Consider the following 45411-nt stretch of genomic DNA (forward strand, 5'->3'; position numbering starts at 1 on the left):
TGCGGCGGAAGTAATCGCCGGCGAACCCGCGGCAGTCGATTATCAGGCCCTCCCGGCTGCCGTGTTTACCGAGCCGGAAATCGGAACTGTCGGGCTCACCACGACCCAAGCAGCGAACGAGGGTATTACGCCAGTTACAGGTAAGTTCCAGTTTCAGGCGTCTGGCCGGGCACTAACAGCAAACCGGACGGACGGCTTTGTCCGAATTGTCGCCGCAAAAGAGACCGAACGCGTGATCGGTGCACAGATTGTCGGTCCGGAGGCATCCGAGTTGATTGCAGAAATCGCAGCAATGATCGAAATGGGTGCAAAGCTTCAAGACATCGGCTCCACGGTCCACACGCATCCAACACTAAGTGAATCAGTAATGGAAGCTGCACAGAACGCAAGAGGGAAAGCGATACATAAACGCAACTGACTGACCGAATTGAGACTTCGGTCCCTCTATCTACGTCCAAATTGTGAGAGACGCCACTCAATTATGGCCCATACGAAACTCTCTGCTGCCTCGAAGCCGTAACTCCGGAACAGACCGCCGCTAGCGAACTCCACATCTTCCTTGCTGGCCATGTACGCCCCCAGACAGGCCCAACGGCGGATGTCGGCTACGAACCAGTATCAGTCGTTTGCGACTGTTTTGGTTGCGCTGCCGTCACTGGTGCGTAGCTTGCTGTCTTCTTCGGGTCTCGGTACGTCTGTTGGTAACTCTTCGTACAGGATCCCCTTGCTGTCGTTGTAGTATGTCATGCCATCTCATGGCTCGTGGACACACCTAAACCCATCCCTTATGTTATATCATTGAATATTAACACTCAGGGGAAATTTATATATCAAACAATCCAGCAGAACGGCAAAATAGTGTATCTGTGTGGCGAATCCGGATAGAACCGGGGCACTCAAACTATTTCTGGGACGAATACATGGGAAACCAGTCCTATTTCGTGAATTGTGATTATTTGATTATCTTCTATACAGGTTATAATATGAATATCTTGCAGTATCTTCGACAGGATCGTATATTTGAGGTCTGTAACAGCCGAAATCCAAACAGGAATCTCAGATATTGGGGTACTGCGATGTCATGCATTCCTCTTCACAGAAAAAATGCTCTGTTATCTCTCCGTCTGAGTCTCGTATCGTTAGACCGCTGTACCTCATCTGTTCGCTGATCACCTGCCCACAGTAGTCGCAACGGTAGGTCGGTGACCCACCAACCAAGACTCGGGTCGACTTGTTTGTGACAATCAGTTCGGCAGTGGTTGTGTTGCCGCTGACTTCCATAGCGCGGCGACCGGTTGCTAGCGACTTTTCTGCGTCAGTTTGTCCATTCATCGTTCGTATCGATTCGTTGTTGACGGACTCGTCCCATCGACTGATCCACACTACTCCACAGTCGCGATAATCGACTCACCGACGTTTTCCACCGATGCGGGGGTTCTGCCCGGACTGCGATGGTCTACGCGGGGTACAGAGCAGGCGGTGTAAAAAACGTATAACCGGTCGCTACGGCGATTGCTGCCATCGCTTTCCGGGACGCTTCTCTCGTCGGGAAACCCGGCTCCATGTACCAACATAACAAATTATTGTATTTAACCATTTGGTTAGTTCCTCTCAACCCATCCACTGAGATGTGGCCGTCTGCAAACCCGGATACTTGCTGGGTGTGAACGTCACTCACATAATTATTAAGTGTACATCCAGTGAAATTGCGCCTATGAATCCGGGCGTCGACTGTACGGCTTGGAAAGCAAGCCCGCTGTCCCGGCACTTGATCGGTACGGATCGTTCTACATCCGGTTTTACATTTTTCAAATTTTAAACTGACGTAGACCACCACAGTGCGGGCAAACGCCCGCACACAGGTGGAAAACGTCAGTTCTGGCTGGTCTCCAGAGCACCGGCCAACGGCATCGGGTCGCGATGACCCATCACACGACGCGCTGTGACACAAACTACAAATCCACACTCAGCACCATCATGAACGCACAAAACACGCAGGAGTATCGTAGCCAACAACCAGCGGACATCGCAAACGCAGACCAGGCCCGGAATGCCGCCCCCGAGAGTGTCGAGAGCCAATCTATCAGGGTCGTCATTAGCTCGATTGCAACGCGCCACTGCGACCACTGCGGAGCACCGATCGGAGAAAACGTCCAGTATCGAAACGTCACTACCAGAGATAGGGCTGGTAACGTCACGGAATACGCGTTCTGTAGCGTCGACTGTAAGTCCGCCCGGTTCCCGAGGCTCGACTGATTACTTTCTGTCGCGGGACTCCGTCCGCTTACAGACCCGCTGTCTGAGCTCCCAGCGTTCCTGCGCCTGGCTGGGCAGAAACCCTCATGCGGACTGGCAGTCGCAGCCACTCTGTTCCAGAAACGCGACAACATCGTAGCTACGCCCACAGTCCTCACACAGCACCTGTAGTTCGTTGATGATGTTGAAATCGCCTGCCGAGATGGCGTCGTTCTTTTCTAGACTCTCGATAGTTTGCCTCGTTACAGCGGTCGTTCGCCCCCGGAGGCGCTGTACTCTGTCGATGGCACGTTCCTTCCGTTCTGCGGGTGTCTGCTCAGGTCTGGCCGCGCCCCGGTCGTTCTTGAGATAGCGATACACCGTCTGGTGGGAGATAAAATCAGCCATCACAGATTCGATATCGACTCCACTCTGTTCGAGGCGGGAGCGTATGAGTGGGGCGTCGGCGTCGTCTTCACTGAGTGACTGATAGACCTGTTGGATATCGCCACTCAATGTCGGGGCGTCAACCCCTTCGATAGCGGTTTCGAGCACTGATTGATTGAAATAATCCGCAAGGTCGCGGGTGCTTTGTTCCTCTCCATCGTCACCAACCCATCGGCTCTCGAGTTCTGCACCCATCCCGACAAGACCGTACTTCTGAATCACGGCATCGACCTTGCTCGTTCCTCCACCGGACTGTGGGTCGTCTGTGGTCATGATTCGATTTACGTGGTACCCATAGTTACTAAACACTCCCGCATATCCAGAGGCCCACCGAGGTCCCGCGCACGCAGAGACCTACCAGACCCGTACTCCGGGATATGCTGGCAGATTCACAAATTGACCTCCTCATCTGATCCAGCGTCAGGCTCGCGAACCCACGTCACTGGAACTGGGGATGTCCGAATGATTTTGGCGCTGACACCACCCATAGCGTACCTGCTGAAATCAGTCTGTCCGTGCGTCCCCATAACCGCGAGATCGATCTGGTGCTCGTCGATGTAGGCACGAATCTCCTTCGACGGGGTCCCATGTTCGATGGCGGTGGTGATCGAATCAAGCGACGTTTCCTCGACTCTCTCGGTCGCCTCAGCTATAATTTCGTTCGCCCGTTCAGTCAACTCCCCTTCTTTCAGGACAGAGCGTGCATCGAGCCCGAGACCGCCGGTCTCGACAACGTGGAGCAGATGGAGTGTTGCCCCCGTCGCGTTCGCAACAGCAATCCCCTGTGTCACTGCGAGCTCCGCGCCACGGCTGCCATCTGTCGGGACGAGGACGTGCTTCGGCGGATACACGAGTGACCGATCTCTTCCGGGGTTGATCGCAACGACGGGAACCGTCGCCGTGTTGATGACCCGTTCGGTGACGCTTCCGAGGAGGATTCGTTTGATGCCACGTTGTCCGTGTGTCGGCATGACGATGCAGTCAATGTCGGACTGTTCGCTGTAGTCAAGTATCGTCTTGTGCGGGTCTCCCTGGAGGACCGTCGAGACGACTGGAACGCCCTCATCCTTCGCATACTGTGCGGCTTCCGCCACAATGCGCTCTCCTTCTGTTTCGAGAACGTCGATGACCTCTCCACGGATCGTGGTGACACTGTCTCGGCCAGTGTCGGCGACGTTGAGGATATGTATGGTCGCCTCGTGTTCGGCTGCGATCTGTAGCGCGTATTCAAGGGCCGATTCTGCGGCGTCGCTCCCGTCAGTCGGGAACAGGATGGTGTCGTACATACTGGGAGTCGCTTGGTTGAATCTCGGTCAGCTATCTGGGCAACGGAGGGCGTCGCGGGGTGATTGAAGCCGGGGCTCTATTTGCACCCGTCCGTGACTGTGGCTTCTGAGCCGCTGCTGTGTCAGCGTCCGCGCAGCAAACTGGCCGGCTCGGTGTCGTTGCAGATGCATGGTACTCCAGAGACGCTGTTCGACGACCTACACAGTGAGATCTAATAACATCTCGCCTGCGGAAGGTTCTTGCCAGCTTTGGATACTGGATGTACAGTATCGCCGTCAGGTACTCGATAGGAGTGGTGCGGTGACAGGGTGGTGTTGGCACACATTTTTACTATCCCCCCTCACGTGTTGAGATATGGCAGCAGTCCGACGCCTTGTAATCGATGTCCTGAAACCACACGACCCACCGCTACTGACGTTCACCGACCAACTGGCCGAAATTGCGGGGGTCGATGGAGTAACATCGTCTCTGATTGAACTGGATCAGGAAGTGCAAAATGTCAAGGTCACGTTCGAAGGCGACGATCTGGATTTCGAGGCAATCGATGAAACGATCGAACACCTCGGCGGGTCAGTGCACTCTGTGGACCAGGTTGCCTGTGGTGACGCTGTTGTCACGGATCGACGGACGTTACAGGATGGCTGATGCGCTGTGGCGTCCATTCGACAATTCTTCAGGCGACTGCTCGGAAAGGAAGACGTTCTTGCTATCTCCCGTCGGTACTTCATTTCGAACGGCTTTGACGGGACGCTCACGAGCATTGGCATCATCGTCGGCGCTGTCCTCTCTGGGGTCCCTGATGGATACACTGTGATCAAAATCGGACTGGGCGCGGCAGTTGGACTCGGGACCTCTGCGGTCTGGAGCGTGTGGGAAATCGAACGTGCCGAAACCCGGGCCGAAATCAGACGTATCGAGCAAGCGATGCTCACGGATCTTGATGATACCCGCGTGCAGCGGAACCAGCGCGGTGCCCGATTCGTCCATGCCATTATGAGCGGCCTCGGCCCCCTTGTCGGGATTCTGATTCCGCTGACTCCGTTCCTTGTCGCAGGAACTGTCGTCACAATGGCAGAGGCGGCACTCATTGCGGTTGGCCTCGGTGTCGGTGTCTTGGGTGCGTTCGGAGCCTACATGGGTTCGATTTCGGGCCAGCAGTGGTACGTTGCCGCCGCGCGAATGGGCCTCGCCGGCGTAGTCGTGGCCGTTCTCAATCTCTTTCTCCCCGGATGAGAGACAGCGACTCTGTTTGCTCACTGGAGTACAAATCCCAACTTGCTTTCCACTGGCTGCCATACGAGATCGTAGATGCGTGTAGGCTTGCGGCAGTTCAAACGGCCGTTGCGCTACGTGATGGCGATCCTGTATATTGTTGCTGGGATACTGCATTTCGTCGTCCCAGAACTATACGTCCAGATCGTGCCGCCGGTCTTGCCAGCGCCGCTTGCGCTGGTGTATCTGTCCGGCGTCGCTGAGATCGGTGTCGGGGCTGGCCTGCTGGTACCACGGACGCGCGCATACGCTGCATGGGCGACAATCGCATTGCTCGTCGCGATCTTCCCTGCAAACGTCTACATGGCGGTCTCTATGGTCACTATCGACGGCACTGGCGGCGGCCAGCCGTCTGCACTGGTCCGCTGGGCACGGTTACCGCTTCAGGGCGTGTTGATTCTCTGGGCGTACTGGTACACCGACTGAGCGTGGCGACAGGCTCTCGTCCAACCACGACGAGTTCGCCACGATACCTGAGTTGAATGAGTAGTTGGACCACGTCTCCTGACTGAACGTTTTATTAGGAAGAAGTGGGAGACGTAGCACAATGGTCCTTGAATTCCTCCTCCCCGGCCTGCTCGGATTCGTGTTCGTAATGATTGCAGCCTATGCCGGCTCACTTCGGGCACTGGAAGTCTACTTCGACTCGGAGCAAGACAGTATCTTCCTCTCGGATGACTACGAACCGCCAGGTGAGCAGTAGCCCCGCGGAATCAGCCACCGAATCGAGGCCTGTGCTGAAAGCTGGAGACAGCTGTTCCGACGCGCTGCTTCGTGGCAGGCCTGTGTTCAGGCGCTCTGTCGCGGAACCCGATTTAGGCGCAGCGGTCAATAGTGTCTGTACTCACACCATTTTCTGCCAGGCCGGGCTCGCTTCAAGTTCTTGCATCGCTGTGCGGAGCTCTGACTGAATCGCCCCATAATATCGCTTTCGACCAACTGGTGTCTCGATGCGGATAATGGCGGTTTCGCTCGTCACCTCAAACAGCGACAGGGACCACTGTCCGGCCTGATAGGACCAGTCGCCGAGTGCTATCGTTTGCTCGTCCTGAATAGAGCGTGTACCTAATTCCCAACTCTGGCGTGTCAAATGAGAGAGGGTGAACGGCACAACATCGGGAAGCGTGGCAGCACAGCCACTTTCACACCGGTTGTTATCTACCGCCATGGTGCGAAATCCGGAATCGATCAGTAAAAACGTATCTACTTTCCCGGCTCAAATCTGACGCGACGTGGAGTACTCAGTGTCGCGCAAACTGCTGTCCATTCCCAAATAGACACTTACGCTACTCATCAGCGAATAGCAGTTCACTTTGAGCGGCCATTCAACGTCGTTTTGGGCCATATACAGAGACATTCCTCGCCTGAGCCGATCAGCATTCTCGGAGCCGGCCATCCACTTGGACAGTGAGGCCTTCTTGGCGAGCGTAGTCTGCAACCGTCTTGAACGGGGGTCCGAATGAATCGACAGTTGTCTCGCGCGGAATCGGCCAGTCATCGCTGTAGACGACGTACGAGCTGGTGGCAATCCTGTACTCGCGACCGGCCTCGATAGGCTGGTCGTTGACAGCCACACTCACTAGCCGTCCAGCCTCGGTGTCGTATTCGACGGTCATCCCGCTGATGTCGCCATGCCAGAGCCGTCCGTCATCGCGGTGCGGACGGAAGGCCGCATCAAGGAGAGTTCGTAGCTGGTCACCCGAGACGTGGAGGGCCTCCACCTTGCCGCGGAAAGGGTTTACGCTGGCCATCTCGCCAGCCGTGACCTCGCCGGACAGAGGTCGCCCCTCTCGAAGGCCGCCATTATGGACAAAGGCGACATCGGCATCAGCCGCCCAGCGATAGGCGTCGGCCACGAGGTTGCCAACACGACTCTCGCCGCGGGTACGCCGGTCGATATCCCGATAGATCGGGTCATCGACAGTGGCGACAGTCTCCAGCAGGTCGACATCGGCCAGCTGCTCGCGGGTCGTGTCGGCCATAGACTCGTCGATAGGTCCCTCGGCTGTCGAGTGTCGAGTGGCCATCGGCGGGCGATTCCCGTCGAACAGTTCGACTTCCCAGACCACTTGCCCGTTCGCTCCGGGGCGGACAACCAGTGTTCCGTCGACGATCTCGTGGCGTTCCCTGTGGACGTGGCCCCCGAGGACTACGTCGACGCCGTCGACGGCCGCAACGGCGGTCTCGAAGTCACTCCGCAAGTGTGCGAGCACCACGAACTGATCGACAGTCTGACTGAGTTCACTGAGTGCTGTCCGCACGCTCTCGACAGGACTGGTCACGGTCAGCTCTGACGCGCCGGTGGGAGCAATACGGGGAGTTGCAGGATCGATTACCCCGACGAATCCGACCAGTTGCCCATCTCGGTGTAGGACTGTCGTTCCGTCTAACTCAGCGATGCCAGGACTACACCCGCTCTCACTGTCGCCGTCAGTCACGTTCGCGACGATCCACTCCTGTGGACTCTCCGAGATGACGTCTAGAATGGGAGCAGTCCCGAAGTCGAAATCGTGGTTTCCTACCGTCTCCACATCGGTACTCACTGCCCGGAAAAACGGTAGCGCTTGACGGCCTTCGCAGTAATGAGCGAGAACACCCGGGGCAGTGTTGTCGCCGGTACCAGCGACGACTGTGTCCTCTCCGTGGATCGACTGGATCGTTCCGGCGAGCTGACCCATCCGAACGGGGTCGTCACAGGCGTTCTCAATGTCAGAGTAATGGACCAACCGGACTGACATCGCTCAAAGCTGATTCCAGCGACGCATGGAAATCAATTTCGCTTGTGACTTCTCGGCAGTGAGCTGACGTTCTGGGCCGCCTCGGCGAGACCGTTCCCGTTGCTGGGCGAGATCAACTGCCCCAAAGCAAAGTAGCCTCGACCGGGGCGTCCGCCAGTTGTTCCAGTCAGAGGTCTCTATGTTGACTGATCGGCTAGCTCTTTGAGCTCCACCAGCCGCGGCAGTTCTGTAACGCCGCTAAGTACGACTAAAACCGACAACGTGTTTCGGTCGGGTGTCGGCATGTCGCCACTCCGGACCTCCGGCGACTGGAGTTCCTCGGTAAGCCATCGCCGCCCGTCGGTAACGGCATCCCGAATCAGCCACGCGGGCGGCCCAGCAAACACAGCCAGGGCTCTATCGGCGGACGCCAGCTCGCACTGTGTCGTTAGTTTGCCACGCACCGCTCGGCGAAGTGTCGTCTCGACGGCGTTGTATGCCTCTATCTCGTCAACGTCGTCCGAGCTGTCACCGAGAAAACGGTTCTTGAGCTGGTCTATAACTGTCCCGGCCCCGCTCCCACTGTCCGCCTGCAGGTCCTGACTGGCGTAGCCAAGCGTTGTGAAACCAGAGTCTGAAACGGTATTGATAATCTCGCTAGCGTCAACGACACTCTGACCGACAGTGTCGGATCCCGTCGCTTCACCTGCGGCGAATAGCGCCCCGAGCCGCGCCACAACTGTTTCGTTCAGTGTCTCGGAGGCCTCATCGACCGTCTGGCCGCTCCCGAGCCACGCTTGGTTGTCGAACAGTATCTGTCCGTCGACGGTCGATTCCAGCGCCCGGAGTGCCTGCATCGTGTTCGCGGCTGCGTCGTCGTCGCTGCCGGCGGGTAACACCGATAAACAGTAGAGTGGGGTCGAGTAAACCGCTCTGAGCGCGTCGGCAATGTGGGCTGTGGCGCCGCTGCCAGTCCCGCCTGCAAGCCCGGCCACGAGGACGATGGCGTCGATATCACTCGTTATCAGTTCGTCTATCGCCCGGCGAACTTCGCGCCGTTCGTCTTCGATGGCGGCGATAGCGCTCGCTCGGTCCCCGTTCGTTCCGGTCCCAGTTGTTTCGGAGAGCCCGAAGGCATGTCGCCGGTCGGCCGGGAGTCTTTCCAGTTCGCCGAGCGCTTCGGTGTCCGTGTCGAAGGCACAGGCTGCGCCGAGATACGGCGCTTCGCGGCGTTCGCTGTCCTGCCACAGTCGCTCAACGATTCGGCCACCGGCACCACCGATACCAACTGCCGCGACTCGCATACGTCCCGTTTCGTGTCGTCTACTATTAATAATCCGACTCAGTGCGATACCACCACCGGTATTGCTACGAGAAGAGTTACGGCAGAAGCTACGAAGGTGCTTCAGTAGCGCCCCACAGAAGTAATATTTGAGCGCAGTACTATCACCTACTGTCGGAACAGAGGCCTGTCACACGACAAGCGCTGAAGAGGACCGTGGCTCACGAGCTTGCCAATGAACCAGCCGACTCTCTGTCTGTCATCGTTTCAGGCGGGTCGATAGGTGGCCTGTTTACCGGCATTGCTCTCGAAAATTATAGGCTCCGCTCTGTGTGCGGTCCTCTCGGTTCTCAAAGGGCTGGCTCGTAGAGTCTGGTGTTGGTTTCCCGCTGTGTAAGAATGGATGGGGTGTTACTTGCCTGCTTGTCTGGTAGTCAGTATATGACTCTCGTTGTGCCGTTTGACGGCTCCGAATTAGCAGAGGCAGCACTCGTCCGGGCAACGGAGTTCGGCAACGTCTTCGAAGAGGACGTGCTGGCCGTCAGTGTCGTCCGGAACGGGAATGCAGAGTACGCTCGGGAACACGACTGGATCGGGCCGAACGAAGGATTCGACTTGGAGAGCGTTGTCAGCTCACTGCACGAGCAGGTGATAGAACTGTGTCCGAGTTCCGATTTCCGACATACAGTCGTGGATCGGTACGCACCGGCCGGGTCGGTGGCGAAAGCCATCCGCAAGATGGCCAAGAGAGAAGACGCGTCAATGGTCTTTATCGGGAGTGAAAACGCCGGCCACCTCGTCACGAGTATCAGCAGTGTCGGCGGATCGATTGCCTCGGACGACGCTTACGACGTCGTCATCGTTCGCAATTGCAATCCGTCCAAAATCGCTAAACTCAAGAATACGTCCCCACACAGGCAGTCGAAATCCGATTTTTATCTCCCGGAATAGGGAACGATGCCGGCCGCACAGTATCCCGGAACCGACAGAAGGAAGGCTGATATCACAACTATTTTTGTTACCAACTGTATATCGTTAGGTGGGTTCTGGTCCTCGCTCCATTTCCCCTTGAATCCAATCCAGTTCATCGATTGGCCCGAGTCCAGAACCTGTCGTCGTGGATGACGACTTCGAATGGTGCGTGCACGCCACTCCCCCCGGCTGCCCACCATTCATTTGCTGACGACTACTGAGTCGCTGTTGTCCCATGTAGCACCTTTGTGGATATTCACCTGTCGACACGCCGCTTCCTCCAGTAGCGGAGTGGCTACCGGCCAGTGTGTTGGCACTCGTTGTTCGTGCGTTCTAACCGGCGTACTATATCGTTAAATCGGCCGGTCATCCACGCCACTCTCGTCGTACATTCACGCGGCGCTGTAGTCGTCGATGGCGACTCGTAAAACGGAGAAGGGGAAAACCAGGTTGGCAGACACTGGCGTTGGCCCCACTGGCTATATATACTCCAGTAGTATAAGCTTTTTGATATTTCAGTTATAGTATTATCTAATAGTGTAGCGAATAATAGGCGACGCGGGAGGCGAACGCCTACATTACTTTTTTGCGCAGATAGGCTGAGATGGCTTCACTGATGAGCACAAGGCCCAGAATCGAGATGAGTATCGTCAGGACTGCTTCCCAATTGAAGTAATTGATCTCTGTTTGAAGCGGGACGCCGATCCCGCCTGCACCGACGAACCCGATGATCGTCGACGCTCTGACGTTGATATCCCATCGAAGCGTCGCGACGCTGATGAACGCCGGCTTGATCTGTGGAACGATACTGTAGATGAGCACATCAACGGACGATGCCCCAGCCGCTGTGATCGCTTCGACGGACCCGCGGTCGATCTCCTCGATGGCCTCTGCGATTAGCTTTGCAGTGAACCCGATCGACCTGATCGAAATCGCAAGTACGCCAGCGAGGGCCCCCGGACCGAAGATAACCACGAAGATCAGCGCCCAGATGATGACGTTGACCGAACGGGTAAACGAGATGATGAACTTACCCAGCAGGTACGCCGGCTTGTTGGGCGTCGTGTTGCTGGCACCGAGGAACGCGACCGGAATCGCCATTACGATAGCCAGCGCCGTGCCGAGGATCGAGATGTTGATGGTCTCGAGGAGCGGCCCGACAATCTTCCGGGAGTATCCCACATTGGGAGGATACATCCGGCCGAAGAGGTCGGCCAGCTCACGCGGGGCAGTCACGGCATAGCCGTAATTCACTTCCATGGCTCGCCAGGCTGCGACGAGGATGACAAGGCCAGCCAGCAGCCCAAAGAACCGGAGCAATCGCTCACGACGATCGAACCGACTCCAGGAATCAGTGCTGTTTGACATTATTGGATCCGCCTCCGGACGAGAGCGCTGACACCTTCACCGACCATGACGATCGCGACGATGACGGCGATAATCGCCATACTGAATTGGTAGTCGTACTTATCGAAGGAGTTCAGCAGCGTGATCCCGATACCACCTGCTCCGACAATCCCAACGACAGTGCTGTGACGCAGGTTGATATCCAGGCGGTAGATCGACAGCCCGACAATCCGGGGCATTACCTGTGGGAGAACGCCATAGACATACGTCTGGATAGGCGTCCCGCCAACGGCAGTGATCGCCTCCATCTGCCCACGGTCGATATCTTCGATCTCCTCTGCGAGGAGTTTCGCGAAGAATCCGATCGTTTTGAACGCGAGTGCTAGGACACCAGCGAGCGGACCGAACCCGACCGCTTTGACCATGATGATCGCAACGATAAGCTCGTGCAGCGAGCGCGTGACGGCGACAATGCTGCGACCGACGTAGTAGACCGGCTTCGGCGAGAGGTTGTTGGAAGACATGACAGCGACCGGCACGCTGACGATGATGCCCATTGTCGTGGCGACAATCGTCATCACAATGCTCTCGAGGATACCCTGTATGAGGAGTTCCCGTTGCGACGGCGTGTACGCTGGTGGGAGCATGCTCGAGACGAGCTCGACACCGGCTCCGATCCCTCGCAGAAATCGGCTGGGGGAAATCCGGAGGTTCCAGAAGCTATACGCGAAGAACAACAAGATAAGCCCGTAGATGAGATACTTGACTTTCTTGTTGTAGAAGACTGTGGGTCGCTCCCAGGATCCTTCAACGGCCGATCCAGATTCAGCAGCCATATTGATTAGTCACCTCGCTCGGCAATGACGTCGTCAGAGTCGGTGCTGCTACTGGCACTCGGCGCTTCGCGGTCCGCAATGGATTCACCGCCGCGATAGATTTCGTCTCTGGCCGCCTGATCCAGATCGTCGGGCGGGCCGTTAAAGACGATTTCACCGTCACTGAGACCGATGATCCGGTCCGCGTAGTCGACCGCTAGATCGACTTCGTGGATGTTGATGATGATCGGGATATCGTCTTCATGAGCGATGTCCGTCAGGAGGCTCATGACCTCCCGGGAGGTGTCGGGGTCCAGCGCACTCGTCGGTTCGTCAGCGAGCAGGATTTTCGGCCGCTGAATGACGGCACGGGCGATACCCACGCGCTGTCGCTGGCCACCAGAGAGCTCATCTGCACGGTTGTTCTCGACGCCCTCCAGATTCACGCGACTGAGAATCTCACGTGCGCGCCTGATGTCTTCCGGTGGGAAGTTCCGCCGGAACGCGTTCCACGTGCTGAGATAGCCCAGGCGGCCGGAGAGTATGTTCTCCATGACCGTGAGGCGCTCTACGAGATTGAACTCCTGGAAGATCATGCCCATGTCGCGACGGACATCGCGCAGGGCTGATTTGTCCAGGCCAGTCACCTCTGTATCGTCGAGTGAGACACGCCCACCAGTTGGCTCGGTCAGTCTGTTGATACTACGAACGAGTGTGCTTTTCCCGGCCCCGCTCGGCCCGATGATTGCAACAATCTCGTTTCCACTGACTTCGAATGAGACACCTTTGAGTGCTTTATCACCGGAGTCGTACGTTTTTTCCAAATTATCTACAGTGAGCATTATTCGAGTCTCTTCTTAGCCTTCGATGTTATCGGTGTTGTACTTGATCTCGTTATTCTCCTGAATCTGGAGGATGATATCGTAGACTGTGGCGTAATCGATCTCCGTCCACTTTCCGCGACCTCCGAAGACCTCCGCGATCTTGGTGTCCGAGTAGTCGTAATCGAGGAACGCCGCTCTGATCCCTTCCTGAATTTCTGGTTTCAGGTTGTAGCGGTAACAGAAGCTCGTTGTGGGGAACGGATTGCTGGCCCACACAACTTTGAGATTCGTCGGATCGATGTTATCCGCTTCGGCAACACGCGTGACACAGGTGCTACAAACGGGGGCAGCATCGTAGTCGTCGTTTGCCACTCCGAGGATGCTCTGTTCGTGCCCGCCAGAGTAACTCACTTCGTAGTCGTCGCCCGGAGTGACGCCCTGGTTCGAGAACAGCGCACGCGGAGCGAGGTTCCCGGAGTTGGACGACGGCTCAGCGTGTGCGACACGCTTGCCCTTGAGGTCTTCCAGCGAGGAGATGTCGTCGTTGTCTGCCTGAGTGGCGAGCCACAGCCGATATCCGAAGTCGCCCTCCTTCGAGATCTGGAGCGAGAACGGGACAGCTCCGGCCAGATTCACAGCGAACGGCGTTGGCCCGGTGGAGAATCCGGCGACGTGGAGGCGTTCGGATCGCATCGCCTCAATCTGGGACGCGTACGAGTTGAGGGGGAAGTACTTGACCGATTTCCCCGTTTCCTCGGCGATGTTGTCCATCAGCGGCTGCATGGTATCCCGATAGACTGCCGGGTCCTCTGTCGGCGTCATCGCAAACGCGATGCGATCCGGGTCAATCAGCTCGTCTTCATTGTCGGGCGTACTCTGGACCGGGTTACCGTAGCGAGGCTTCTCGCGCTCCTGCATGTTCTTCAGGTCCTGCAGGGACCCCGTCTCGAACCCGGCCTCAATGAGCGTCTGCATCAGCTGCGGGAACTCCGGGTTCGCCGGATCGAACTCGGGGTAGCTGTTACTCTGTCCGGAACTACCGTCGCCACTACTGGACCCATCACTGCCATCAGAGCCGTCTCCGCCAGATGTCTCGGTGCTTTGACTACTCTCCTGAGAACAGCCTGCAACGCCCGCTGCGAGCGCAGTAGCGCCAATTTTCAACACAGATCGTCGGTCAACTGGGTTCTGTTTCATTGTCGACGCAGACATATGCGAAATCTGGGTTAAAAAGTATTTATATTTAATTTTGACAAAACGCTGTCGCCTTTGAAACGAGTTGTTGGCCCTATCTGACGTAGAATCAAAAATCAGTATCAAAACAGAAGGTATGACAGTTATTAGGTACTAACCGCTGGTCGAGAGCTGCTTTCGATCTTCACAGAGACCATATCGATATTCAGGCCAGCCTCAAGGCCAACACCTATTACCCATCAGTATATTTGTCTCCATATAGAATATAGTAGTATATAGACTATATAAAAATGACGGAACCACCGCTTGAAAGCTAAGATGACTGTAATGAGTGCAATCGCGAATACGGCTGTTTTCGGAGGTATAGAGGGGATAACTGTCGATCCTGAGATACTCCACCTTTTCATCGCAGGTGCGCTGGGGATGCTGCTCGGGCTCGAACGAGAGTGGGCTAACAAGTCAGCAGGCATCCGCACGTTTACCCTGACGAGCCTGGTCGGGGCTGCGGCAATGTCGCTAAACGAGACGATTCTACTGGCTTCTGGCGGCGCTCTGGTTCTCGTACAGGGAGGGTTACTCGGAGTCCGGGGTATAGTCGCACAGTGGACTGGCGACGATAGTGAGCTAGACTCTGGCCTGTCCCTGACAACGTCGACCTCACTCCTTGTCGCGTACGCGGTCGGGATTTTGGTTGGTGCCAATCACGTCCTGATCGGCGTCATCATTGGGATAACCTCGTCGTTCCTGCTGGTCCTTCGGAGGGAGCTTCACGAGTTTGCGAACCAGTTATCGCGAGAGGAAGTACGCAGCGCCGGTGAGTTTGCGATCATCTCATTTGTCGTGTATCCGCTCCTGCCCGGCGGAACGTACGGGCCGTGGGATGCGATCGATCCGAAACTGGTCTGGATGCTCGTGATCGCAGTCAGTGGGATCGGGTTTGTCAACTACATCGTGATGCAACGATACGGCAGCAAGGGGATCGCTGTCACCGGCTTCTTCGGTGGTTTGGTGAACTCCACGGCCGTGATCGGTGAAATCGCGGGCCGTGCAAAGAACAACGTGGGAATCACAGAGCTTGCAGTGGGAACGATACTGATAGCTGATGCGGCGATGGCGGTCCGGAATTTAGCGATCATCGTTGCGTTCGTCCCCGAGTCGGCTGTCAGCGTTGGACTCCCCCTCGGCCTGATCGCCATCAGCGGCGTTGGACTCGCATATTACGATAGCAACTGGGAGGGCGATCTGGAATTGGATTTCGACTCGCCATTTAGTAGCGCGAATGCGCTGAAATTCGGGTTACTCTTCCTTGCCGTCTTGATTCTCACCGCTGGCGCACAGCGTATCTTCGGAACAGCTGGCTTCCTGATTACGAGCTTCCTCAGCGGCATCGTCTCGAGCGGCACGACGACAACGACTGCGGTGACGCTGACATCGACTGGGCAGATATCGCCGGCGGTCGCGGCACAGGGTGTGCTGGCCGGAACCCTCTCCAGTATCCTCGTGAAGATCGGGTTTGCAACGAGTATCAACCGCTCACTGCTAGCGCCGGTGGTCCGAAAGTCGCTCTACCTGTCGTTGATCGGAATCGGTGGTGTGGTTATCAGCCTCCAAGTGATATGAACCGGCATAGCTATCGGAATGGTGCGAGGGCCGCCGCGGTCCCCGCGGCGAAGGAATCGCCTGTGAACTCGTCAGCAGCAGCTTTTGCGATGCGTTACTGTTCGAAACGGAGGACCTCTATATGACGTACACCAGTGCCATTATCGATCTCGACGGAACAGTATACCGAGGGGAGTCGTTAGTTGAAAACGCCGCTGAAGGGATACAAACGGTGCGTAATGCGGGGCTTTCGACCCTGTTCGTTACGAACAAGCCGATTGATCGCCGAGAGACATACTGTGAGAAGCTGAACGCGCTGGGCATTGAGTGCAGCAGTGATGACATAATCACGTCCGCCACGGCAGCAGCAGACTATCTATCCGCGCAGTATCCGGAGCGTGAGATCTACGTTATCGGCGAGGACGCCCTGGTCGCGGAGTTGCGCGCCGCTGGATTGAAGACGACGACTGACCCAGAGCGAGCAGGCACCGTGATCGCATCGCTCGATTTCGGGTTTGATTACGAGACGCTACAGGATGCGCTAATCGCACTCACTGAGAACGACGCGCTCTTCGTTGCGACCAACCCGGATCGAACGTGTCCTGTAGATGACGGTGAGATTCCCGATGCTGCAGGGATGATCGGAGCGATAGAGGGAGTGACTGGGCAGGAGTTGGACCAGCTGATTGGGAAGCCGTCCAACGTAATCCTGCAGATGGCGCTCGAACGGGTCGGTGGAAAGCCCGACCGTTGCCTCATGATCGGTGACCGGCTTGAGACAGACATCAGAATGGGAAATCAGGCTGGAATGGAGACGGTCCTGCCACTCACTGGCGTTACCAGCACCGCGGACTTAGCCGACAGTGAGGTGCGTGCTGACCACGTCGTGGCCGACCTTTCAGAGCTGGCAGCGATTGTAGCGAACGGGCGATAGGGTGGGAACAACGAGCGGTTAGCTGTCCCCACTGCGCCTCTGCCTCAGATATCAATCGAGCACGCCGGGGTAGTCAGCGATGATTCCGTCGACACCGGCCTCGACCAGTTTCTCCGCCTGATGCCAGGTCGTTATCGTGTACGGGATTACCTTCCGCCCCTCCTCGTGGGCAGTCTCGACCAGATCAATCTCGGCAAAGCCAGGGTCTTCGAGGTAATAATCTTCGTTGAAGAAGGGCGTGTTCATAATCATATTGTATGGGGGCTGGATGTACTCCGCGTCCAGATCACGGACGACAGACAGACCCTCCTCGATGGAGTCCCAGAGCAGGTACGCGATCGGAATATCGGCATTCGCGTTTCTGACGGACGCCAGTGCAGCCTTCTGGAACGACTGAACAATAAAATCGTTCTCGTGAGTGGAGAGCACGTCAAGCGCCTGTTCGGTAAACGGGTCCCAGGTCTCAACGGACGATTCTGACGCGTCATCGTCGGGAGAGACTCCAGCGGCCTTCCACTCGATGTTGAGCGGGATGCTGTCCGGAGTGGCTTCGACGAACTCGTCTAGACGGGGGATCGTCTCCCCGCTGTCGCGGATTTCGGCGTCTAGAACGGTCTGCACATCGGTCTCCCAGACGTACCCGGATTCGTCTGTCAGGTCGTCCAGCTTATCATCGTGGAATACAACGATTTCGAAGTCCTCGCCCTTCCAGGGTTTCCCGCCTGCAGGGACGAGGTCACACTCCATCATGTCGGTGTCGTATCCCTGACCGCTACGACCGCCGTACGCTGCCTGTTGGACAGCAGCAATGGTGTTTTGCGGATACAGACCGCGATAGCCACGGTGTGCAGCAAGGATCGGTGTGGAAGCGATAGGCGGCTCGGTGCTGTCGTGATCGTTTTCTCTGCCAGCGGCAGTGCCCACGATGGACCCCACAGCGGCGGCAGACGCACTCTTCAGCACAGTTCGACGGCAAATGTCTGGTATTCGAACCATTCCGTGGTCTATTACCTACACAATCTATATATAACTATTGTTTGCTAATATCGATATATATGAGTCTGGAGTTCCGAGTCATTTTACCCTTCCCAGTAGGCGTATCTGTAGCTCAGTCGGAGCTGACCGAACGTCAACAGCCTGACGGCGACAAGCGGGACGACGGAGTTCGCTGGGGCGGACCCACACTCGTAGAACTGGACGGGGTCCGGGAGAGGCATAGATGGTTGCGTACCGGTACGACCGTGCGATGTAGACACGTACCGAAATGACATACAGCTGTGGCTATTCGACGGTCTTCGCTCAGTCAGCGTGATCGATTACTCAGTACGGGGACGTAGCTGTCAGGGCCACGTATCAGAAAGCAGCGCCATCAGGAAAACAGTCGTTCCCAGAGCACCGAACATCAGTCCTACAGTCGGATACGGAAAGACTCCGTCGAAGAATATGACCAGAAACAATCCGACAAGTGTCATCTGCACGCCGAGAAGCTCCGCCTCTGTCGTCTCCATATCGCTCGTTCTCTACCAGCCGTTAAAAACGGTTGTGTGGTTCGACGGCAAACAGTTCTGGTACCGTAAAAATGTGAACTGTTAACTAACAACGTTGAGATATGGGAGGCACGGATGCCACAGCCAGTCATTGCATCGGTCGGTGCCTCACCGCTCGGCCGCACGGACCTCCCGGGCCGCGACCTGTTCTCGGTCGCTCTCGCGGAGGCGTTCGACGAACTGCCCGACCCTGCCGACATCGTCGAGGCGGTGTACGTCGGCAACCAATCGGAGAGTTACGAACACCAGATCATGTACGGGACGCTGCTGGCGGAGTGGGCCGGCCTTCGGTATATCCCCGCCGAGCGGGTCGAAGGGTGTGCCGCCGCGGGCGCGCTCGCGCTGCGCCACGCAGTCAAGGATGTCCGCAACGGTGAGCACGAGGCCGTGCTCGCCTGCGGTGTCGAAAAGATGACGTCCGCGGGCACAAGCGGCGCGACGGACGCGCTGTCGGCGGCGTTCGACCGCGCCACCGAGCAGCGCTCCGGAATCACCGCACCCAGCCAGTACGCACTGCTTGGCCAGCGCTACCTCCACGAGACCGACGCCACGGAACGGGACCTTGCCGAGATCGCGGTGAAGAACCACGCCAACGCCGCTCACAACCCTCGGGCGCAGTTCCCGAAGGAGATCGACGTGGCGACTGTGCTGGAATCGGACCCGGTTGCCCCGCCGCTGAAGCTCTACGATTGTGCGCCGGTCGGCGACGGTGCCGCCGCTGTTCTCGTGACGACCGCCGAACGAGCGGCAGACCTCGACCGGCCGCAGGTGCGCGTTGCGGGCAGCGGGGCCGCTGCGAACAACATCGCGGTCGCCGAGCGGAACATGACCGATATCGCGGGCGCTCGCATTGCTGCCGAGACGGCCTACGAGGAGGCAGGCATCGACGCCGCGGCTGTCGACATCGCAGAGGTTCACGACGCGTTCACCGTCTGCGAGGCGCTCCTCGCGGAAGCTGCCGGCTTCGCGCCCGCAGGCACGGGCTATCAGAGCTATCAGCCGCCGGCGGAGCGGGCTGACGGCTGGACGGACGTACAGTTGAGTCCGAGCGGCGGGCTGAAGGCTCGCGGCCACCCCATCGGTGCGACTGGACTCCTGCAGGCGCTCGAAGCCTACGAGCAGCTCACCGGAGCCGCAGGTGACCGAGCAGTCGAAGGGGCCGAGACGGCCCTGTTGCTCAACGAGGGTGGCGTCGCTGACGCTGTCACCGTCGGTCACGTGCTCACGACGGCGGAGGCACAATGAGTGACGACGACCTCGACGCGACTGACCCGCGGACACTGCCGGGGTTCTTCGACGCCCTTGCAGACGGGGAGCTATTGGGCGGGGTCTGTGCGGACTGTGGACAGGTGCTGTTGCCGCCGCGGCCGGCTTGCTACGCCTGCGGCAGCCGCGCCGTCGATGTCGAACCGCAGGCACCCGAGGGCCAGATCTTCTCGTACACGGCGGTTCACACGCCACCGCCGGCATTCGCGGAAGACGCACCATACACGGTCGCCGTCGTGGAACTCGCGGACGGTGGCCGCCTCCTCGGACGCGTCGCCGCCGACTATACCGATGTCTCCATCGGTGACCCGGTCGAACTCACGGTGCGCGAGCCGACGGCTACAGAGAGAGAGGTAGCGCTCGACTACGAAACCGACTGGCCGGTTCACGTCTTCAAGCCGCGGTGAGAGCAGGTCCACCAGATGACAGCAAGACGGTGGCGGCCACCGTAGCCAGCCCTACTTGACCCAGGAACGGTGACTGGGACAATGGACGCGCTGAGACGAGGCACGGAACCACGAGGTATAAATTATCGTCCCGTCGCATCAGTTTCACGCCAGCATCCCGGGAATTTTGAGACGGTAAGCGTACGCCGTTGGAGGATCCCCTCGCCAAACCATCCGAAGTCGAGAACAGCTTCGAAGGACAATCGTTGACGGTGACATGCCGCACCTGTGTCGGCTGACGGACCGTTCGAAACATCGCCGTACGTGAGGTCAAACAAGCCTGATTCTCCCTGCCAGTTCCCGTGCATAATCGCCGCTGACCTGAGAAGTTCATCGAAACCCAGTAATAGCGCCTCGTTGACGGTGGTCGTCATGACGACGATCTCAGTGGCCGACGGTCAGTCACCCGCTGCCTCCTGATAGCTAGACAGTGAGTTTCTAGCAGTTATCTAGAGAACAGACTGTCAATACAGTCCACAAGTATTTTAATACTAATCATATAATGATTGGTTGGGTTCTGGTCCCCGCTCCACTTCCCTCTGGATCGCCCCCAATTCATCGACTGGCTCGGGTCCAGAACCCGTTGTCGTGGATGACGACTTCCAATGGTGTGTTGCACGCTGCTGCCCCCTGGCACCACACCATATCCCCCACACTGTTGTTGCCTGATCGGTAGTGGCTGTGCAGGCGTGTCAGTGTCTACCTGGATTTATTAGTAAGTGGTCCAGAACTCGGCAGGCAGCGAGGAATATAACACGTGGTTCTCCGCATTCGACTCAGAACTACGTTGATTCCGTGCCCTGTCTACTCCCCTTGATTCGGCCGTTCTATCGACTCTGTCGGTGCTAAACTCTGTCGTCGACACCAATGATGCCCGCTGGCTCAGTGCATCCCGGTGCTACCACCCTCAGCAACTGACCGCTCCGTTGATGTACATGGTGGGGACAGGGTTGTGCGACGTACAAGTGAGGGCACCGATAGAAACACCGGAATTGTGGCAGGCTGGCTGGTATCCGAGAGTGATTGACTCATGCTATTTGATACCATGTATCAACAAAGTCTATTTGTCAGGCGGTTATTGCACTCGAATGGGTTCTGGTCCCCGCTTCAATCACCCCTGATTGCTGGTCGTCTGGTAGGGTTTCTCGGGTCCGGAACCCAGCCGTGCCTCTGACATAGCAGCACGGTGGGCCACAATTGCCCATTGTGGGCCACCATTTTCCCTCCAAACGAGCGGGCAAGGGCCTGTCGCACTACTCCGCTTGCATAGTACTGTTGTCCCGTTGAACACCGTCGGTAAAATGGAGTCGCAGCGTTTTGCAAACGTCTCTACACAGGACTGGACCAGCTATGTCCCAGCGTCAGTCAGCGTATATACGCTGGTGCAGGCGTTGAGGCCGTCATCGGTCCCCTCTCTGCCATCGGCTCGGTGGCGGATTCCTGTGTGGCCGGGACGTTTGTATCTGGTCCGTAGGATCACTAAGGGTCGTCATTTCCCGCTTTCTGCGTGTCTTTGGCAAGCGTTCAGCACTTCGCTAGATACGCTTCAACAGGTGGCCTGTCGTGTTTGAACCCTACACCCCAGGTCGTCAAGCGTCTGAAGCGCCGTTTCGAGGTCCGACTGTTTGACTAGTACGTGGTCCGTCGAATACGCCGAGACGACGAACACAGAGACGTCGGCGTCGGCCAGGGCCGACGCAACCACTGCGAGGAACCCGACCAGTTCGAACGGGAGTTCCACATCGAAGGTCAGTCGCTTCCAGCCACGTTCCACGGAAGCGGCCTCATCCACGGTTGTGCTGGTCTGGTCGACGATGACGGTGGTCTCTGTCTCGTCCTGCACCATCGCGAACGCGTCCGGGTCTGGGTGGGCCGTCCGGCAGACGGCATACACCTCGTCAGCAACAGTGACCGTGGCGTCTTCTAGAAAGTCAGCCGGTTCCATCTCGTCGTCCTTGGTTCCTCTCCCACTAGTAGTGGTCGGTGTTCTCTGCGCGGCTGTGTCTTCTCTCCACTCCTCGCAGTGATGCTAACAGCACTGACAGCCGGTGCCAGCGCCAGCTTCGGGGTTCGACGAGTTTCGCTACTGCTACCGGTACCAGCACTTGCGGCCGCTGTCCCCCTGGGGCTGTATGCTTTTGCCCGGGACACATTTGTCTGAGGAAGGCGACGGTACCGTTGGCACTCGAAGACTGACGTTGAAGTACTCAACGAGTAACGTTCTCCGGCCCAACTCGCCATGCGAAGCTACCTATGCCTGCCAAATCTGCGTAATTCTCTGGGTGTGCAATGAGCTATCCGGACTACTGCCACACGTGATCGTATTAGGTAAAAACCTCACCGCACTGAAATAGTGCGTGCCGCGTGTGTGGTCCAATCAGTTACGCCACTCGTTGATGAGTGTCGGTATGATGACGCCAACGCCGAGTAGCACAGCGAAATGAATCCATTGACTGTCAGTAACAGTTGTTGTACCGAATACCGCCACGAGAGCGAGTATAATAAAGACCGCTGTGATCTTGGTCTCTGTACTGACAAAGTTCGTTGAACTACTGGAGGGCGGTTCTGACATCTGGTCAATGTTTGACCGCAGTATAAAAATGTCTTACCCAGAGTATCAGACCCGGCAACTGCCCCGGACCGACCAGTATAAGAGGCGCACCCGCCTAAAAATGGGGCTCCACACACGGCCCGGAGCTTACAAAAAGCAATCAGCGATTCGGGTATGTAATTCTGAAAGGTCGACATAGTGCGGCGTCAATCCGCACACTAACTGATTAGGGAGTGACTGATGTAACAGAGAACACCCGAACGGCGATACCTTTTCTTCTCGACGGCCTCTCCGTACCGTACTGGCAAAGGACATACGGGTTCAGTTTAGCCGTGATATCGAATTTGAAGTATGTTTGTTATTCAGGTGTAACGACTTGAGTGCCTCCAATCATGACCCAGCGGTTCCCGACTTTCGTCCGCGGTCTGAGTATAGTCTTTGCGAACTGTATTCCGCTTGTCGGAGTCACTGCCTGGGGCTGGGACCTATGGCTATTACTTGTTGTCTACATAGCTGAGGCCGCATTTTCAGTCATCATCGCAGCGACGAAAGCCCTGTTCGCTGAGCAGAGGTCTCCGGGACGTCCCGGACAGCACGAGCCATTACATGAGCTCCGGGAGAAACGCGGTAGTTTTCACCTCTATTCGAATTGGCCCCCAATTTATCCACGGAACGTCTCAGCTGGCCTCGCTGTGACCATCGCGGCGTTGCTGTTCTCACAGATCGAAGAGTTCGTGGCTGAGTACATCGGCACCGGTGAGTATCGCGACGTGTCCGCACAGGAACTGATCCGGACACCGGCACAGTTGACCCCGGTACTGCTTTTCCTCGGCTTCTCACGTTGGGTGGGTCCCGGGCCGGTCGTATCCACGGGGCTTTCCTTTAGCCAGTGAGAGGCCACCTGTTCCGGAAAGTCAAAGGTGACTCGTTCGGCGTGCTATGGTTTTCTTAGAACACTCTATTCACCGTTCCTGACGGGTATGCGTCTTCTAGGAACGATCCGACGAAGGCCTTCGGACTAGTGAGGCATTGGGGCGGTACTCGACATTGACGATGTCTTGCCACAGAGCGAGATCGTCACCCGGACAGAACTCTCGAAAATAACTGTTAGTCGTACGCTCAACAGTCTGGAAGCCAAAAATCTCGTTGCACGAATCGGCTAATAGAGGGCCTCCACAGTCGTGTGGCTGCAGATTTCGCATCGTACTTGATCCGGGAGCCGTGACTTACTGTATGCGCACCGCCCTCCGATACGCTATTTCAGCAGGCGTTGGACTACTAATCACAGTTCTTGCAGTAGCGTTCGCCACATCGGACCACCTGGTCATACTTTCGCTTCTCCCACTGTACGGTGCGGTAACGTCAATGATTCTGGCACATAAACAGCAGTGGCTCTCTCTTTCCCGTGGGGAGCCGAATCGGTCGACGAGGAAACGAGGGGGTATTATCGGCGGCGTCGGAGCATTTACTGGGTATTTGCTTCTGCAGGCATCAATCCCCGCCGGCCTCGCTGGGTACGGATTAATGCTTCTTGGTATGGCTGGAGCGATTGGCGATATGGACGGGGCCTGAGTCTGTTGTACTGACCCGTTCGCCTGAACTACGCCTCCAAAGCCGACCGCTTTTCACAGCCTACTATCGGATCAGCTATGAGTTTGACGGGCCTGTCGTTTCGGCTGCTTGGGACGCCGACAAGGTTGTATTGTGGACTCTACTGTTCGAAATCCTTGACAGTGGTGTGACTGTACTCGCGGCGAGCGTCGTATTCGAAACAACACCACAATCAGCCCGTGAAACCGTATTTTATATTCATCCAAGCAGTACCGTATCCTAACAGATGTATCGGTTTGCGAGGAAGCTATTCAGTTTGCGAGGGGTTGTGCGTGTACTTGTTGTTGTGGTACTGGTCACAGCGAGCGGATGCAGTGCAATCGGGAGTTCGTCCAGCGGTCATTCGGAGCTACCGTCAGAGGATGAGGCAACAGACCGCTACGCATCGCTAGATACAGTCAACGCGACAGTAACGACAGTCCGAACCCGGAACGACAAAACAACAACAATTGTCACTCAAAAGCGGGAACGAGTTCACTCATTTGCGTACTTTGAGCGGGTGATATCGGTTACTAGAGCAGAGGAGACAAGGCCTCCGCGGGTTGGTGAAGGCGGATTTATTATTGCAAACGGGTCAACGCTCGTGTCCTATGATCCAGAGTCAAATGAACTCCACCGAATGTCGTTCCAGACCACCGATAGCGGTACAGGGACGACGTATCCAGAACTTCTCGCCGCTGCGAAAAGTAACCGCCCTGTCTCGCAGCCGACGTCGACCCCAGGCATTTCGCCCCTGCCGGTAGTGCCACAAGAAGACGAGTCCGGAGAAAACAGTTCATCTGCGTATCGTGGCGGGAACGTGACAGTCGTATACAACGGCACAGAAACGATTGCTGGACGAGAAGCCTATCGGTTAGAGATAGCCCCGGCCAGTGAAGATATGTCGTTACAGTCACAGACGCTGTGGCTAGATACTGAGTTCCTGTTTCCGATCAAGCGACAGACGGCGTTCGTTGCCAACGGTGATGACTACGAATACATAGTCACATATCGGAATGTGACGTTCAATCCGGCGTTCGAACCTGGAACGTTCCAACTCGAACCACAAGAGGTTCCGGATGATGCACAACAGGTCCAGTTCAATACCTACGAGTCACGAGCGGCGCTGGACGACGCTGCTTCACTTCCGGTTCCGAACCCGGACATGCCGGCAGAATTCGAGTTAGAAGTCGCATCGCACCGCTCAACTGATCCGGAGGTAGCGATGCTCAGGTATGAGTCTACAGGCACTGACACACACTACAGGATTGGCATTCTCAACGGGACACAGAACACGACCACAGGAACGCCCGTGCAAGTGGGTGAGTACGAAGCAAGACAAACGCAGACGAACAGAACGGTACGGATTAGTTGGTCGGTAAATGGCACCACATATTATGTGAGCAGGTTCCCTGCCGACACAGCCGACAACAGCACGTTACTACGTGTTGCACGCTCGGTTGCGAAGACTACGTGACAGCCGACCCGATCAGCCGTGTTGCTATGTCGGCCGTATAATCCACCCCGTGGCCAGCCGCCCGTATCGGATGGTACACAGGTGTAGCCGAACGGGCTACCGCTGAAACGCGAGGCCAGAGGATCGTCGGTAACAGCAGCGATAGCTTTCGATAGATCGCATCAAAAGCTCGTAGCTTCAAGGCTAACAGTTGTCCCGTACTTTCTGTTGAGTTGGTGCACGCCGTTCAAACAGTACAGCCGGGGTGCGTCTCTGGCTGGCAAGATACATACTACTTGGAGGCGAAAGGCGGCATATGGGCAGTGTCGCGCGACAATTTTGGCTCACGATTGTCCCCTCGGTGACTAGTCTTTCGACCATGGGCCTGCTCATTTTGCTTGCGCTCTTTCCAGATCGGCTGTTTACTATCAGTACTGCCGGGTACATCGTTACGGCTGCAATCGCGTTCGTCTCGATCGGAATTCTCGTGTGGCAACTCAGCAGCAGCAGTGAGACCCAGAATGCTATCGACCGGCCAGAGGAGTAAGGGAAGCGAGGACACTCCGTCCACCGGCCGGTCGAGGGTTTCGTCACGACCTGTTCAAGACCGGTGAGAAAGGGATCAACCGCGTCACTCCGTAGCGTACTTCGATCGACGGACTGCGGCCCTGCGCCAGAACCTGTTAGCGGCAGGTCCCGCGAATACGCGAGTATATCTCTGTCGCTGATGGCTGGTTTGCACTTACCCGTGCCATAGGTTCCGGGTGTAGCTGGAGGGGTATCAGCGCTGCCCCCTCGTAGAGATGCGTCTACACTTGGCGTGGTTGTATGTTATTCTCGGTTGGAAGGAAAGATTATATTAATTGCTGTCCTCTCATTTTAGGCATGCCTAATTTAGGCTGCCCTAATAATTCGAGTCGGTCCGCCGAAACACGTCTCCAGAGTAGACGACGTTTCCTCGCGAAAGCTGGTGCAGCAGTCGGCGCAAGCACACTTACCGGCCTCTCTGGGTGTACATCTCTGCTCAGTGGCAACTCCATGGATACCCTCAGCGTTGCATTCAAGCCACCGTTCCCGTTCCTCCAGTACCACGTGATGAATCAGGAAGGGTACTTTGAACAACTGGATCCCGACATCGAGGCGACGAACTTCGCTAACGAGGGTCTCACCATCGTTTCAGCGTACTCCGACGGGGACATCGACCTCGCTTTCATGGGCATCACCCCTGCGATTAAGATGAAGAGTAAGGATGTCCCGGGGAAAGTCACAGCGGCCAATCACAAGAACGGGTTTGTCGTATTCGCTCACGAAGACTTTGCTGCTCTCTGGGATGAACACGGTGCCGACGCTTTCCGGGTCTTCCGTGAGAAAAACGGGCGGAAATTCAAGTTCAGCACCTTCCCAAAAGGCAGTGTCGCGTTTATTCTTCTCCACTATTGGCTCCGCGAGGAACTCGGAATCTCCCCGGATCTTGTTGACATCGAGCCGATGGCGGGTGGTAGCCCCGTCAAACGCTCGCTGCTCTCCGGGAACGTCGATGGCACTGTCATTATGGAACCCATCCCAACTGCGCTTGAACAGAGAGGCGCACCCTTTGAGCGCATTACGTGGGCTGGCTCGTTCATGTCAGGCCAGCCTGGCGGCATCATGTTCATGCACGACCGCCTCTGGGACGATCACCCGGACATCGCGAAGTCTGTAATTACCCAACATTCGCGTGCCACTGAAACCATTCAGGAACAGCCGGCTATCGCTGCGGAGGCCGTGAGTAAGGCCAAAGGCGACAAACTCCCGACGAAGATTGCTCGGAAAGCCCTCAGGTCGAAGGCGTCGAACTACATCAGCGACCCGGCACAGATTACAGAGAGTACGCAGCTTTTCGCTGCGCAGATGGAGGAACTCGGCCAGATCGAAAGCGGAGTGTCTACCGACAAACTCTTCGAGCAGTCACTCTACGACGACATCGCCGAATAGGATGGCCACCGAATTTGACCCAGTAGCGGACTCATCCGGCATCCGCTCTCAGCCGACAACTACGACTGCGTTCGGCCGAGAATGGAATCTGACACGTCTGTGGTATGGATCTGTGGGAACTGCTGGATTTCTGGCAGTCTGGTGGGCGGGGGGCCGTGAAGTTCCGTCGTACCTGTTGCCGACTCCCAGCGAGGTGGCGGGCGCGCTGTGGACGGAGCTGGTTAGCGGCGAATTACTTGTTCATCTCAGTGAGAGTCTCCTCCACTACGTTCCCGGTGTCGCCGTTGGCATTGTGGCTGGCGGTCTACTTGGCATCGGCATGGGGTGGAGTCTGGTCATTGACGCCGCCCTCACACCCATCGTGCGGGTACTCCGGCCGATTCCACCATTGGCGTGGATCGTGTTCGCCATCATCTGGCTTGGACTCGGTCACACCGGTGCGGCCTTTATTGTGTTCATCGGTGCATTTTGGATTACGTTCTATAATGCGTACGAGGGGGTAGAGAACGCCTCGAACGAGCTAATCGAGGTCGCTACGACGCTGGGTGTCGATAGCAATCGCCGGCTGCTGTGGCGGGTCGTCATTCCAGATGCGTTACCGGGGATTCTGACCGGAGTCCGTACGAGCGTCGGCCAGTGCTGGATGATGGTGATTGCAGCCGAGTTGTTCGGCGCGCCCGGTGTCGGGTACGAAATTATCACGAGCGCAAATAACCTCGCGATGGCGCGTAGCATCGCGTATATGCTGGTGATTAGTGTGGTGTTCCTGCTCAGCGACTGGGGCGTCCGGCGAGTCCGTGCCCACCTCCTCGACTGGCAACAATGAGGGACAGTACGGATACCGTAATCGCCATCGACGGGGTCGCCAAGCAGTACAAGAGGGACGGCAGAAGTACTACAGCCCTCCGTGACGTGTCGCTGAGTGTCTCATCTGGCGAGTTCGTCACTGTGGTCGGCCCGTCAGGCTGCGGGAAGACAACACTGCTCAGGCTTGTCAGTGGACTGGAATCGCCAACGGACGGTGACATCACAGTCGCGGGGAAGCCGGTTCAAGGTCCTGACCCGAATCGGGGAACGGTGTTTCAGGAGTACCACCTGTTCCCGTGGCTGACAGTCCGGGAAAACGTCGCCTTCGGATTGGTGGAGCAGGGAGTGCCAGCTGCTGAGCGGCAGGAGCGAGTCCAAGAACTGCTCTATGTTATTGGACTGTCTGACTTTGCAGATGCATACCCGAAGGAACTCTCAGGCGGTATGAAACAGCGCGTCGGTCTTGCACGCGCACTCGCTGTGGACCCAGATATCCTCTTGTTGGACGAGCCGTTTGGCAGCGTGGATATGCAGACACGCCGCCAACTCCAACGCGAACTGCTCGAAATCTGGCGTGGCACCGACAAAACCGTGTTGTTCGTAACCCATGACATTGAGGAGGCCGTTGCGCTCTCGGACAGAATTGTCATCATGTCCGGCACGCCGGGGCGCGTTCGAGCGACGGTTTCTGTGGCGGAATCTCGGCCTCGCAACCGCAGTGCGCAGTGGTTCGTCGACCAGGTTGAAACACTGTTCGAGCGAATTGAATCGCATGCGTAGTTTCTGAATGTGTCTTCTGCATACGCCGTGGTGGTTAGTTCACTGCCTACTGACTGGTGGTCTCAGTATCGCTGTGCCATATCTCGGCGTCGCTCCCCGCTGAGCCGATGTGTCTGACCGGACCAGCGATGCGTATTGCACAGAATGATGTGTACAGTAGTTCCGCCACAAGACAACGCAAACATTGGCCAGAGCGTAAATCAGGTCTCTAAACAAGCCTCTCGCACTCGCTGTAGCGTGTGGTCTAGTAGATTACTGACTGGCAACCCTACAGCCCTACGGGCAGAGGTTGCCCACAAAAACAGGTCGTGCTTGAACCCTACTGTCCCAACGTGGGAATCCCTGCTTCAGCACGGGAGGTTCTCAAGCAGGCCGAGACGGCACGTTTGTTCAGGGACACGAGGGAGTCACTCCCTGTTCAATGGTTATCCTGTCGTTTTGAATCTGGATGAAAATAGTTTGTTCAGGCTCATCAGAGACTGTGACAGCAGCGGTGGACTCCTGCTGCCCGTCGAGAACGGCCGTCACCTTGTAGCAGCCATTCCGTAGTAAGTTGACCGAACAACCCGACTGGCCTGACAGAAGCTGATAGTGTGCTGTATGACAACACTCTTCGTCATCGTATATCTCTATGTACACATCATGCTTGGCATCTGAGTCATTTCTGATATGGAGGTCTTCGTGTGCTAAGCGCCACTCTTCACTGGTCGCCGAGAGGAGTGTACGGCTGCTGGAGGGCATGTCGACAGTGTATCTATGTTACAACTACAATATATATCTTAAGATGGATGTCTAATCTACATGTACCCAGCGCCATCTGTTTACACGTACAAACTCAGCCTTTGCCAGGGCCGTCCACGTCGGATTTTTATTTGTCCGTCATCTTGATAATCGTATGCAGTTTTACGAGGATATTTCGGTCGGTGACGTGCGAGAATCGGATGGATACACAGTGTCGAAATCTGAGATCGTGGACTTCGGCGAGAAGTACGATCCGCAACCGTTCCACACTGACGAGGAGGCAGCGAAGGACTCGGTGTTCGGTGGGCTAGTCGCGTCTGGCTGGCAGACAGCCGCAATCTGTATGCGTCTCAACGTCGAGACCAGCGAGGACATCGCAACACAGGCCGGCGTCGGTGTCGACAATCTCCGCTGGCATCTACCGCTCCAACCCGGTGATACGCTCCGATTACGAACTGAAATCACCGACAAGCGACCCTCCGACAGTGACCCAAGTCGAGGATACCTCACCACTCGTCACGAAGGGCTCAATCAGGACGACGAACTGGTTATTTCATACGAGGCGACGGCCATGATTCGCCGGAAGACCGACGGGTGACGATACGGCCCAGGAAATCCAGTTGGTGTGTGTGGTACAGCAACTCAGCTGCAGCGACCTGCTCACGCCGACCCGCCAGCCAGTCGTCGAGTCCCTCGAAGTCGCGATCAGCCACCTCGCCGACTGCATCCTCGATAGTGTCGAGAATGTATCGGAGGAAGTAGGCTTCGTCGGCCGGATAGCTCCCGTCGATCGGTCGGACAATCCAGTCCGACCCGGCAACCGCTGAAAGCGCTGTGCCGTCGAGGCGCTGAAGCCGACCGAGTACGTCGCTACCGGCGCGGCTGTCACCGCCCTGCTTCCCGTCCATGTGCTCGTGATAGAGCCGTTCGACCGTCCGGTCGGCTGGATGGCTCGGCTGGAAGCGAGTTGCCCCGTCAAATGTGAGCGGGAAGTAATACAGGCCACCCGGCGCGAGCGGTTCGAGCAATGTCGGCAGCTCCTGCCGGTCGAGAATATCGAGCAGGGCAGCCCCGATGAGGAGGTCGTACTCGCTGTCAGCGGCCGTCGCGTGCGCCACCGCCTCGGCTTGCACCGTCTCAATCTCGATCCGTCGGTTTTCGCTGGCCAGGACGAGCGGTCCGTCTCTCACAGATGTCTGCCGGTCAGCGGCCCAGTCCCGGATGTGGTCTGGCAAGTGAGCCACGTTCTCCGACTGGATATCGACTGCAGTGTAATGGACTTCGCCGGCAGGAAGCACGTCCCAGTCGAGGAACCGGGTGAGCATCGTGCCGATACCAGCCCCGATTTCGAGGACGCGTAGCGGCCCGTCGCTGTCGGCTGCCCGGTCAGCCAACTGCTCGCGGAGCAGCTTGACCAGCCGGCGGTCCAGCGCGCGGTCGTCGACTGTCCGTTTTGCCCGGAGATATCGCTGGAACGACTTCGTCATGCTAGTCCCTCCGCAGGCTGGACGATGGCAGACAGCAGGCTGCGTACCCGCCCGACCGTCTCTTCCCAGTCCGGATGCGCCTCGTAGCTCTGTCTCGCGGCCCACCCCATCTCGGCCAAGCGGTCGCGGTCGGTGGCGAACCGCTCCAACTCGCGAGCGACGGCTGCAGAGTCGTCCGGGTCGACGAGTGCCCCCGTTTCGCCGTCGGTTACGACGTCGCTCGCCCCGCCAGCCCGGGTGGCCAGCGCTGGGAGGCCAAAGCTCATCCCCTCCAGATAGACGATGCCGAACCCCTCGTACCGGGACGGGACCGCCAAGACGTGGCTCGACCGGAGCGTGCGCTGTAGCTCGTCCTCCGCCAGTCGGCCCGTGAACGCTACGCGGTCATTCAGACCGTGGTCTCGGATACGGTCCCGGACTGCATCGACGTGACTGCCGTCGACGGCCCGACCGACTACGGTGAGGTCGATGTCGGCGTCAGCGCCCGCCACGCCATCGACGAGCGTATCCAACCCCTTTCGAGGTGTGATGTTTCCGACGAAAACCACTCGCAGCGGCTCGGTAGTAGCCCGTTCCGCAACCGCGGCTCGGTCGATTTCCGGCGCGAATCGGTCTCCGGCCGGCGGTGCGACGACGGTGTCGGCGGGGTCGACGCCAAGGTCCGAAACGACACGTCGGGTGGTGGCGCTGTTACAGACAACTCTGTGGACCGTCCCGAGGTAACGACGCTCTACCGCGCGGTACAGCGGGGCGAGTCGACGCGGCTCGCTTGCCCGCAGATGGTGGACGATGCTGACAACCGGGTAGGGGAGGGTGCGGTTCGTGTGAACAAGCGACGGGTGTGCGAGTTCGTCCTGTAACATGATGTCGACATCTACGTCCAGTTGTCGTCGGAGCTTGCGCGACCCGTTGTCGAGCAGCCCACGGTGGTAGTTCCGCCAGGGGAGCTGGATACATTCGACAGTGTCGCCGGCCGCTCGAAGTCCCTCGATGAGTTTTCTATCGTAGCGAAACCCGCCCGACTGCTCGTCGAGGCTCCCGTACAGGGTCAGGCCGACTCTCATACGGCGGCGTCGTAACTCGCAGCGGCGTCCTCGTCCTCCCAGACGGTGACCGATAGTTCAGTGACCGTCTCGTCGGTGACACGCGCAATGACGCGCTCGAAGATGACACGGGCAAACCGTTCCACGCTGGGATTATACCCCTCGAACTCTGGGAGGTCGTTGAGCAGTGTGTCCTGATAGCGGTCAGCGAGTGACGACAAGGCTGCCTCGGCGTTGTCTATATCGACGATGTAGTCGAACTCGTTGAGTTCGGGACCGCGGAAACACAGTTCGACCCGGTAGTGGTGTGAATGCGGGTCACCTTCGGGGCCCGGGTCCGGGACAGTGAGGTAGTGCTGTGCCACGAACTCGGTCCGGACCGTCGTCGCGTACATGCCCGAACAGACGGCCGGGACACACCTAAATCACGGGTGTCAGTTGTACGTCAACACTACTTGCACGGCGTCGTCTGGCCGGTTCGCCAGCAGTTGATATGCCTCGCCTGCACGCTCGATGTCGATCTCGTGTGTCAACAGCGCCGAGAGGTCGGTGTCGCGCAGCCACGACCGGACAACGTCCAGTCGGCGGTCCTTGTCCCAGCGGTCGGCGTGGTCCGGGTCGATACGGCTCACCTGGCTGCTGCGAACGCGGATGTGGCTCCGATGGAAGTGGTGTCCGAGGTCCAGTGACACGCCTTTCGAGCCGTACCACGACCCGACGATGACCTGGCCCGCGTAGCCGGTGGCGTCGATAGCCCTGTCGAGGGCAGGCGGGTTCCCCGAGAGTTCGAACGTGATGTCGGCGTCGACATCGCCGAGATCTCCGGGCGTGACCGAGCGGTCTGCCCCGAGCGCTTCCGAGAGCCGGCGACGGCTTTCACAGGGGTCGACTGTCACGAGTGACGCTAACGGAAAATCAGCCAGAAGTCCAGTCGTCAACAGTCCGACCGGTCCCTGGCCGAAGACGACCACCCGAGCGCCGATACGCGGCCGAGCGTCCATGACGAAGTTAACGGCCGCCTCAACGTTCGGCATGAACACCGCCTGTTCCGGGGGTAACGTCGTGGGAATGAGCGACGACGGCTCGGCGAGAAAGTGGCTCTCGTGTGGATTAAACGCGAACACACGACGGTCGAGCCAGTCGTTGTCGACTTCGTCACCGATGGCGGTGACGCGGCCGACTGCGGCGTAGCCGTACTGCAGTGGATACGAGAACGTCCCACCTAAGGCGTCGATTGTCTCGTCGGTCGCGAGTTCCGAATCGACCTCACCGCGGTACACCAACAGCTCCGTTCCGGGACTGATTCCCGAGAGTTCTGTTCGGACACGGACCTGCGATGGGCCGGGATCAGGCACCGCCTCCTCGTCGACTCTGACTGATTCCGCACCGGTAAAGTACAGCGTTCTGGCGGACATTACACTGTCTCTTGGAGACGTGGGCGGCCGGTGCCGATGTTTCGATGCCAACTCTTCCGGACGTGGCGACGGCTCCGGGAATACACGTCTCCTATCCAGGCTTTCTCTGACTAAAAAGTATCTCCGATTGACTACAAATACCCGAGTGACTCCAGCCGGCCTCTGTCGCTCTCGGTACCGTAGACACGCGACACTGGAAGCGGTTCGGGCGGATGCAGATCTGGCTCGCGTCCCCCGCCGTCGACGCCGTCGGTCTCGGCCCACGGCACCGCTAGTAAGGCTGGTACTGGCGTGTGCATCGGATGGCCGTACAGCCCCCACTCCCCGAACAGATTACCGTGGTCGGCGGTGACGGCGAGGTGACCGTCGACGTTTTCCGCCAGCGCTTCGACTTCGCGGAGGACGTATCGGAGGTTCGCCTCGTATGCGTCCCAGACGCGGTCCGGCGAGACCTCGCCACGGCGGAGCGCGACCCACGGATTTGCCGTGTTGCTGTGGTGTCCAGTGCGGGCCAGCCCGTCGTCGCTGTCAAGCGGGTCGGGGACAAACGGGTGATGTGGTTGCATGTAGTGGACGACCAGCCGCTCGGGGTTCAGCCGCCGGGCCAGTGCGATGGCACGGTCGGTTACAGCTTCAGCCGGGACGGTGTTCAGGTCCTCGTCCCACGCGTACTTCCAGACCTCGTCCAGCGCAGCGAAGGCGTCGGCATCCAGATACCGGTCAGTCCACGTGTTGCCGGTGATCATAACGGTGTGGGCTGTCTCTGGATGCCCGGGGAACGTGTTTTCGAGCCACTCCGAGGACGAACTCCCGACCGAGCGGACCGTCGAGACGGTGTCGAACAACTCGCTATCGGAGGCAACCGTCTGTAGCAGGTCCGCTCGACAGGCGTCGAGGACGACGAGTACGTCCCAGTCGCGTTCATAAATGGTCGTTCCGTACGGAATCCGCTGGCCCAGCGCCTGCACCGCTCGCAAGTACGCCGTGCCTAGCCGGCTCATCCCCGGTTCTGTCACGTCCGGTATTCGGTGGCGGCGACTAAAGTCCCACCGGCGATATAATATATATGTGTGGACGCCCCCATTGGAGTGTGCAGTGTCTGTTCGTCGGAGCGGGCAGTATCGCGGCGGAGTACGCGGACGGACTGGCAGACAGCCCACTCTCGCTGGCGGGCGTCTGCGACCTCGACGAAGACCGGGCTGCGTCACTCGCCGCAGCGCACGATTGTCCGGCGTTTACCGACCTCGATACCGCGCTCACTGCTGTTGACGCGCCGCTGGTCGTGAACCTGACGAACCACCCCGCCCACGCACCGGTGACCAGAACGGCGCTCGAAGCAGAGCGACACGTTTACTCGCAGAAGCCGCTGGCGCTGGAAGAGACGGCGGCCGCGGAGCTACTGGCCCTAGCCAGTGATAAGGACTTGGCGCTGGGCTGTGCCCCGGGGACGCCCGATGCGCCGTCGCAGCGTCGTGCCGGACGATTGCTCGCCGACGGTCGCATGGGACCCGTTCAGCTGGGCTATGCCCACGCCCACGTCGGCCGCGTGACCGAGTGGCACGACCGCCCCGATTCGTTTCTCTCTATCGGGCCGCTGTACGACGGCGGCGTCTACCCGCTTGCTTTGCTGGTGTCGTGGTTCGGTCCTGTCAAATCTGTCCAGTCCGCGACTGCACTCGATAGCTGGCCTGACCGGGAGCCAAAGCGGCCATCGGTCCCGAGTCATGTCGAGGCGATGCTTTCGTTTGACGGGGGACTGACAGTCCGGCTGACCGCGAGCTTCTACGCGCCACACCGGAGCCGAGAGTTCTACGGACTCGAACTCCACGGCGACGATGGGTCAGTATACCTCCGTGGGACCGGCGCAATGGCAGACAGCCACGAAGCCGTTCGCTACGGCCGATCTGGTCGCGAATACATCGATGCTCCCGCCCAGCACCCCACGCAACCGTACCGCTATCTCGACCCTGTCGAGTCGCTTGCGGCCAGTGTCACCCGTGGGTCTCCGGCCCGGGAGACTGGCCGCCGTGGTGCCCACGTCGTTGCAGTCTGTAATGCGACTGAGACGGCTGCGGAGACGGGTGAGCCGACGGTCGTGTCCGACCACGGAGTGTCGGCCGCCCCGCCGCCAGCGCCGACTGTCACCCCAGACAGCGCCCGAAGCAGTGGACGTGCGGGAGCGATTCGACTGCCGCCTGTCGGATTCGGCTGTTCCCGCTACCGTGACGGAACGTACGTCGACCGCGCGGACTCCATCGCGGCGGCCCTCGACGCTGGCTACCGACTGCTCGACAGCGCCGAACTGTACGGCAATGAACACCGTATCGGTCGTATCCTTGCCGCTCCGGGCGCACCCGACCGGCATCGGGTGTTCCTGCTCGGGAAGGTCTGGCGCACGAACCACAGCCGGGAGCACATGGTGACGGCCTGTCGGGGCAGTCTCGACGAACTCGGTATCGACGCCTTCGACTGCTACGCGCTGCACTGGCCCGAGGCGTGGGCACACCGCGGGCCACTGGAACGACTGGCCGAGAAACCGGTCGCGCGTCAGGAGGCGTTGACCTTCCCCGAGGATGACGGGGGCGACATCGAGACGGACTCGATTCCGCTCCGGCGCGCCTGGGAGAATCTGGAGACCCTCCACGAACAGGGGTGGGCGCGCACGCTCGGCCTCTGTAACGTCTCGCAGACACAGCTGGAGACCGTTATCGATACGGGGACTATCAGGCCGGCACTCGTCCAGATCGAACGCCACCCGTACCAGCCACGGACAGACATCGTCGAGTACTGTCACGAGCGAGGCATCAGAGTCGTGGCCCACTCGCCGCTGTCGGCTCCCGGATTGCTCGACGAGCCTGTCCTGACGGATATCGCAGACGAATACGGCCTTTCCTCGGCCGGTGTGGTGCTGGCGTGGAACGTCACACAGGGGGTTGTTCCGATTCCGTCCAGTACGACACCGTCTCATATCGTCGAAAACCTCGTCGCAGCTGGGCGGCGACTCGACACAGAGACGTGTGCCCGCATCGAGGCGCTTCAACAGCCGGATTTCGAGCGGTAACCGGTGCAATTGGCAGTATAATTATGTGACTGAAACCCGAATCGAAAACATGACCGCGACGGAGACACAGGGACGTTCACTCGACGTAGCTTCGCTGGACAGCCGACACTGGCTCGGTATCGTGGCGGCACTGGTCTCGGCGGCGATACACCTCCTGCTCGGTATCAGGCTGGCCCCGTCCGGTCTGGGTATCAGCTTCATCCTCGCGGGGCTTGGGTTTCTGGGCGGTGTCGCGCTGGTCGGCCTGGGTATTCGCCGTCGCCTCGTCTACGCCGTCGGCGTTCCGTTCACGCTCGTCCAGATTCTGCTGTGGTACTACGTCAATTTCGCCGCCGGGCCGAAATCGTTCCCGACTGATATCGGGACACTGGGTGCGGTCGACAAGGTCGCACAGCTTGTCCTGCTGGCGGTCCTCGTTGCGCTGTTGCGATGAACTGTGCTACTGTGGCGGCTGACAGGCAGCGGGGAGGTGTCGATGGCCGAGCAACACGGTGACGGTGCAATCCCCGTCGAACTTTCGGTGATCGGCGGGTTCGTTATCGCCGGGATTGTCGGCGTGCTGTTCCCCGCAGACGCGATGACCCATTGGCTGTTCCACCCGGCGGTCGTCGCAGGCTGTTGCTGGGCCGGACAGCTCTGGTACGTCGGCCGAACGGTCAGTGTCACGCCGGCTACCGGTGACCCCTGGCGCTACACCTTTGGGATTGCAAACACCGTGACGCTACTTCGCGGCGGGCTTTATGCCGTCGTCGCTGGCTTTCTCGTGGTGCCGGTGACGACCGAGCTCGTCTGGGTCCCAGCGGCCTGCTACGGCGCTGGGGTCGTACTCGATAGGCTCGATGGCACCGTCGCCCGAACCGTCGGCAAACAGACCCAGCTGGGCACGCGGTTAGACATGGCTTTCGACACTTTCGGGTTCGTGGTTGCACCGCTTGTCGCAGTCCTCTGGGGCCAGCTCCCCGCCCTGTACCTCTCACTGTCGGCTGCTCGCTACGTCTACGTCGCCGGGATTCGCTGGCGGCGCTACCGAAACCGGCCCGTCTTCGAGCGGCCTGACAGCAACCTCGGGAAGTATCTCGCCGGCGTCCAGATGGCGTTTATTACCGCCGCGCTCGTCCCTACCGCGCCGACGGGACTAGTCTTCAGACTCACACCGGTCGTCATTGCACCGTCGCTGATGGTGTTCCTCCGTGACTTCCTCGTCGCTAGCGGTCGACTTCCTCGGGAGTGGTTCGACCGGCAGCGTTGATACGTCTCTGTCCCTATATCTTGGTATGCTCTTCCCGACACACCTGCTCGCGGCCGCGCTTCTGGGACGTGTGTCGCGGTTGTCGCCGCTGTGGCTTGTGGTCGGGACCGCCTTTCCGGACGTGGTAGACAGGCCGCTAGCATCGGTCGGTGTCACCGCCCTCTATCATTCAATCGGCCACTCTGCACTGCTCGTGGTCGTTGCGCTCCCGCTGGCTCTCTCGGGCCGGACAGGACTGTCGGCGGCAGCTGGATGGGCGTTACATCTCCTCCTTGACACCGTCCACGTCGTTCTCAACGGCCGCCCCGGCGACGCGGTCTTTCTGCTTTGGCCTGTTCTTACTCCGACGGACCCACTGGCGCTCCCGCCGGGGTCGTTCTTCGTGTACTACCTCTGGAGTCCATCATTCTTCCTCGAAGTCGCGCTCTGGCTCACGACCGCTGGCCTGCTCGCCAGACACGCCACAAGAGAGGGCCGTGCTGGCTCCCGAGATCGGGTCGATTGAGCCTCCCAGTCGCTGTGGAGACATAATACGATGGCACAATCCCTGAAACGCTGCAATATAGTGACTATCGACACTGTCCGACTGAATCAGTACACGATGACACACCAACCCAACTGAGAGGGCCTCGGTTGGCGGCACTCCGTCGCGTCTCAGCTTTCTACGCAGTCCGTACAGCGGCTAGCGCCGGGTAGCGAGGACCGACCACACTCTGTACACGCATCGAGGCCTGCGCTTGGCTTCTCCCGTGGGACAGGTAACGTGTTCAGTGCTTTTCGCAATCGCTTCTTCATGTCATAACGCATTGGCGTCGACTATTTTAATATTTGGGGTAAAAGCGATAGAAACACGCCAGTGTCTGTGATATTAGCAAAATAATCTATTGACTGTGGCACATAAATGCGTATTTGTATACGTACAACTGTCCCATTTTTACGCTATCTCCCGTGTGTTCAGTCAGTACAGAGCCGAGAGAGACCCAGTCACTGCTGCCCGACAGCGCGGCCTGACCGCTCTCGGATTTCCAATGCCCACACATTGGGATTTTCCTGTAGTTCGTACTCTGAAAGCAGATTTGACTGATACGCGTTATCAGCGAGTGACTCACGTGCGGTGTCCCACTCGTCGATTTCGATGCGGTTGAGCGATCCGGCGACGATTACACTCCGCCATGCACCGTCTGGACCAATGTCGAAGGTGCTAAAGCTTGCCACATCAGTTTGCTCCGCATACGTCTCTTTTCGGAGTTCGGTGGTTGCGCCCAGAAACACGAAGTATAGGGTGTCCTCACCGTCGTATCCGAAGGATAGCGGCACGCCATATGGCACTCCCTCGGCAGCCATCGACAACACACCAACGCCTCTCTCTGTTAGCACCTCATCGATGACCGAATCTTCCACCTCTGCGCCCAGTAAGGGTTGGAAATCTGAACTCATAGCTGGAATATGTTCTTGATACTGGAATAAGGTTTGAGGAGATTCTCAGGAACTCGGAATTCGACTTTGAGTACCGAAATCGGGAAGATCAGGAGCACAGACCACCAGCATAATAAATACCAACCAACACTGACCGCTGCCATCTGCTACCCGATTGCGAGAGTTTGTTACCCGGCAGTCCGAATTGGTGACATGGCCATCGACCCACTGACAAACGATGACGTTCTGGCGGTCCTTGAAGACTGTGACGCGACTGCGGTCCCGACAGCACACATCTCTGCACGCCTTTCGGCCCCGAAACCGTACGTCACAACGCACCTCCAGCAGCTCGCTTTGAAAGGCCTGGTGGGGTTCAACACACACAGAGGAGTTCGCCGCTGGCGGCTTACGACCGCTGCGAGAACACCAAGTGAGTAAGACACAGTGGCCGCTGGTGTCTGGTCGCGACTGTCTCACGCGTCGGTGCGGATATCTCGGTCAACGGCGTCCTCCGCGAGCGTGTCGAAGCAATCCCTGGCATCATCTGTCAGCCGATATCGCTCGTGGACATCGTCCGGTTCTCTCCCCCGCCCACTCGCCAGCCCAACGACGTGCGCGATTTTCTCGTAGTTCTCTCTGACGAGCGAGCCGACAAGATCGGGGAGTCCGGCGCGACCGGCGAGCTCTTCGGCGGCTGCCCGCCCCGCGTACACCCGCTTGGTCGGCCGATCGACCAGTACCATCGCAAACGGCGGCTCGTCAAACTGGGCCGTCAGAAACGACTGCGCCGACTCGTCGTACCACGAGATCGCGCCGATATCGTCAAGCCGTTCGAGGGCTTTCGCAGCCACCGAACAGTACGGACACTCGCCGTCGTAGATGAGTACGGAGCTAAAACGGGCCATGTCTTTACTAGGAGTCCGTCCCGCATATATCGTTGGATTAGGAGGGCGGTATGTAGTGTCAGTGGACAGTTCGGACAGCGACGTGTCAGCTGTTGGTGCCCTGGACTGCCCCGAGATGAGCCGACGTCGTCCGCTGACTCCTGATCGTTGCTGGCGCGGTTGGCTGTGTGATCAGTTCGTTCATACGTCAGTAGCTATCAGCACGGCATGATGCCCTCCGCCAGACGGGTTCTCCGGACAGAGGATAGCCGTCGGACAGAACTACTTGGCACCATCGCCTCGAATTCGCTTCCGATTGTTGGCGTTGCGTTCCTTGACTGGAGTGCGGCTGCATTGCTGTTTCTGTACTGGTTTGAGCTTGGCGTCGACTCGGTCTGGGCACTCGTCCGGGCAGTGTTCGCTGGCCGCCCGCCGACTATCGAGACTGGCACCCTACTTATCGGGCCACTGGCGGAACGACAGTTCGCCCTCTCTGTCCCGCGAACCGATCTGCGGGTCTATCTCACGACGATGCTTGCGCTTCCAGTTACCGTTCTCATCCTGGCAGGGGTCTGGTTGTTTACTGGGGCCCTCCTCATCGGTCCACTGCCGGAGCCTAGCACAGAGACGGTAACTGGTGTACTGCTGGCAACGGTCGGTATTTTCGTTGTAACGGGTGTGACAACGGTGCGAAACTACTTCTACAACGGCGCGTATCGGAAACACAACTCGGCGACAGCCTTTGGTGGCCTGTTACCGCGGATGATAACTGTCTTTTTTGGGGGGATACTCACTCTGACGCTCATAACAGCAGCCACAGAGGGGCCTGAAGCAGAACTCGGCAGTCTTGACCCGACTGTCGTCGGGTTGCCGATGGTACTCATGATCGTCTGTTTCAAATTCGCATCTGACCTCCTGGGTGTCTACAGCGACCGTCTTGCCGTCTATTTCAAGTCGTACGATCAGGAATACGGCTGGCAAAGGGCCCCATCGAAAGCACGATCTGTCGACGGAACGCTGGCTGAGGTTTCTGAACGCCTTCGCCCGGTTCGCTGGGGACGAGTCATCGGTGGCCCCCTCCGATTTCCACATCACCCGGGAAGCATGTTTCTCTGCGGCATGGGGCTTCTCGTTGCGGTTCTGTTTGCAATTGGGGGCGCATGGGACATCGTTGCCGTGATTGTTGTCGCAAGCGTTAGCATCCCGGTTCTCCTGCTGTGTCTCGATCAGCTATTGCGATACGGGGCGATCGAATACCGAATCGACGCTGACAACGGTGTCCTCATCGCATACGACCGTCTGTTTGGCACGGCACTCTGGCGCATCGAATCGTGGGAGGAACGTAGCCTCCGCGTCGAGAAGACACCGCTTGATTCGCTGTTCGGCACAGAGACAGTTACTATCGAACACGCTGATGGCGAATACATACTGCCACACCTGTCTGATGCCGCCCCAGTTGTCGCGGTGTTTGACCGACAACCCGAACGTTCAGAGCAGATACTCCCCGGTCGGGCCAGTCTATTGTCATAAGTCGTTCGAGTGGCCTGTGAAGAGCTATCTATCCACTGCGGTGCTGTTGTCGGTCCACAGGTCATACCCGACGACAAGCGCCATGCCACTCGTCGGTACGATCAACAACAGCCTGCCAGCGGGTGAGAAGCCAACGCCTGCCACCGACAGACCGAGCACTGCAGCGGCGAGTACTGGTGGGCCAGTGAGTGCGGCACCGAGCCGAGCGCTTTCGGACCGGAGGTAGCCAGCGCCCCAACCGCCGAGGCCTATGATTATGAGCGGGATCGCAAGTGCCCAGATGAGGAGGGCGGTGAGTTCTCTCCCGATATCGTTTGTGCTGGCTGTGGTGAACAACAGCGTCCCGAGCAAACAGGCCCCAGTCCCGAAGAGCGCCCCGAGTGCGAACGCGCCTTGCAGGCGTGACAGTGAGTCCCTGTCACGCCTGAACAATGCGCCCAGACCGACGAACACCAGCGCGTTCGCGCTTATAATGAGTCCGGGTCTGAGTGTTCGCTGCACCCAGATCGCGCTGAAGGTTGGTGGGTTGAACACATACGAATCACCCGGCCGCGGAGTCGGCCAGAGTTCAAGTGGGACTGCGGTGATGAGCAGACAGACCGCACTCAGACCGAGGAGCGGACCGGCGATCCGATATACGCGACGGGACATAGCAGGTCACTCACCTCCAAGAGCCACGACAGTTCCAGTCGGAGAGACGCCCACGACCCCACCGTCGAGTACTGCCACTGAGACAGCCTGATACTCGACAGGATACTGCCACACTGCCTCACCAAAGCGCGTAGTGAACGCGGTGAGACCATTCTCGCGCTGGAACGTAAACACGGCATCAGCAGCCGCGGCAGTCACTGCGCCACCAAGATCGATTTCCGAGCACCACCGGGGCGTCGGTGCGCCGTCATCGACGCGGTCGAAGGCAAACGTCGCACTGGAGGACTCACCGGGACGCTCAATTGCATACACGCTCTCGGGCGTCACGACCGGGGACTCAAGTGACCGTCTGTCGTCGAGCCGCCACTGCTCTGTCCCGTCTGTGAGCGAGCGGCCGAGCAGGTCACCGTACGTATCGCTCACATAGACCGTCTCATCGGACACGACAGGATATCCAGCAGGTCGATCTTCGCGTTTCCACTGGACCGCACCGGTTGCGGCGTCTACCGCCACTATCTGCTCACCAGCGATAACGACGGTGCCATCGGCCACGGCCAGCCTCGTTCCATCGACATTTGCCGTCCACTGCCGGTGCCCGTCGTCGATATCAAATCTCGCCACCCCATCAGTCGTGGGAACGAACAGTGCACCAGCAGCCACTGTCGGAACGCCTGCCCCCGCTGTGTCAGTGTTTCGCCACACAACAGCGCCGTCCGCAACTCTGAGCGCTGCGATACCGTCCGCCGTCGCGAGAAAAACACGGCCGTTGGCCATCACTGGCGGCGCTGCGCCGTCTCCAATGTCGACCACCGACGGAACTGTCGCCGGTGTGAGCGCACGCCGCCACTGTTCCGATCCGTCACGGAGCGACAGCGCGACGATGTCGGTCGAAGTCGCCAGCACGACAGTTTCGTCGGCGACGACGGCCGCGCTTGCACTCGTGTCGTCACCGCCAGTAGCGGCTGCAGAAACATTTGCGTGCCATCTAACAGCTGGTGTCGTTGTTTCCAGTTGGACTGGCGCATAGCCTGTGTTCGCTGTATCGAACCGCGGTAAGGGCCACGACCCGTCGGGCAGTGTCTCGAAGCCGGGATTGTCGATACCCGGGTCCACGGTGTGTGATGGCTCTGGCTCGCCGTCGTCGGGGCACGTCGACGAACAGCCAGCGACGCTGGCGAATGTTCCGGTGGCGACCATTCCGAGAAATGTCCGCCGCGATGTGGAGGGCATCGACTGCTCGTTCCGGTAGCTACACAAAAAATTTTAATATGTTATTTTACTGAGAGGGGATCCGGCCCTCGTCGCCTCAGACGGTTCATTCGCCTTCGAAACGAGAGGCTGGACGAATCCCGCTCTACGATGTGATCGACGGCCTGTCTTAGCGGTAAATCCAGCAAACCTTAGTAAACTGTTCCCAATAGCGCTTCTATGGCCGAAACGACACTCGCTACGATAGACGAACTGTTGGAAGGCACGCTAGATGACGTGGACGACCCTGAAGCCCGATACAAACTCAGAAGTGCGCGACAACTTCTGCAAGTCGTTCAACAGCGACAGGACATCATCGATGAGGCTATCGACACTGCCATCGAAGATGAAGAAGTCCTGCAAAACCTCCGCGATCTCGGCTATACTGAGTAACGGCACTGTACACCTGTTGGCACAGAACAAGTCTTTTGTCTCTCTTCTCCAAGCTTCAGGCATGACAGCAGATACTGCCGAGCAGCTCAGAGCTGAATTAGAGGCGGTCTTCACGAACGCAGACTATCCCGTCGAAGAACCGATGGAACTGGTGCCGGCCCTGCCGGACGGTCCGGGTACGACATTCGAGGCAGGAGACATACGCGTCGGGGTGATGGACTTCGGCGCAGAGTACGCCGAGTATCAAGAGTATCCCTACGAGACGGCGGAGGCTCTCATCGACGACCTGATGACCGGGTTTCGGGAAGAAGGGCTGTTCGACTGAGTCGGCCGTTTTTCCCACCGCCTGACTGTGTGATGCGTATTTGCGACGGAGCAGTCACAACCGAGCGGTATCGATAACAACTACCAGAGTGTTCGCGACGGTACTGGTCAAGCTTCAGCGTCGTACCCCGCGTCCTCCACAGCGGCGATGAGTCGCTCTACGCTGATGTCGCCGTCGACAGACACCTGTTCGGCATCTCTGTCGGCGTCAGCGCCTTGCACTCCAGCCAGTGCTTCGATGGCCTCCTCAACGGCCTGCTCACAGTGACCGCAACTCATTCCTTCAACAGCCAATGTCGTGGACATAGCGATTACGACGACGTATGCACGGAACTTTTCGATTACGAACATCCGTCTTTAGCTAAGAGAGAAACCGCGTGACAGCAGCGGCTTATCGAGGCTTCTTTTCGAGAGGAATGAGGAGGCGATAGCTGTGTCCAACAGAGCCTCCTCATCGAGAATCATGCGTCGGCTCACTACACTGTTTCCCTCTGAGTTCCTCGAAGAGCACGCCGAGGAACTCGGCGTGGTCGAGCGAGAGGGTAAGCTCCAGATTCCTGTCCTCGTGTGGGCGCTCGTGTTCGGCTTCGCCGCAGGCGAGAGCCGAACACTCGCTGGGTTTAGACG

General features: G+C 58.3%; 50 protein-coding genes and 1 pseudogene (1 of these 51 running past the window's edge). 27 read left to right on the forward strand and 24 right to left on the reverse strand.

Annotated features, from left to right (window positions below; translation table 11 throughout):
- Positions 1-418: the 3' portion of a dihydrolipoyl dehydrogenase gene (gene lpdA / locus AMS69_RS09410; protein ID WP_053967793.1), read on the forward strand. 1016 nt of this gene lie to the left of the window's left edge; only the last 418 of its 1434 coding nucleotides appear in the window; its start codon lies off the left edge, out of view; it ends in the stop codon at positions 416-418.
- 200 nt (positions 419-618) lie between these two features.
- Here lpdA and AMS69_RS21080 read toward each other — a convergent pair whose 3' ends face one another.
- A complete protein-coding gene (locus AMS69_RS21080; protein ID WP_274378003.1) occupies positions 619-747 on the reverse strand; it encodes a hypothetical protein in 129 nt (42 codons plus the stop codon).
- Positions 748-1977: 1230 nt separating this feature from the next.
- Between AMS69_RS21080 and AMS69_RS21270 the strand changes: the two genes are divergently transcribed.
- A complete protein-coding gene (locus AMS69_RS21270; RefSeq protein ID WP_077067775.1) occupies positions 1978-2256 on the forward strand; it encodes a DUF7576 family protein in 279 nt (92 codons plus the stop codon).
- A gap of 84 nt (positions 2257-2340) precedes the next feature.
- On the opposite strand, the gene rdfA is transcribed toward AMS69_RS21270, so the two are convergent.
- Together rdfA and AMS69_RS09420 are read right to left on the reverse strand one after the other, a co-directional pair.
- Entirely contained in the window at positions 2341-2955 is a 615-nt protein-coding gene (gene rdfA / locus AMS69_RS09415) for a rod-determining factor RdfA (RefSeq protein WP_053967794.1), read from the reverse strand.
- 116 nt (positions 2956-3071) lie between these two features.
- On the reverse strand, positions 3072-3968 hold the full coding sequence (locus AMS69_RS09420; RefSeq protein ID WP_053967795.1) for a universal stress protein: 897 nt from the start codon (positions 3966-3968) through the stop codon (positions 3072-3074).
- 355 nt (positions 3969-4323) lie between these two features.
- On the opposite strand from AMS69_RS09420, the gene AMS69_RS09425 reads away from it, so the two are divergent.
- The 4 genes from AMS69_RS09425 (at position 4324) to AMS69_RS20605 (ending at position 5944) form a co-directional block, all read left to right on the forward strand.
- A complete protein-coding gene (locus tag AMS69_RS09425) occupies positions 4324-4614 on the forward strand; it encodes a DUF211 domain-containing protein (RefSeq protein WP_053967796.1) in 291 nt (96 codons plus the stop codon).
- Positions 4615-4620: 6 nt separating this feature from the next.
- Positions 4621-5202: a VIT1/CCC1 transporter family protein gene (locus AMS69_RS09430; protein ID WP_053967797.1), complete on the forward strand. Its 582-nt coding sequence runs from the start codon at positions 4621-4623 to the stop codon at positions 5200-5202.
- Positions 5203-5277: 75 nt separating this feature from the next.
- A complete protein-coding gene (locus tag AMS69_RS09435) occupies positions 5278-5667 on the forward strand; it encodes a DoxX family protein (protein WP_053967798.1) in 390 nt (129 codons plus the stop codon).
- Between the two features lie 121 nt (positions 5668-5788).
- On the forward strand, positions 5789-5944 hold the full coding sequence (locus tag AMS69_RS20605) for a hypothetical protein (protein WP_170084207.1): 156 nt from the start codon (positions 5789-5791) through the stop codon (positions 5942-5944).
- Positions 5945-6085: 141 nt separating this feature from the next.
- On the opposite strand, the gene AMS69_RS09440 is transcribed toward AMS69_RS20605, so the two are convergent.
- The 3 genes from AMS69_RS09440 to AMS69_RS09450 all read right to left on the reverse strand — a co-directional run bounded on the left by AMS69_RS09440 (position 6086) and on the right by AMS69_RS09450 (position 9262).
- On the reverse strand, positions 6086-6409 hold the full coding sequence (locus tag AMS69_RS09440) for a hypothetical protein (protein ID WP_053967799.1): 324 nt from the start codon (positions 6407-6409) through the stop codon (positions 6086-6088).
- Positions 6410-6614: 205 nt separating this feature from the next.
- The gene (locus tag AMS69_RS09445; protein ID WP_053967800.1) at positions 6615-7979 is read right to left on the reverse strand and encodes a bifunctional metallophosphatase/5'-nucleotidase; all 1365 of its coding nucleotides are present in this window, start codon (positions 7977-7979) and stop codon (positions 6615-6617) included.
- Between the two features lie 176 nt (positions 7980-8155).
- The gene (locus AMS69_RS09450) at positions 8156-9262 is read right to left on the reverse strand and encodes a tubulin/FtsZ family protein (protein WP_053967801.1); all 1107 of its coding nucleotides are present in this window, start codon (positions 9260-9262) and stop codon (positions 8156-8158) included.
- A 419-nt stretch (positions 9263-9681) separates the two neighbouring features.
- Here AMS69_RS09450 and AMS69_RS09455 point away from each other — a divergent pair, with 419 nt between their 5' ends.
- Positions 9682-10191: a universal stress protein gene (locus AMS69_RS09455; protein WP_053967802.1), complete on the forward strand. Its 510-nt coding sequence runs from the start codon at positions 9682-9684 to the stop codon at positions 10189-10191.
- 594 nt (positions 10192-10785) lie between these two features.
- Here AMS69_RS09455 and phnE (AMS69_RS09460) read toward each other — a convergent pair.
- From phnE (AMS69_RS09460) to phnD, 4 genes are read right to left on the reverse strand one after another with little or no spacing between them, the layout of a single operon-like run.
- Positions 10786-11580, reverse strand: coding sequence for a phosphonate ABC transporter, permease protein PhnE (phnE, locus tag AMS69_RS09460; protein WP_053967803.1), 795 nt, complete (start codon positions 11578-11580; stop codon positions 10786-10788).
- The gene (phnE, locus tag AMS69_RS09465; protein ID WP_053967804.1) at positions 11580-12395 is read right to left on the reverse strand and encodes a phosphonate ABC transporter, permease protein PhnE; all 816 of its coding nucleotides are present in this window, start codon (positions 12393-12395) and stop codon (positions 11580-11582) included. The genes phnE (AMS69_RS09460) and phnE (AMS69_RS09465) overlap by 1 nt, the downstream gene beginning before the upstream one ends.
- Before the next feature lie 5 nt (positions 12396-12400).
- On the reverse strand, positions 12401-13216 hold the full coding sequence (gene phnC / locus AMS69_RS09470) for a phosphonate ABC transporter ATP-binding protein (protein WP_053967805.1): 816 nt from the start codon (positions 13214-13216) through the stop codon (positions 12401-12403).
- A gap of 15 nt (positions 13217-13231) precedes the next feature.
- Positions 13232-14410, reverse strand: a complete 1179-nt coding sequence (phnD, locus tag AMS69_RS09475) for a phosphate/phosphite/phosphonate ABC transporter substrate-binding protein (protein WP_202904530.1) — start codon at positions 14408-14410, stop codon at positions 13232-13234.
- 300 nt (positions 14411-14710) lie between these two features.
- On the opposite strand from phnD, the gene AMS69_RS09480 reads away from it, so the two are divergent.
- Both AMS69_RS09480 and AMS69_RS09485 read left to right on the forward strand, forming a co-directional pair.
- Entirely contained in the window at positions 14711-16012 is a 1302-nt protein-coding gene (locus AMS69_RS09480; RefSeq protein ID WP_202904531.1) for an MgtC/SapB family protein, read from the forward strand.
- Positions 16013-16133: 121 nt separating this feature from the next.
- The gene (locus tag AMS69_RS09485) at positions 16134-16925 is read left to right on the forward strand and encodes an HAD-IIA family hydrolase (RefSeq protein WP_053967806.1); all 792 of its coding nucleotides are present in this window, start codon (positions 16134-16136) and stop codon (positions 16923-16925) included.
- A 51-nt stretch (positions 16926-16976) separates the two neighbouring features.
- Here AMS69_RS09485 and AMS69_RS09490 read toward each other — a convergent pair whose 3' ends face one another.
- The 3 genes from AMS69_RS09490 to AMS69_RS20140 form a co-directional block, all read right to left on the reverse strand.
- A complete protein-coding gene (locus AMS69_RS09490) occupies positions 16977-17921 on the reverse strand; it encodes a glycerophosphodiester phosphodiesterase (RefSeq protein WP_238378368.1) in 945 nt (314 codons plus the stop codon).
- Between the two features lie 83 nt (positions 17922-18004).
- Positions 18005-18142, reverse strand: a complete 138-nt coding sequence (locus AMS69_RS20135) for a hypothetical protein (RefSeq protein ID WP_155119945.1) — start codon at positions 18140-18142, stop codon at positions 18005-18007.
- A 123-nt stretch (positions 18143-18265) separates the two neighbouring features.
- Positions 18266-18433 carry a hypothetical protein gene (locus tag AMS69_RS20140; RefSeq protein ID WP_155119946.1) on the reverse strand — a complete coding sequence of 56 codons (168 nt, stop codon included), beginning with the start codon at positions 18431-18433 and terminating at the stop codon, positions 18266-18268.
- A 114-nt stretch (positions 18434-18547) separates the two neighbouring features.
- Here AMS69_RS20140 and AMS69_RS09495 point away from each other — a divergent pair, with 114 nt between their 5' ends.
- Both AMS69_RS09495 and AMS69_RS09500 read left to right on the forward strand, forming a co-directional pair.
- The gene (locus AMS69_RS09495; RefSeq protein ID WP_053967808.1) at positions 18548-19717 is read left to right on the forward strand and encodes a thiolase C-terminal domain-containing protein; all 1170 of its coding nucleotides are present in this window, start codon (positions 18548-18550) and stop codon (positions 19715-19717) included.
- Complete coding sequence (locus AMS69_RS09500; protein ID WP_053967809.1) at positions 19714-20145, forward strand: Zn-ribbon domain-containing OB-fold protein; 432 nt, start codon at positions 19714-19716, stop codon at positions 20143-20145. The genes AMS69_RS09495 and AMS69_RS09500 overlap by 4 nt, the downstream gene beginning before the upstream one ends.
- Positions 20146-21730: 1585 nt before the next feature.
- Here AMS69_RS09500 and AMS69_RS09505 read toward each other — a convergent pair.
- Positions 21731-22129, reverse strand: a complete 399-nt coding sequence (locus tag AMS69_RS09505; protein ID WP_053967810.1) for an ACT domain-containing protein — start codon at positions 22127-22129, stop codon at positions 21731-21733.
- A 998-nt stretch (positions 22130-23127) separates the two neighbouring features.
- Here AMS69_RS09505 and AMS69_RS09515 point away from each other — a divergent pair.
- The 8 genes from AMS69_RS09515 to AMS69_RS09550 all read left to right on the forward strand — a co-directional run bounded on the left by AMS69_RS09515 (position 23128) and on the right by AMS69_RS09550 (position 30681).
- A complete protein-coding gene (locus AMS69_RS09515; protein WP_053967812.1) occupies positions 23128-23628 on the forward strand; it encodes a DUF6498-containing protein in 501 nt (166 codons plus the stop codon).
- 165 nt (positions 23629-23793) lie between these two features.
- Positions 23794-23898: a MarR family transcriptional regulator gene (locus AMS69_RS20850; protein WP_238378369.1), complete on the forward strand. Its 105-nt coding sequence runs from the start codon at positions 23794-23796 to the stop codon at positions 23896-23898.
- 1190 nt (positions 23899-25088) lie between these two features.
- The gene (locus AMS69_RS20855) at positions 25089-25802 is read left to right on the forward strand and encodes a LolA family protein (RefSeq protein ID WP_238378370.1); all 714 of its coding nucleotides are present in this window, start codon (positions 25089-25091) and stop codon (positions 25800-25802) included.
- Positions 25803-26160: 358 nt separating this feature from the next.
- The gene (locus tag AMS69_RS20145) at positions 26161-26328 is read left to right on the forward strand and encodes a hypothetical protein (protein WP_155119947.1); all 168 of its coding nucleotides are present in this window, start codon (positions 26161-26163) and stop codon (positions 26326-26328) included.
- Positions 26329-26819: 491 nt separating this feature from the next.
- On the forward strand, positions 26820-27755 hold the full coding sequence (locus tag AMS69_RS09530) for an ABC transporter substrate-binding protein (protein ID WP_053967815.1): 936 nt from the start codon (positions 26820-26822) through the stop codon (positions 27753-27755).
- A 112-nt stretch (positions 27756-27867) separates the two neighbouring features.
- Complete coding sequence (locus AMS69_RS09535) at positions 27868-28581, forward strand: ABC transporter permease (RefSeq protein WP_202904532.1); 714 nt, start codon at positions 27868-27870, stop codon at positions 28579-28581.
- On the forward strand, positions 28578-29342 hold the full coding sequence (locus AMS69_RS09540) for an ABC transporter ATP-binding protein (protein ID WP_080508816.1): 765 nt from the start codon (positions 28578-28580) through the stop codon (positions 29340-29342). Before AMS69_RS09535 ends, AMS69_RS09540 begins: the two co-directional genes overlap by 4 nt.
- Positions 29343-30237: 895 nt before the next feature.
- Positions 30238-30681: a MaoC family dehydratase gene (locus AMS69_RS09550; RefSeq protein WP_053967818.1), complete on the forward strand. Its 444-nt coding sequence runs from the start codon at positions 30238-30240 to the stop codon at positions 30679-30681.
- On the opposite strand, the gene AMS69_RS09555 is transcribed toward AMS69_RS09550, so the two are convergent.
- The 5 genes from AMS69_RS09555 to AMS69_RS09575 form a co-directional block, all read right to left on the reverse strand.
- Positions 30632-31570 carry a hypothetical protein gene (locus tag AMS69_RS09555; RefSeq protein WP_053967819.1) on the reverse strand — a complete coding sequence of 313 codons (939 nt, stop codon included), beginning with the start codon at positions 31568-31570 and terminating at the stop codon, positions 30632-30634. The two genes, AMS69_RS09550 and AMS69_RS09555, sit on opposite strands and share 50 nt — an antisense overlap.
- Complete coding sequence (locus AMS69_RS09560; protein ID WP_053967820.1) at positions 31567-32634, reverse strand: glycosyltransferase family 4 protein; 1068 nt, start codon at positions 32632-32634, stop codon at positions 31567-31569. Before AMS69_RS09560 ends, AMS69_RS09555 begins: the two co-directional genes overlap by 4 nt.
- Positions 32631-33008 (reverse strand): 6-pyruvoyl trahydropterin synthase family protein, encoded by a 378-nt coding sequence (locus AMS69_RS09565; RefSeq protein WP_053967821.1) that lies wholly within the window; start codon positions 33006-33008, stop codon positions 32631-32633. The genes AMS69_RS09560 and AMS69_RS09565 overlap by 4 nt, the downstream gene beginning before the upstream one ends.
- Before the next feature lie 39 nt (positions 33009-33047).
- Positions 33048-34028 (reverse strand): zinc-dependent alcohol dehydrogenase, encoded by a 981-nt coding sequence (locus AMS69_RS09570; RefSeq protein WP_053967822.1) that lies wholly within the window; start codon positions 34026-34028, stop codon positions 33048-33050.
- Positions 34029-34159: 131 nt separating this feature from the next.
- Positions 34160-35029: a hypothetical protein gene (locus AMS69_RS09575; protein ID WP_053967877.1), complete on the reverse strand. Its 870-nt coding sequence runs from the start codon at positions 35027-35029 to the stop codon at positions 34160-34162.
- Between the two features lie 89 nt (positions 35030-35118).
- On the opposite strand from AMS69_RS09575, the gene AMS69_RS09580 reads away from it, so the two are divergent.
- The 4 genes from AMS69_RS09580 to AMS69_RS09595 are packed head-to-tail and all read left to right on the forward strand — an operon-like array spanning position 35119 to position 38843.
- A complete protein-coding gene (locus tag AMS69_RS09580; protein WP_053967823.1) occupies positions 35119-37089 on the forward strand; it encodes an aldo/keto reductase in 1971 nt (656 codons plus the stop codon).
- A gap of 49 nt (positions 37090-37138) precedes the next feature.
- Positions 37139-37522, forward strand: coding sequence for a DUF7475 family protein (locus AMS69_RS09585; RefSeq protein WP_053967824.1), 384 nt, complete (start codon positions 37139-37141; stop codon positions 37520-37522).
- A gap of 42 nt (positions 37523-37564) precedes the next feature.
- The gene (locus AMS69_RS09590; protein WP_053967878.1) at positions 37565-38338 is read left to right on the forward strand and encodes a CDP-alcohol phosphatidyltransferase family protein; all 774 of its coding nucleotides are present in this window, start codon (positions 37565-37567) and stop codon (positions 38336-38338) included.
- Positions 38339-38363: 25 nt separating this feature from the next.
- Positions 38364-38843 (forward strand): hypothetical protein, encoded by a 480-nt coding sequence (locus AMS69_RS09595; protein WP_053967825.1) that lies wholly within the window; start codon positions 38364-38366, stop codon positions 38841-38843.
- A gap of 479 nt (positions 38844-39322) precedes the next feature.
- On the opposite strand, the gene AMS69_RS09600 is transcribed toward AMS69_RS09595, so the two are convergent.
- Positions 39323-39775 (reverse strand): pyridoxamine 5'-phosphate oxidase family protein, encoded by a 453-nt coding sequence (locus AMS69_RS09600; RefSeq protein WP_053967826.1) that lies wholly within the window; start codon positions 39773-39775, stop codon positions 39323-39325.
- 452 nt (positions 39776-40227) lie between these two features.
- Positions 40228-40659: a DCC1-like thiol-disulfide oxidoreductase family protein gene (locus AMS69_RS09610; RefSeq protein ID WP_053967828.1), complete on the reverse strand. Its 432-nt coding sequence runs from the start codon at positions 40657-40659 to the stop codon at positions 40228-40230.
- 210 nt (positions 40660-40869) lie between these two features.
- On the opposite strand from AMS69_RS09610, the gene AMS69_RS09615 reads away from it, so the two are divergent.
- A complete protein-coding gene (locus AMS69_RS09615; RefSeq protein ID WP_053967879.1) occupies positions 40870-42168 on the forward strand; it encodes a DUF6498-containing protein in 1299 nt (432 codons plus the stop codon).
- Between the two features lie 24 nt (positions 42169-42192).
- On the opposite strand, the gene AMS69_RS20860 is transcribed toward AMS69_RS09615, so the two are convergent.
- Positions 42193-42819 carry a hypothetical protein gene (locus tag AMS69_RS20860; RefSeq protein WP_238378371.1) on the reverse strand — a complete coding sequence of 209 codons (627 nt, stop codon included), beginning with the start codon at positions 42817-42819 and terminating at the stop codon, positions 42193-42195.
- Positions 42820-42825: 6 nt separating this feature from the next.
- Positions 42826-44016, reverse strand: a complete 1191-nt coding sequence (locus AMS69_RS09625; RefSeq protein WP_053967829.1) for an outer membrane protein assembly factor BamB family protein — start codon at positions 44014-44016, stop codon at positions 42826-42828.
- Between the two features lie 231 nt (positions 44017-44247).
- On the opposite strand from AMS69_RS09625, the gene AMS69_RS09630 reads away from it, so the two are divergent.
- Together AMS69_RS09630 and AMS69_RS09635 are read left to right on the forward strand one after the other, a co-directional pair.
- Positions 44248-44460, forward strand: a complete 213-nt coding sequence (locus AMS69_RS09630; RefSeq protein ID WP_053967830.1) for a hypothetical protein — start codon at positions 44248-44250, stop codon at positions 44458-44460.
- Positions 44461-44521: 61 nt separating this feature from the next.
- A complete protein-coding gene (locus AMS69_RS09635) occupies positions 44522-44785 on the forward strand; it encodes an MTH865 family protein (protein WP_053967831.1) in 264 nt (87 codons plus the stop codon).
- Positions 44786-44892: 107 nt separating this feature from the next.
- Here AMS69_RS09635 and AMS69_RS09640 read toward each other — a convergent pair whose 3' ends face one another.
- The gene (locus tag AMS69_RS09640) at positions 44893-45090 is read right to left on the reverse strand and encodes a heavy-metal-associated domain-containing protein (protein WP_053967881.1); all 198 of its coding nucleotides are present in this window, start codon (positions 45088-45090) and stop codon (positions 44893-44895) included.
- A gap of 157 nt (positions 45091-45247) precedes the next feature.
- Between AMS69_RS09640 and AMS69_RS20150 the strand changes: the two are divergent.
- Positions 45248-45411 (forward strand): annotated as a pseudogene (locus tag AMS69_RS20150) (IS4 family transposase); the annotation flags it as partial.

The sequence above is a fragment of the Haloarcula rubripromontorii genome (genome assembly GCF_001280425.1).
Lineage (GTDB): Archaea > Halobacteriota > Halobacteria > Halobacteriales > Haloarculaceae > Haloarcula > Haloarcula rubripromontorii.

Excerpts from the sequence above, each read along its gene's own strand:
- AMS69_RS21080 (WP_274378003.1), bottom strand. The coding sequence starts at position 747 with ATGACATACTACAACGACAGCAAGGGGATCCTGTACGAAGAGTTACCA.
- AMS69_RS21270 (WP_077067775.1), top strand. The coding sequence starts at position 1,978 with ATGAACGCACAAAACACGCAGGAGTATCGTAGCCAACAACCAGCGGAC.
- rdfA (WP_053967794.1), bottom strand. The coding sequence starts at position 2,955 with ATGACCACAGACGACCCACAGTCCGGTGGAGGAACGAGCAAGGTCGAT.
- AMS69_RS09420 (WP_053967795.1), bottom strand. The coding sequence starts at position 3,968 with ATGTACGACACCATCCTGTTCCCGACTGACGGGAGCGACGCCGCAGAA.
- AMS69_RS09425 (WP_053967796.1), top strand. The coding sequence starts at position 4,324 with ATGGCAGCAGTCCGACGCCTTGTAATCGATGTCCTGAAACCACACGAC.
- AMS69_RS09435 (WP_053967798.1), top strand. The coding sequence starts at position 5,278 with ATGCGTGTAGGCTTGCGGCAGTTCAAACGGCCGTTGCGCTACGTGATG.
- AMS69_RS20605 (WP_170084207.1), top strand. The coding sequence starts at position 5,789 with ATGGTCCTTGAATTCCTCCTCCCCGGCCTGCTCGGATTCGTGTTCGTA.
- AMS69_RS09440 (WP_053967799.1), bottom strand. The coding sequence starts at position 6,409 with ATGGCGGTAGATAACAACCGGTGTGAAAGTGGCTGTGCTGCCACGCTT.
- AMS69_RS09445 (WP_053967800.1), bottom strand. The coding sequence starts at position 7,979 with ATGTCAGTCCGGTTGGTCCATTACTCTGACATTGAGAACGCCTGTGAC.
- AMS69_RS09450 (WP_053967801.1), bottom strand. The coding sequence starts at position 9,262 with ATGCGAGTCGCGGCAGTTGGTATCGGTGGTGCCGGTGGCCGAATCGTT.
- AMS69_RS09455 (WP_053967802.1), top strand. The coding sequence starts at position 9,682 with ATGACTCTCGTTGTGCCGTTTGACGGCTCCGAATTAGCAGAGGCAGCA.
- phnE (WP_053967803.1), bottom strand. The coding sequence starts at position 11,580 with ATGTCAAACAGCACTGATTCCTGGAGTCGGTTCGATCGTCGTGAGCGA.
- phnE (WP_053967804.1), bottom strand. The coding sequence starts at position 12,395 with ATGGCTGCTGAATCTGGATCGGCCGTTGAAGGATCCTGGGAGCGACCC.
- phnC (WP_053967805.1), bottom strand. The coding sequence starts at position 13,216 with ATGCTCACTGTAGATAATTTGGAAAAAACGTACGACTCCGGTGATAAA.
- phnD (WP_202904530.1), bottom strand. The coding sequence starts at position 14,410 with ATGTCTGCGTCGACAATGAAACAGAACCCAGTTGACCGACGATCTGTG.
- AMS69_RS09480 (WP_202904531.1), top strand. The coding sequence starts at position 14,711 with ATGACTGTAATGAGTGCAATCGCGAATACGGCTGTTTTCGGAGGTATA.
- AMS69_RS09485 (WP_053967806.1), top strand. The coding sequence starts at position 16,134 with ATGACGTACACCAGTGCCATTATCGATCTCGACGGAACAGTATACCGA.
- AMS69_RS09490 (WP_238378368.1), bottom strand. The coding sequence starts at position 17,921 with ATGGTTCGAATACCAGACATTTGCCGTCGAACTGTGCTGAAGAGTGCG.
- AMS69_RS20135 (WP_155119945.1), bottom strand. The coding sequence starts at position 18,142 with ATGCCTCTCCCGGACCCCGTCCAGTTCTACGAGTGTGGGTCCGCCCCA.
- AMS69_RS20140 (WP_155119946.1), bottom strand. The coding sequence starts at position 18,433 with ATGGAGACGACAGAGGCGGAGCTTCTCGGCGTGCAGATGACACTTGTC.
- AMS69_RS09495 (WP_053967808.1), top strand. The coding sequence starts at position 18,548 with ATGCCACAGCCAGTCATTGCATCGGTCGGTGCCTCACCGCTCGGCCGC.
- AMS69_RS09500 (WP_053967809.1), top strand. The coding sequence starts at position 19,714 with ATGAGTGACGACGACCTCGACGCGACTGACCCGCGGACACTGCCGGGG.
- AMS69_RS09505 (WP_053967810.1), bottom strand. The coding sequence starts at position 22,129 with ATGGAACCGGCTGACTTTCTAGAAGACGCCACGGTCACTGTTGCTGAC.
- AMS69_RS09515 (WP_053967812.1), top strand. The coding sequence starts at position 23,128 with ATGACCCAGCGGTTCCCGACTTTCGTCCGCGGTCTGAGTATAGTCTTT.
- AMS69_RS20145 (WP_155119947.1), top strand. The coding sequence starts at position 26,161 with ATGGGCCTGCTCATTTTGCTTGCGCTCTTTCCAGATCGGCTGTTTACT.
- AMS69_RS09530 (WP_053967815.1), top strand. The coding sequence starts at position 26,820 with ATGGATACCCTCAGCGTTGCATTCAAGCCACCGTTCCCGTTCCTCCAG.
- AMS69_RS09540 (WP_080508816.1), top strand. The coding sequence starts at position 28,578 with ATGAGGGACAGTACGGATACCGTAATCGCCATCGACGGGGTCGCCAAG.
- AMS69_RS09550 (WP_053967818.1), top strand. The coding sequence starts at position 30,238 with ATGCAGTTTTACGAGGATATTTCGGTCGGTGACGTGCGAGAATCGGAT.
- AMS69_RS09555 (WP_053967819.1), bottom strand. The coding sequence starts at position 31,570 with ATGACGAAGTCGTTCCAGCGATATCTCCGGGCAAAACGGACAGTCGAC.
- AMS69_RS09560 (WP_053967820.1), bottom strand. The coding sequence starts at position 32,634 with ATGAGAGTCGGCCTGACCCTGTACGGGAGCCTCGACGAGCAGTCGGGC.
- AMS69_RS09565 (WP_053967821.1), bottom strand. The coding sequence starts at position 33,008 with ATGTACGCGACGACGGTCCGGACCGAGTTCGTGGCACAGCACTACCTC.
- AMS69_RS09570 (WP_053967822.1), bottom strand. The coding sequence starts at position 34,028 with ATGTCCGCCAGAACGCTGTACTTTACCGGTGCGGAATCAGTCAGAGTC.
- AMS69_RS09575 (WP_053967877.1), bottom strand. The coding sequence starts at position 35,029 with ATGAGCCGGCTAGGCACGGCGTACTTGCGAGCGGTGCAGGCGCTGGGC.
- AMS69_RS09585 (WP_053967824.1), top strand. The coding sequence starts at position 37,139 with ATGACCGCGACGGAGACACAGGGACGTTCACTCGACGTAGCTTCGCTG.
- AMS69_RS09590 (WP_053967878.1), top strand. The coding sequence starts at position 37,565 with ATGGCCGAGCAACACGGTGACGGTGCAATCCCCGTCGAACTTTCGGTG.
- AMS69_RS09595 (WP_053967825.1), top strand. The coding sequence starts at position 38,364 with ATGCTCTTCCCGACACACCTGCTCGCGGCCGCGCTTCTGGGACGTGTG.
- AMS69_RS09600 (WP_053967826.1), bottom strand. The coding sequence starts at position 39,775 with ATGAGTTCAGATTTCCAACCCTTACTGGGCGCAGAGGTGGAAGATTCG.
- AMS69_RS09610 (WP_053967828.1), bottom strand. The coding sequence starts at position 40,659 with ATGGCCCGTTTTAGCTCCGTACTCATCTACGACGGCGAGTGTCCGTAC.
- AMS69_RS09615 (WP_053967879.1), top strand. The coding sequence starts at position 40,870 with ATGCCCTCCGCCAGACGGGTTCTCCGGACAGAGGATAGCCGTCGGACA.
- AMS69_RS20860 (WP_238378371.1), bottom strand. The coding sequence starts at position 42,819 with ATGTCCCGTCGCGTATATCGGATCGCCGGTCCGCTCCTCGGTCTGAGT.
- AMS69_RS09625 (WP_053967829.1), bottom strand. The coding sequence starts at position 44,016 with ATGGTCGCCACCGGAACATTCGCCAGCGTCGCTGGCTGTTCGTCGACG.
- AMS69_RS09630 (WP_053967830.1), top strand. The coding sequence starts at position 44,248 with ATGGCCGAAACGACACTCGCTACGATAGACGAACTGTTGGAAGGCACG.
- AMS69_RS09635 (WP_053967831.1), top strand. The coding sequence starts at position 44,522 with ATGACAGCAGATACTGCCGAGCAGCTCAGAGCTGAATTAGAGGCGGTC.
- AMS69_RS09640 (WP_053967881.1), bottom strand. The coding sequence starts at position 45,090 with ATGTCCACGACATTGGCTGTTGAAGGAATGAGTTGCGGTCACTGTGAG.